We start from the raw sequence: 57,222 nt of genomic DNA on the forward strand, positions 1-57,222 counted from the left end.
CACCAAACGCCCCGACCTGCTCATATATGACCGCCTCTACGGACTTGGGGCCGAGGGCGAAGACCCGTTGAAGCGCGTGATGCTTGTGGAGTTCAAGCATCCGGGCCGGAAGGATTACGACGAGCGATATTCGCCGATGAGCCAGATCAGCGAGTATATCACTAAGCTCCAGAAGGGCGAGATTCTGGATTTTCGCGGTGGCCGCGTGCGCGTCGCGGACGATTGCATCTTCTACTGCTACGTTGTCGCCGACATCGTAGGAAAGCTGGAAATCCACACGAACGGCTGGCGCACGACATCAAACGGTCGAGGCCGTATTCAGGAATTGAGTGGCAAGTTCCGGGGCATCATCGAAATCATCGAGTGGGCCGACTTGCTAGGAGACGCCCGCTTGCGGAATCACGCTTTCGTGTCGGCGGCCGGCCTACGATATGACAGAAATCTATAGCGTGCTGACGGTTGCCCGCCTAATCAGCGCGCGTCGGATGCGGCGATTAGCGCCTTCATTCACCGCATAAGATGCGGTGAATGTCTCTTGCCATGTGCGGTTATTAGCCGATTGCGCGACATCACGGATTTGGTGCAGCGGGGCATCCTTGTGAAAGACCCCGCTGGCGGGCGCAGCACCAGCTATTCGTTCGCGCAGGAGATTTCGGCTTAAGCCCCGGCCAATTGCCATGTCCGCTTTCCGGGAGCGCAAGCAAGCCATCGCCCCACCAGAGGTTGAACAGTTTTGCAGGCTATGTCACTCTCGATCGGCGCTCATAGATTCGGTTCGAATCTTTTCTCAGTCAGAAATTCTGGGGGCCTTCTAGGGGGCTTCTGCAAGAAAAGCGAAAACACAAAATTCATTGAGTTCTGATGGTTAGTGCGGGCATTTCGACTCCCTTCACCCTCCACCGCTGCCGAAGAGCGGCGCCTCGCAAAAGAGACAGCGAAGGCGCTTCCCATGAAGTCGCCTCGCCAACCGCGAACCTAGTCGACGTTCCCGCGGGCGGCCAATGTCATCGCGCTTCGATCCGGCCCATCTGCGCCCCTAGCCTATCCAGCGCTATCCCCTAACCGGGGCATTGCCGGCGCCGACCTCAATCTGAAAATTAGTATCACTTCCCCGCAAGAGCGATCGTAGCGGAAGCAGGCAAGAAGACATAGCCATCATGATCGAGACGGAGTTGCATGAATGCAGCCCGGCTTTGCCCAACAAGGCAAGATAGCACCGCAAGCATATTGCGGCATAAGCTGGGAGAGGTTTTATGATCGGCTTTCCACGCCATTTGCTGTGGGGCTATGTCGCAATCGCCCTGTTCATGACCGGCGACGGCTTCGAGCTCGCTTTCCTATCGAAATATCTGGTTGATCTCGGTTTCACCCGGGTCGAGGCGTCCCTGGTCTTCACGGTTTATGGATTGGTCGCGGCCCTGTCTGCCTGGGGATCGGGCGTCCTTGCCGAAGTGTTCGGCGCAACACGGATCATGCGGATCGGCGCGATCGCCTGGATCGTGCTGCATATCCTGTTCCTCTCGCTCGGGATCGGGCTCGGCAACTATCCGCTGATACTTTTCTTCTACGGGGTGCGGGCAATCGCCTATCCGCTGTTCATCTATGCCTTCGTGGTGCGGATCGCGCAGGCCGTGCCCAAGGAACGGCTGGCCTCGGCGATGGGCTGGTATTGGGCGATGTATTCGATCGGCATCGGTTGCCTCGGCACCTATTTGCCGAGCTTCACGCTTCCGCTGCTCGGCTATTTCGGAACGTTGTGGCTTTCGGTCGTCTGGGTCGCTGCCGCGGCCGTCGCGGTCTGGACGCTGCTGCCGCCCGCCACGGAGCAGGCTGGCGCGCCCATAGCGCTCGACCACCGCCTGCGCGAGCTGGCCCGCGGCGCCACCATCCTGATCGAGAACCGATCGATCCTGATCGCGGCGATCGTGCGGATCATCTGCAACCTGACGCTGTTCGGCTTCCCGGTGATCATGCCTCTCTATCTGACCTCCGACGAGATCGGCTTCACCATGTCGCAATGGCTGCGGATCTGGGGCGCGATGTTCTTCGTGACGATCTTCACCAACATCATGTGGGGCTGGATGGGCGATCGTTTCGGATGGCTGCGGCAGATGCGCTGGTTCGGCTGCATCGGCTGCGCCATCGCCACGCTCGCCTTCTATTATCTGCCGCTCCGCTTCGGCGCCAACATGCCCGCGGCGCTGGCGATGGCGGCGCTGCTGGGCATCGCGGTATCCGCCTTCGTGCCGATGGGCGCGATCTTCCCGGCTATGGCACCAAATCATCGTGGTGCCGCCATTTCGGCGCATAATCTGGCCGCCGGCCTTTCCAATTTCCTGGGGCCGGCGATCGCGACCGTCGCCCTGCCATTCATCGGTTTCGTCGGCGTCGTCTGGATCTATGCCGGGCTCTATCTGCTCGGCGCCGTCCTCACCCTATTCATCCATGTCGACCAGCCCGGCATCGCGCACGCCGCGCGGCCCAAGCGGACCATCCCCTCGATCGCGCATCCCGAAGGAGCAACGCTATGAAAGCCCTGGTTCTCGAACGTCAGCATGAAATCGACATACGCGAAGTGGCTCCTCCGCCGCCCTGCGGCCCGGACGATGTCCGCATCCGCATCCACACCGTCGGCATCTGCGGCAGCGACGTCCATTATTATACCCATGGCCGTATCGGGCCCTATGTCGTCGAACAGCCGATGGTGCTGGGCCATGAAGCATCCGGAATCGTGGTCGAGACGGGCGTCAATGTGACGAACCTCGCGGTAGGCGACCGGGTGTGCATGGAACCGGGAATTCCCAGTCCCCGCTCCAGGGCATCGAAGCTCGGCATCTACAATGTCGATCCCGCCGTTACCTTCTGGGCAACGCCGCCGGTTGATGGTTGCCTGGCCCGTGAGGTCGTCCATCCTGCCGCCTTCACCTATCGCCTGCCCGACAATGTCTCCTTCGCGCAGGGCGCGATGGTCGAACCGTTCGCGATCGGCATGCAGGCCGCGACCAAGGCGCGGATCAAGCCGGGCGACACGGTGGTGGTGATCGGCGCGGGCACGATCGGACTGATGACGATGCTGGCGGCGCTGGCGGGCGGCGCAGCCCGCGCGATCGTGGCCGATCTTTCCGCCGAGAAGCTGGAAATAGCGCGTCGCTATCCGGGCGTGACGACCGTCGACAGCCGGACCGAATCGCTTCGCGACAAGATAGCGGAGATCACCGGAGGCTGGGGCGCCGACGTGGTGTTCGAGGCAAGCGGCAGCGCCAAGGTGTTTGCGGACCTGATGGCCTGCGCCTGCCCGGGCGGGGCGGTGGTGCTGGTCGGCATTCCGATCGATCCGGTGCCGTTCGACGTGGCCGCCGCCCAGGCGAAGGAATTGCGGTTCGAAACCGTCTTCCGCTACGCCAATATCTATGAGCGCGCGATCGACCTGATCGCATCGGGCAAGGTGGATCTGAAGCCGCTCCTGTCCGCCACCTTTCCCTTCGAGCGCTCGGTCGAGGCGTTCGAGCGGGCCACAGCCGGCCGGCCCGGCGACGTCAAGCTGCAGATTTCCTTCGTAGATCCCTGATATATTATGGCTGCGCCGGAACCTTCCGGCGCGGCTTTCCGCTTGGGCGCGGTGGTGATCGGATCGATGACAAGCCTGCCATCCTCCCTGTCCGGCAGAGCCGGGATTGCGGACCAGCTGACCGGCCATGCCTCCGCGCGCGAGATCATCCTGGCCGATCCGATGAGCGGCATACGCTGGCATGAGCATGACTATCCAAGCCCGATCGCCTGCTGGAACCATCATCCCGAATATGAGGTGCATCTGATCCGGCACGGCACGGGCAAGATATTGGTGGGCGATCATGTCGGAACCTTCTGCGCCGGCCATGTCGCGCTGATCGGCCCGAACCTGCCGCATGACTGGATCAGCGATCTTCGCCCCGGCGAAACCATAAGGGCACGCGACGCCGTGCTGCAATTCGATGGCGATATGCTGCGTCGCGGATTCGAGTTCGTTCCGGAAATGAGCGAACTCGAGGGGCTGCTGGAGGAGGCGGCGCGCGGAATCGAATTTATGGGCGCCACCGCTTTGGCCGCCGCGCATGAGATGGAGGCGATCGGCCGTACCGGCGGCCTCGATCGGCTCCACCATCTCTTCGCCCTGTTCGCGACGCTGGCGCATGCGCCCACCTCGGACCGGCGGGTGCTGGCAAGCGCGCTCTTCTCGCCGGCGCTCGACGAGGAAAGCGCCGCGATCGTCGACCATGTGCTCAAATATATTTTCGCGAATATCGACGGCGAGGTGCGCATGGCGGAAGGCGCGCGCCTTGCGGGCATGAGCGAGCCGAGTTTCTCCCGCTTCTTCAAGCGCGTGTCGGGCCATAATTTCGTGGTGATGGTCCGCAAGCTCCGCGTCGCCCAGGCATGCCGGCTGCTGCGCCAGACAAACCTGCCGATCTCCAGCATCTGCTATGACGTCGGCTTCGGCAATCTCTCCAATTTCAACCGCCAGTTCCGCGCGGAAATGGCGATGAGCCCAAGCGAATATCGGCGCGGCGCATAGGCCAGACCTGTCGGGAAATGCGCGAGCTTCATCCCTTCAACAAACGTTTGTTGCAAACGTTTGTTGTTGATGCCATGCTCCTTCCAGTTCGCGACAAGACGAGCCGGGGAGAGAGATGCGCCTATCGCCTGTACCGCAAAGCCCGCTTGCATCGGCGGCCTTCGACATGCGGCTGGCCCGCCATGGCGCCCGGCTCGACCGGCAATTGCAGGCGCTCTATGGCGCCACGCCCGATGCCGCCGAGCTTCCGGCGCGCGTGCGGACGCTGCTGCGCGCCCGCTTCGAAGAGCGTCCGGAAGAGCTGCTCGCGCTCGATGCCGCGCGCGAGGCCCGGCCCGACTGGTTCGTCGATCCAGCGATGCTGGGCTATTCCACCTATGTCGATCGGTTCGGCAGCACGGTCGCGGGTGTGGAAAGCCGCGTCGACTATCTGGAAAATCTGGGCGTCCGCTATCTGCATCTCCTCGCCCTGCTGAAGGCGCGCGAAGGGGATAGCGATGGCGGCTTCGCGGTCGCGGACTATCTGGCGGTGGAGCCAGCGCTCGGCAGCATGGCGGATCTGGAGCGGCTGACCGCGCGCCTGCGCCGCGCGCGGATCAGCCTGTGCGTCGATTTCGCGCTCAACCACACCGCCGACGACCATCATTGGGCGAAGGCCGCCAAGGCGGGCGATCCTCATTATCGCGACTTCTACATCGTCCTCGACGACGAGGCCGAGGTGGCCGCGCGCGAAGCCAGGCTGGGGCAGATCTTCCCCAAGACGGCGCCCGGCAATTTCACCTATATTCCCGAATTGAAGGGCTGGGCCTGGACGACCTTCTACCCCTTCCAATGGGATTTGAACTGGGCCAATCCCGAGCTGTTCCTGGCGATGCTCGACGCGCTGCTGACGCTCGCCAATCGCGGGATCGAGGCGTTCCGGCTCGATTCCATCGCCTTCCTCTGGAAAGAGGCGGGCACCGACTGCCGCAACCTGCCGCTCGCCCATGTCGTGGTCCGCGCGCTGCGCGCGGCGCTCGATATCGTGGCACCGGGCGTGCTGCTGAAGGCCGAGGCGATCGTGCCGACCCGCCATGTCCTGCCCTATTTCGGGGGCGAGGAAGGCGGCGAGCCCGTGCCCGAATGCCATTTGGTCTATAATAATTCGCTGATGGTTTCCGGATGGGCAGCGCTGGCCGAGGGCGATGCGCGACTGCCGCTCGCAATCCAGCAGGAAAGCGCGAAGCTGCCGCCGAACGCCAATTGGCTGAGCTATTCGCGCTGCCATGACGATATCGGCTGGGGCGCGCTGCTGGGCGATCTGGCGGCGATCGATCCGGCCCCGGAAGCGCGGCTGAAGGCGGTGGCGGCGATGCTCGAGGGCCGTTCCGGCGGCTGGGGACGCGGCGAGGCTTTCCAGACCGATGGCGACGGGCTGCACGGCACCAACGGCACCATGGCCTCGCTCGCGGGGCTGGAGGCGGCGGGCGAGGATCCCGCCTTGCGCGAGCGCGCCTTTGCGCGGATCCGCCTGCTGAACGCACTGGCCATCGCGAGCGGCGGACTCGCGACCCTCTATATGGGCGACGAGACGGGCGTGCTCAACGACCGCACCTATCTCGCCGATCCCGAAAAGGCGCATGAGGGGCGCTGGCTCCATCGCCCCGTCATGGACTGGAGTGCAACCACGACCCCGGACGCCGCACGCATCGGCGGCGATATCGCGGCGCTGCTCGCAGCCCGGATCGCATCCGGCGGTGCAGGCAATGTTCGCGCGCTCGACAGCCGGAACCCGGCCGTCCTTGCGCTCGCCTGCGGGATGGATATCGTCCTCCTCAACTTTTCCCCGGACACGACGACGGTGGACATTGGGCTCACATCCTGGCGCGACAGGCTCGGCAAGGGCGCGGGCACAGGCATGATCGACATAGGGGGGCTCGACGTCATCTGGGCAGCCCGCGAATAATGATTGCATTGGCCGGACGGGCGCCGGCCACCTCGCGCCCGCGTGGCGCGCACAAATAAGAATCACGCGCCGAAACGGCGTCGAAGGGAGAAGACAGGATGACCGAAGGCATCGCCAGGCTGGCGCCGCTCGATTTGGGGGTGATCGCCGTCTATGCGCTGGGGATCATTGCGCTCGGCCTATGGGCGACGAAACGCAAATCGACCGCGCAGGATTTCTTCCTGGCATCGCGGGAATCGCGCTGGCCGGTGATCGGCCTGTCGCTGCTCGCATCCAATATTTCCTCGACCACGCTGATCGGCCTTGCCGGTGCTGCCTATTCGGTCGGCATCTCCGTCTATAATTATGAATGGATGGCGGGCGTCGTGCTCGTGATCTTCTGCGCCTTCGTCCTGCCGGCGATCCTGCGCAGCCAAGTCTATACGATGCCGGAATTTCTCGAACGCCGTTATGACGGCTTCGCGCGCAGCTATTTCACCGGCCTTACCCTCTTCCTCAACATCGTCGTGGATACGGCCGGCACGCTCTATGGCGGCTCGATGATGTTCAAGCTGCTGTTTCCGGATGCGCCGCTAACGCTCATCGTCGCGGCGCTGGCGCTGGCGGCCGGGACCTATACCGTCGCAGGCGGCCTGCGCGCCGTGCTCTACACCGAAACGGTGCAGGCAATCATCCTGCTCGGATCGTCCATGGCGATCGCCTTCTTCGCCTTCGCCAAGGCGGGCGGCTGGGATGTGGTGATGAACAATATCGATCCGGCCAAGCTCAGCCTCATCCGGCCGCTCGACGATCCCGGCGTGCCATGGCTCGGCATCGTCACCGGCGTGTCCATTCTCGGCTTCTATTTCTGGTGCACCAACCAATTCATGGTGCAGCGCGTGCTCTCCGCCAAGTCGCTCGACCATGGCCGCTGGGGAAGCCTGTTCGCGGGCCTGCTGAAGCTTCCCGTGCTCTATTTCATGGTCCTTCCCGGCAGCGTCGCCATATTGCTCTATCCGACGCTCGACCGGCCCGACCTGGTCTACCCCACTTTGCTCTTCGATCTGCTCCCCGTCGGCATCGTCGGGCTGGTGGTGGCGGGTTTCCTGGCAGCGATCATGTCCGCCTCCGCATCGACCTTCAACTCGGCCGCCACCCTCTTCACCATGGATGTGGTGCGTCGCTGGAAGCCGGATACCGACAGCCGCGACCTCGTCTTCTGGGGACGCATCTCCACGCTCACCTTCATGGCGCTGGCGATATTGTGGGCGCCGCAGATCGGCCGCTTCGGCTCGCTCTTCCAATATCTCCAGGCGATCCTTTCCTATGCCGTGCCGCCGATCGCGGCGCTGTTCGCGGGCGGGCTGCTATGGCGGCGGGCCAATGCGCGCGGCGCCCGCTGGACGATCATCATCGGCTTCCTCTCGGGTGCGGCGCTGTTCGTGCTGAACGCGGTGCTGGGCCTGATCTCGATCCACTTCCTCTATGTCGCCGCGATCCTGCTCCTGATCTCGATCGCGACCCTGATCGTCGCGAGCCTGACGGCGCCCGCGCCCGATTCCAGCAAGACGGAAGGGATCGTCTGGACCCCGGCAATCTGGCACGCGGAAAGCGCGACGCTCCGCGCCCTGCCCTTCTGGCAGAATTATCGGACACAGTCGGCGGGGCTGCTGCTGCTGACCGCCGCCATCGTCTGGACCTTCCGCTAGTTCCGCTAGGTCGAGCGCCGGACGACCAGCTCCGGGGGCAGCACGACCGAGGAGGGCTCCGCCCCATCGATACGCGCGAACAGTCGATCCACGAGCAGCCTCGCCGCCTCTGCCAGATCCTGCCGGATCGTCGTGAGCGGCGGCGAGGTGTGGGCGGCAAGGTTGACATCGTCGAAGCCGACGACGCTCACATCGTCCGGAACGACGAAACCATGTTCGTTCAGCGCGCGGATCGCGCTCATCGCGATCACGTCGGATGCCGCGAAGATAGCGTCGAGCGGCGCCAAACCGGGCGCCGCGCCGGCCAGAAAGTCGCTTATCGCCTCATGAGAGGCATCCGCGGTGAGATGCGCCTCGATATGCGGCCCCGGCGCGATGCCGGCTTCGGCAAGCGCGGCGAGATAGCCGGCATGGCGCGCGGCGATCTCGGGAATGTCGGTCGTGCCGACGAAGGCGATGCGCCGCCGTCCGCGCTTCAGCAGATGATCGGTGGCGAGCCATCCGCCCCGGCGATTGTCCGTGCCCACCGAGGCATAGACCTGCCCCACATCTTGCCGCTCGCCCCAGACGATCAGCGACCGATAATGGCTGGCGACGCTGTTCAGAATGGCATCCTGGTTCGACTGGCCGATGACGATGACACCATCGACGCGGCCGCCGCGCACGATGCTCGACAGCCAATCCTCGCCGACGGGGATCACCTTGGAGAGGACGAGATCCTGTTTCCGCGCGGTCAGCTCGTCCGCCAGATGACCGATCAAGGCGATGAAGAAGGGATCGGAGATATTCTGCGCGCTTTCATGCCCCAAAGGCAGGACCACGGCGATCGCATTGGTACGCCCCAGCTTCAGGTTGCGCGCGGTCTGGTTGAGGCGAAAGCCATGTTCGTCGGCGAGCCGGCGGATGCGCTCGCGCGTCTTGGCGCTGAGCATGCCGTTGCCGGACAGGGCGCGCGACGCCGTACCCGGCGAAACACCGGCCAGCGCGGCCAGCTCGGTCAGGTTGGTTACGGGTTTGACGGGCACCATCTGCCATTCCTCACATGCGTTGCGCAAAGCTTTGCGCAAGCGCGCGCGCAAGTCCATCGCCGAGCTTAGCGACGGCACCGTTCCGGAGCCATCATATCCATATTTGCTACCGAAAACGCGACTGCGGCGGGCAATACATTGCCCGCCGCAGCATAAGAGGAACCGGTTCGGCGATCAGGCGCGGCCGGCGCGTCCATCGAGGCTGATGGCGCCCGCGCCGAACGCCGCGACCTGGAGCAGGCCACCGGCAATGGCGAAATTCTTGAGGAAATGGATCATCTGATTCTGATCGGCGAAATCGGCGTGGAAGCCCAGGGCAGTGACGACGGAGAAGCCCGCCAGCGCCAGGGCGACAAGCCGCGCACGATAGCCGGCCAGCAGCAGCAGGCCGCCGCCCAGTTCCACCAGCAGCGCCACGGCATAGGCCAGCTTCGGCGCGGGCAGGCCTGCGCTGGCGATATAGCCGATCGTGGCGCTGGCGGCGGTGAGCTTGCCGAAGCCGCTCAGCAGGAAGATGGCCGAAAGCAGGACACGGCCGACAAGCGAGGCGCCGCCCGAAAGGGCAGCGGCCGACGAGGAGGAATTCCGCACGGAATCAGCGGTATAGGCCAGTTGGGACATTGTCTTGATCCTTTGAATGAGAGAAAAGGGGGTAAGCGGGGACGCTGGACGGAAATGCCGGTCAGTAGTCCGAACGGCGAGGATTGCTTGCGACGGTAGAAGTCGCGCTGACGCCCACGAGAAACAACAGATTTGCGCCGAGCAGACCGAGCAGAAGACTGTCGAAATATTCGGCGATCATGATCCCCAAGGTCAGCAGCAGGGCCGCCGACAGCAACGCCATCACGTTCCCGAGGCGGAGAAGCCGGGCCGGAGCAGGCTGCGCAACCGTGCGGGGCCGCCGTGCCACCCGAGGTCGCGCAGGATTGGCGGACGCCGCGGCGACTGAACCGATCTCGGCCGGAAACTCAAAATTCATATAGGCCATTCGAGCCTCCATCGTCGGAGCAGCGTCGTTCCTGGCGGGTTGCCGGGGATCGACGGCCTCACAAATGGGCCTGTCCGACTTTCAGGAAAAGCCGAATAATATCGAATGGAATAATCGAAAAATTGGAAAAGTATGCCCTGCCCTCACCCTATGGCAATCCACCGAGAGCCATCCGGATTGTTCAATTTCATGGAACGTTCCGATCTATTTTATCCGGATTTTCGGGTCATCGGCCCTGAACCATAATCGCCGCATCAACTCGCGACCCGAACGGCCTTTCCCCCCGACGGCGCGAAACAGGGAGGCGACCATGATCCAGACCAGCATAGCGGAACCCATGCTTTCCAAGCTCGAATGGAAGGTGATTTCGCTCGCCTTCAACGAGGCGACCGAATGTGGATGCGGCAGCTTCGAGGAGCCGTCGCGCCTTGGCGGCGCGGTCCGCCGGGCCTTCAACTGGATCACCGGCATCGAGCCGAGCCGGCCGCTCGCCGACCCGAAGCTGGAGTCGCTGCGCCGCTTCGCCTGCGAGACGCGCCGCCATGGCCGCCCCGCGAAAGATCTCGCGCCGGCCCTGATCGAACATGGTTTCTCGGCGGGTCAGGTGCAGGCTGTCGCCCTGCTCTCGACCCACTGAGCCCGCCAACCGGCGCCGCCTTGTCCTCCCCCTCCCCCCTGGGACAAGGCGGCGTCGGCCCCCAAGAGCATGTTGTGATTAGATCTAATCACAACATGCTCCAATTCTCCTTTGCTTCCCGCATTTTCTGAGCCGTCAGGCGATTCCGCCCGACTTGAAAACGCTAGCGGCGCGGCGCGCCGATCAGGCCGTGGCGCGCAGCCGCTCGATCAGCCAGCGCGCCGCCGGACCGGGCGGCGTATCCGTCCTATAGACCATTCTCAGCGGATAGGGCCCGCCGATCACATCGGGCGAGGCAAGGCGCACGAGCCGCCCCGCCTCGATATCCGCACGGACCATCGGCTCGGGCATATTACCCCAGCCCAGCCCTGCCAGCAGCAAAGCATGCTTGGCGCCGAGATCCGCCAGCCGCCATGTGCGCAGCGCCGTCACCTGAAAATCCTGCCCCTCGGTCAAGCGCGAACGATCGGTGAGGACGAGCTGGACATGATCCCGGCTCGCGCCCGGAGTCTCGCCCCCCGGCTGTGCGAGCGGATGATGCGGCGCGGCGACGGGGATGAGCTCGACATGGCCGATGCCGATATAATCAAGCCCCTCCAATTGCGTCTGCAACGGCCCGGTGACGCCGATCACGGCGGCGCGATCGACCACGAGCTGCGATACCGCGCCGAGCGCCTCGACATGCAGGCGCAGCGAGACGGTGGGGAATTCGGCGCTGAACGCGGTGAGCGCATCGGTCAGCCGCGCCGTCGGCAGCAGCACGTCGACGGCGACCGTCACCTGCGCCTCAAGCCCCTCGAGCATGCCCGTCACCCGTGCACGCAGCCCATCCACCCCGCGCGCGATCGTGCGCGCTTCGGACAGGACCATCCGCCCAGCTTCGGTAAGCTGCGGCCGCTTGGTCGACTCCCGATCGAAGAGCGTCAGGCCGAGCTGCGCCTCGAGATTGGTGATCGCATAGCTGATGACGGAGGTCGCCCGTCCGAGCTTGCGGCTCGCGGCCGCGAAACTGCCCGTCTCGACGATGCAGAGAAACACCTGCAACTGATCCAATGTGGGCGTGCCGGGGCCCCGCATATCGCATTCCTCGAAAAGCTGCCGTTCCGTAGACCGAATCTCATCGCCATGCGAGCCACCGTGCCGGTCTCCCGATCGTCGGCACGCACAAGCGGCGCTGATTATCGGACAAGGCGTGAAATGCTTATTCGGCGCCGGGCCGAGACGATGGCGATGCCACCTCCCGTCCGACAGGATAGATGAGATAGCGCCGATCGAAATAGGGCGTGCGCTCGTAGAAGAAGGCGAGCCGGCGCGCGGGGCTGGCGGCGAAATCGGGATCGGCGGCGAGCTTCGCCTGGAATGCCCGGGCAAGCGCGGGATCGTCGGCCATCATCCGCTCCGCCAGCGGCGCCATGATATAGCCTTCGGCATATTCGGTGCGCTGCATGATTTCGGGAAAGAAGCCCCAGGCGAGAAAACTGTCGCGGCTTTGCGGCTCGAGCAGAATCGCAGCGAGTTCGCCCAGCGGCTGGTCGGTCGGGATACGCACCGAGCCCGGGGCATAAGTGACCTCCCGTGTCTCGGGCGTGAAGCTGTCGGCCGCGACCGGGAAGCGTCCTTCCTTCTCCGCCGCCGGATCGGGGCGAAGATTGGCGATCCGCGCCACATCGACCCGCACGGTGCGGGGTTCCGCAATCCTTTCCATCATTATTCCGTGCCGCTGGAGCCGATCGATCAGCTCGGGCTTGGTGGCGGGCACCCAATAAGCGGCGGGCGGGCTGACGACGATGTCGGGCGTGCTGCCGAACACCGGCACGGACAGCGGCTTCGCGGGACGGCCGAGCCAACGCACCTCGTCCCGCCCCGTGATCGCCGAGCGATAGGTCTCGCGCGCCACGGGCCGGAAGAGGAAGCTGTCGACCGGCGCCGCATCCGCATCCTTCCAGCCGAGCGTCACCTGCTTCGGCCGCAGCGCCAGATCGGCGGCGCGCGCGGCTTTCAGTTCGGAGGCATGGTCGGCCGCCGTACGGAGCGTCTGCTCGATCAGCACATAGGTGCCGAGCACGCGCTGCCGATAGGGCTTCAGCGAATGGGTTTCCACCAGCACCGTGGGGATCCGGCGAGCATCGCCATAGCCGGTGGAAAAGCGTGCCTGATCGGCGCCAACGCGAATGCCCTTTTCCGGCGCGCGCCCGTCGAGCGGATCGAGATAGGGGCCCGGCACATGCCCCGCCCCGATCAGCGCGCGCTCCACCTCCGGCCGGTAGATGTCGTCGAGCCAGGCCCCTCCCCGCACGCTTCGCGCATAGCGGCCGTGCCAGCCGGGATAGGAGAAGGTGATGTCATGGACATAATCCATGCCGTCGGTGACATGGATGTCCAGATAGAGATCGGGATCATGCGCCCGGATAAGCCCGATCAGCCCCTGCATTTCGGGCGTGTCGGCCTTGGCATAATCCCGATTGAGATTGACGTTCTGGCCGGTCGTGCGCCAGCCTTGGACGAGCGGGCCGCGCTGATTGGGCCGGCTGTAGGCCGATCCATTCTCATGCCCGTCCGGGCTGACGATCGGCACGAAGACGAGATCCACGCCGTCGAGCAGCCGGTCCTTGCCGTGGAAGGCAATGTCGCGCAGCAGCATCAGGCCGGCATCCTTGCCGTCTATCTCGCCCGGATGGATGCCCGCCTGGATCAGCACGATGGGCTTGCGGCTTCCCGTGCCCGGCGCCCCCTTGGACGCGATGACAGCATAAAGCTCCCGTCCCTCGGGGGAGCGACCATAGCTTTCGATCCGGAACAGCGGCGAGGCGGCAACCAGCCGCTCCAGCCAGGCGCGCGTTTCGGCATAGTTGGGGGTCGAGACGAGCCCCGTCTTCTCGGCGGGCGTGATCCAGCGATCATCCATGCGCGCCACGAGCCGCTCGCTCGCGCCATGCCAGGCGAGAACCGGCGGCAGCACGGCATCGGGCGCAAAGAGAGGCTCGGCCGCAATCGGCTGTGCCGCCATAGTGCCGGCAAGGAGGAAGGCGATCCGCCTGGGATGAGACATGGACGTTCCCGAAATGAGTGGCCCGAAATGAGTGGCCCGAAATGAGTGGTGCCGCTGCATAGAGCAGCCGCAGGCCGTCTCAAAGGGAATGGAGAAGAGCGATTGACGTCGCCGCCAACCCTGTGAAGAGCGCCGGGATGGCCAAGCTCTATTTCTATTATGCCTCGATGAATGCGGGCAAATCGACGATCCTGCTCCAGTCCAGCTTCAACTATCAGGAGCGGGGAATGGAGACGATGCTCTTCACCGCCGGGATCGACGATCGCTACCGCCGGGGCACCATCGCCTCGCGCATCGGCCTGGAGGCGCCCGCCACCTGCTTCGATGCGACGACGGACATGCGCGCCGCCGTCGAGGCCGAACATGGCCAGCGCCATCTGAGTTGCGTGCTGGTGGACGAGGCGCAGTTCCTCAAACGCGCGCAGGTCTTCCAGCTTGCGAGCATCTGCGACGAAATGAACATCCCGGTTCTGGCCTATGGGCTGCGCACCGATTTCCAGGCCAATCTGTTCGAAGGCAGCATGTATCTGCTGGCGCTCGCCGACACGCTGGTCGAGATCAAGGCGATCTGCGCGTGCGGGCGCAAGGCGACGATGAACCTGCGCATCGATGCGGACGGCAATCCGGTGCGCCAGGGCCAGCAGACCGAGATTGGCGGCAACGACCGCTATGTCGCGCTGTGCCGCCGCCATTATATGGAGCAGACCCACGGATGAGCTTGTCGGGGCCGGGTCGCTCCATCGCGCCCGGCCCAGCGACTTCGGTTATTTCCCGCTTTTCATCTCGGGGTGGATGCGGAGCGCGTCGCCCACGCGCGGCTTGCCTTCCAGCGCGGCGATGCGCGGCAGGGCGGCGAGCAGAATATCCAGCGAAACCGGATTGAGCTGCTGGTAGATGGCGGAAAGGCCATCGAACTTCCATTCGCCCAAGCCTTCGGCCGGGTTGGAGATGATCACCAGACAGGCATAGTTGATGCCCACCATGCGGGCATAGGCGATCTCGGTGCCGACGCTCATCGTGACCAGATCGCCGCCGAGCTTGGCGAACATCCTGATTTCCGCCGGCGTCTCGAACCGGCCGCCGGCCGCCTGCAGGACGACGCCCCCACGATGGACGCCGATATCCGCCAGCGCCTTGTCACGCTTCAGCCGCTTTTCGGTCTCGCTCGCGAGGATCTCGTCCAGCAGCGGATCGGTCGCCGGCGTATAGCGCGGCAAGATGACCTCGCCTTCCTTGAATATCGATGCCGGGAGCAAGCGCGGCCGATCGATGTTGAAATCGATCAGATCGTTGGGAACGACATAATCCCGCACCTTCATTGCGGGGTTGATCCCGCCCGCGGTCGCGCCGCCGATGGCATCGCGCACGCCGAGCTTGTACAACGCCGCCCAGGTTTCGACGAACCTGCCGCCGCCATGTCCGTCCACATAGTAGAAGGATATGCCGCCCGATCGGCCGCAGCGTATCTCGGGAGAGGGCCCGACCGCCGTTTCGATCGTGAAGGGCTGGCCGAGAAGGCCCGACTTCATCATCGCATCGTTGATGAACGTGCCGCCGACGATGGCGATCTTCGCCTGGCAGGGCGGCTGCGCGACGGGTGCGGCGGCTTCGGGCGCGGCCGCCGCCGGCGCCGCACCGAACGCCAGGCCGACGAGCATCAGGGTCGCAAGAAATTTCATGATCGCTTCCTGTTGAATGAGAAATCAGTGGCGCAGGGGCGCGGCATAGAGCTTGTGCAGCAGCGCTTCGAGCTTGGCGCGATCCACCTCCTGCACGACATTCTGAGGCCGCTCGCCGAGCCCTGGCCGATAGTCAGCCGTCCAGGACAGCGTGTCGCCATAGCTGCTGGTGAAGCTCGTCTCGAAATCGACATAGAGATCGACCGATTTCGAGATGATCGACGGATCGAGCCATACGGCCGCGGCGATCTCGTCCCACATCGGGAAGCCTGCCTCCGCCGTCTTGACGATCATCTTCGCAAGCGGGGTATCGACCTTGCCCAGGCTGTCCAGGAAGGCACGCGTGAGCTCGGTTCCGGTCGAGGGATCGACGGGAACCATGGTGACCTTGCGCCAGGGCGCGTGCGCCATAATCTTGGCCGCTTCCGGATCCCAGCGGATATTGAACTCGCGCCGGGGCGAATTGACATATTCGCGCGCAAACTGCTCGGCGCTGAGCGAGGGCAGCTTCTGATGCGGATTGAGGCTGCCGCCCATATAGACCAGTTCCTTGACATTCTCCGCGAAGGTCGGGTCCAGGCTCTGCGCCAGCGCGATATTGGTCATGGGGCCGGTGGCGATGATGGTGATCTGGCCGGGAAACTCCCTGACCTTGCGGATCAGGAAATTGGCCGCGATCTCCGGGGATGGCTTGGTCGTGGGATTGCCCTCCTTGAGCGACGGCACGACATTATAGGCATGATATTGCGGCTGGCTCTGGATCGTTCCTTCCGGCCATTCCTCGTTCATCCACGCGCCCTTGTAGACGAGCTTGCCATAGACGCCTTCCCAGCGCCGGGTCAGTTCCTCGCTGTTGACCAGGGGGAATATGGCGCCCGGCACCACCGGAATGTCCGTCCGGCCGGCAATTTCCACGACGCGCAGCGCATGCGCCACGCTCACGTCGCGCCAGGTGGAGCCGCTCGTGATGGTGATACCGAGCAGTTCGACGTCGGGAGCCTGGAGCAAGGGCACGGGCGATCCCATCAGGCCGCCAATATCATCGTCAAGGATCACCTTGCGCTTCGGTTCAGCCGCCTCGGCGGGCCCGCCGATGAGGAACAGGCCGAAGAACAGCCCGCCCAGCAGGGCCCGACCGCTCGTCCGCAACGCATTGCGCCATGCGCGCATGCCCATCATATTTCTCCGTCGCTACCGAATCTCCTCGTTCTTCCTGCGGCGAATCAGTCCTCTGGCGGGAACATGGCGCCGACATATCCCCAGCGCGGCGGGCGGCGCAATTTGTAATTAAGCCCTTACTGATGCAGCGCGTGGCACATCTGAACAGGCTGTGCGTCGGCACCGGCGCACACATAGGCGCGCAGCACCTCCACGCAATGATCCAGCCGCTGGGCGCGCCATTCCGCGCTGCGCATGTCGACGCCCAAGAGCGCGGACAGCGAATAGCTGTTGGAGAGATGAAAGCGGCTCTGCGCCGTGATGGTGACGTAGAGATTGACCGGATCGATCCCCGGGCGGAACACGCCCTGCTCCTCGCCCGCGACGAGAATGTCGCTGAGCATCGCCTTCAGCCCGGCGGCCGCCTCCGGCACGCGCTTGGATTTGCGCACGAAGCGGCCCTGCATCATATTTTCGGCGCGCAGCAGCCCTTCGAAATAGGGATTATTCTCGAAATAGGAATAAGTGAAGCGCAGAAGCTGTTCCAGGCAGCCGAGCGGATCGGACAGGTCGAAGCTCAGCGCGGCCTCTTTCTTGCGCAGATCGTCATAGGCGGCCTCGATCACCGCAAAGTATAGCGACTTCTTATTGCCGAAATGGTGATAGAGGAGACGAATATTGCATTTGGCCTGCGCGGCGATCTTCTCCGTCCGGGCACCGGAAAATCCGTTCAGGCTGAATTCGCGGGTCGCCGCGCGCATAATGGCGTTGCGGGTCCGCTCGGCATCGCGCTTGCGCGGCGCGGCCGGCGTTTCGGCGGAGCCCATCTTCTTGTCCTGCAATATTTCTCTCCGCCAATCCTTACGTTCCAAAAGCGCCGCAGTAACGAATGCCCGCGCATCGCCGACAGGATCAATATGCCATCGTCACGATCGGGCAAGGCCAATCGGCGCGGGCCGTCCGTTCCCCGGACAAGGGGAACGGACAGATGCCCTTCAGCGCGCCTTGGCGAAGGCTTCGCGCAGGCTGTCGGTCGCAAGCCGGATGGCGCTGCGCGTCGCGAGGCGGCCGGCTCCCGCGCCGGGATCAGAGAAGGGTCAGCCGTACGTCGAGCCCGTTGCGGGTCGCGTGCGAATAGGGGCAGACGATATGGGCCTGCTCGACGATGATCTGGGCGGTGTCGCGATCGATGCCCGGCAGGCTGATGGCGAGCGCGACATCAAGGCCGAAGCCGGTGCCGTCCTCGCGCGGGCCGATGCCGACCGTCGCGGTGACCGTGCTGTCCTCCGCCACCTTCACCTTCTTCTGCGCGGCGACGAACTTGATCGCGCCGAGGAAGCAGGCGGAATAGCCGGCGGCGAAGAGCTGCTCGGGATTATTGCCCTGACCACCCGGCCCACCCAGCTCCCGGGGCGTGACGAGCGTGACGGCGAGCGCCCCGTCCTTGGTGGCGGCAGAGCCGGTGCGGCCGCCGGTGGCGGTGGCTTCAGTGGTGTAGAGAATAGCCATTTCGATGCTTCCTTCGATTGCGGGACGCCCTGTTGCGTCGATGGAAGCGAGATAAATCGTACGCGATTTAATATCGAGCGACTTTAATAGATCAGCGTGATCGATTTTTCCATCGTTGCCGATCACATCGCGCACGATATATATTGGCGAGCTTGCGCGCATGGCCGCCCTCTGGGCGCAGCCGCCGCGCCCCGGAGACATGCAACATGGCTGGCAAGACATTCGATCCGCTGCATCTCGACGAGCAATTCTGCTTCGCCGTCTATTCGACGGCGCATGCGCTCGGCCGCACATATAAGCCGCTGCTCGACAAGCTCGGGATCACCTATCCGCAATATCTGGTGATGCTCGTCCTGTGGGAGGGGGACGATCGCAGCGTCGGCGATATCGGCGAGCGGCTGATGCTGGAATATAGCACGCTCAGTCCGCTCCTGAAGCGGCTGGAGGCGCATGGCGCGATCGAGCGCGTGCGCAATCCCTCGGACGAGCGCCAGGTCCGCATCAGGCTGACGGAAAAGGGGCGCGCGATGAAGGCGGTCGCACGCGACTTCCCCCACGCGATCCTCAGGGCGAGCGGCAAGGATGTCGCCACGCTCCGCGCGCTGCGCCGGGATCTGTCGGACGTTCGCGACACGCTGCTGGACGGTTAGGGCATTTCCCACCTGACCGCGCTCGGCCCGAGCGCGGCGAGGGAAGCCGGCCCGGCCCCTATCCTGCCCCGCCCGGCGCATGTCATAGGCGGCGCCATGCAAGACGCCGCCCCACCCTCCCATTCCTCCTCCCCGCTCCTTTTCATCGCGCTGCTGCTCATCGCGATCCTATCGGTCCAGAGCGGTGCCGCGATCGCCAAATCCCTGTTTCCGATCTTCGGCGCGGAAGGCATGGCGGCAATGCGGCTTGCCCTGTCGGCGGTCATCATCAGCCTGATCCTGCGTCCATGGCGCGCGGTGCCGCCTGCGGGGAGCCGGCGCCCCATCATCCTCTACGGCCTCTCGCTCGGCGTGATGAACCTCGCCTTTTACGCCGCGCTCAGCCGCATTCCGCTCGGCATCGCGGTTGCGCTGGAATTTAGCGGCCCGCTCGCGGTTGCCCTGCTCGATTCCCGCCGGCTCGTCGATTTCGCCTGGGTCGGCCTCGCCGTCATCGGCTTGCTGCTCCTGCTTCCGATCGACATCGGCGTCGCCGCGCTCGATCCGCTGGGGGTTGCCTGCGCCCTGGTGGCCGGCCTCTTCTGGGCGCTCTATATCGTCTTCGGCCAGAAAGCCGGCCGGGCGCATGGGCCGACAAGCGCCGCTTGGGGAATGATGATCGGCGCGCTGCTGATCTTTCCTGTGGGGCTTGCCGACAAGGGCGCTGCGTTGTTCACGCCTGCGCTGCTTCCGATGGTGGCGGCGGTCGCCCTGCTGTCGAGCGTCCTGCCCTATACGCTGGAGATGATCGTGCTGCGCCATCTGCCGGCACGCTCCTTCGGCACGATGATGAGCCTCGAGCCGGCGGTCGGCGCGCTGGCCGGGCTGCTGTTGCTGGATGAGCGGCTGACACCGATCCAATGGACCGCGATCATCGCCATCGTGATCGCATCGATCGGGACGACCACCGGCCTGAAGCAGGAAACATTGCCCGCCCCCAATTGACGATGTTGCTTATCCGCCCTGCAGCCATCATTCCGGCGCCGACCTCGCAAATGGATCAATGCATGTCTGAACTTATCCTCTCTTCCGACCCGCGCCCGCTCGGCAGGAGCGGATTGACCGTTTCGCCGATCGCCTGGGGTATGTGGCGCTTCGCCGGATGCGACGTGCCCGCCGCACGGGCGCGGATCGATGCGGCGCGCGAAGCGAGCATCACGCTGTTCGACACCGCCGATATCTATGGGCTGGACAGCGAGGGCTTCGGCACGGCCGAAGCGCTGCTGGGCCGGGTGTTCGGCGAGGACAGGCGACTACGCGACGATATCGTGCTCGCCACCAAGGGCGGCATCGTCCCCGGCACGCCCTATGATTCGAGCACGGCCTATCTGCTGAAGGCGCTCGATGCCTCGCTTGCCCGGCTGGGCGTCGATCATGTCGATCTCTATCAGATCCACCGCCCGGACCTGCTCGCCCATCCGGCGGACGTCGCGGCGGCACTGACGGCAATGGTCGAAAGCGGCAAGGTCCGCGCGGTCGGCGTCTCGAACCACACGCCCGCACAGACGGCCGCGCTGCAGGCGCATCTCCCCTTCCCGCTCGTCAGCCATCAGCCCGAATTGTCGCCGCTCGCGCTCGCGCCGCTGTTCGATGGGCTGCTCGATCAGGCGGTGGAGCGCGACATGGCGGTGCTCGCCTGGTCTCCGCTCGGCGGCGGGCGGCTGACCGACGGCACCGGCAATGCGCGGGAAAAGGCGGTCGCGGCGGCGCTCGGCGCCAAGGCGGAGGCGTGCGGCGTCTCGCTTGCCGCCGCTACTTATGCCTGGCTGATGGCGCATCCCGCCCGGCCGATCCCGATCGTCGGCAGTCAGCGGCCGGATCGCATCCGCGAGGCGGCGGATGCCTTCCGGATCGTTTGGACGCGGGCCGAATGGTATGAAGTGCTGCAGCTCTCGCTCGGCGAACGGCTGCCCTGAACGCTATAGGCCGGAGGCGGGCGGCGCGAGCGTTCCCAGCCAGGCGACCGACGCCAATATCGCAACGGCGCATCCCGTCTCCACCGCCAGGCTACGCCGAAGCGTGAAAAGTGCCGCTTGATGGTCGCCCGTCGCCAGCGCCTGCGCGAAAGCAGGCGTCAGCCGGAAGCGGTTGAGCGCGGCCAACAGGAGCATGGCGACGAACAGCGCCAGCTTGCCGAGCAATAGCTGGCCATAAAGACCGGTCGCCATGTCGAGCAGATGGCCGGGCCCGACCAGCAGCCAGCCATTCACCAGCCCCGTGATCAGGAGCGTGCCGACGACGACCGTGCCGATCGTCGAGAAGCCGTCGAGCGCGCGGCGGGACAGGCGGAGATGCGCGGCATCGGCGCGATCGAGCGGACGAAAGACCAGCAGCAGGAGCCCGATCAGCGCGCCGATCCAGATGCCCGAAGCCAGCAGATGAAGGATGTCCGCACCGAGATGCGCCCAGCCGATCATCCCCTCATCCATCGCACCATGCCCGGTCCAGGCGAGCGTCGACAGGGCGACACCCGACAGCAGCGCGACGGCGGCGAGGCTCGCCGCCGGGCCACGTCCCGCCGCGAAGGCCGCCAGCAGCGCCAATCCCAGCATGGCGACACGCACCAGCCAGGACTTGCCCACCGGCGTGCCCGTGGCGACCATGTCGAACGTTTCCCGATCCACCTCGAACGGCGAGGCGCCGAGCATGCCGGCGACGAGCAACAGCATGCCCGCCGCCGACAGAAGGAGGCCCGCCACGGCGCCGCCCGCGAGCCAGGGCCGAAAGGCGATCGCGCCGCCCGGCCCGCGCTCCGCGCCACGCAGCGCGTAAAGACCAAAGGCGGCGAGGCCGAACAACAGCATCAGATCCGCATAAAGCGCGAACCTTGTGAAAATGATCGGCCAGTCGCCCATCGGCTTACTTGACCGAGAAAGCGTGCGTGCCGGTGATGCGATGCGTGTCGGCGGAAACGACGTACCAGTCGATCCGGTAGCTGCCTGCCACCAGCGGCTTGGCCGGCGTCACGATCAGCGTCTTGCCATCGGGGCCGGCCGCCGCCGTGCCCGCTATCTTCATAGGCGGATGACCCGCCATGCCGGGCATGCCGGTCATCACGATTTCGGCGCCCGAAAGCTTCGGCATCAGCGTCTCGCTGAAATGCAGCTCGATCTTGGCCGGCTTGGCGACGACGGCGTTCGCGGCGGGGCTGGCCGAAACGATCTTGGGATGGGCCTGCGCCCCGCTGGCGAGGAGGAAGGCGGCGGCGGCAAAGGCAACGAGATGCTTCATGAGTGGGATCTCCGTTCAGATGTCTCGCCTGCTTTACGCATCCTGCGCACGCCCCCCTCACGCTCCATTCGCACATTGCGACCAACCGAATATGCGCATGCATCAGCCATAAAGGCGCGCGCCTTCTTCGGGGCAAAGCTCCGTCATATTCTGCGAGATTTGGTTGAAACATCGGGTCCGTAAAGACTCCGACGCGGCAGACCCTGCCGCTAGCCGATCTGCAAACGGCACGATATTCGTACCATCGACAGCAATTCCGCCATCACTCCTCCCCGGCCAGCATAGATTTGACTTCTCTCAACCCGCCAGTCGCATGAGGCACAGAAATGGCGCCGCTCAAGCCCAAATATATCACTTTCGACTGCTACGGCACGCTCATCTATTTCGAGATGGCTCCTGTCGCTCGCCGCATTTATGCCGACCGCGTAAAGGCGGAAGACATGGACGCCTTCTGCCGGGATTTCTCCGCCTATCGCCTCGATGAAGTGCTCGGCGCGTGGAAGCCCTATTTCCAGGTGGTGGAAGGCTCGCTCCAGCGCACCTGCCGCAAATGGGGCATCGCCTATCGCGACGAGGATGCGCAGGCCGTCTATGCCGCCGTGCCGACCTGGGGCCCGCACCCGGACGTGCCGGAAGCGCTCGCCAAGGTGGCGGAACATTTTCCGCTGGTGATCCTGTCCAACTCGATGAAGGATCTCATCCCGCACAGCGTCACCAATATCGGCGTGCCCTTCCACGCGGTCTACACCGCGGAGGAAGCCGGCGCCTACAAGCCCCGGATGCAGGCCTTCGAATATATGCTCGACATGCTGGGATGCGGGCCGGAAGATATTCTCCACTGCTCGTCCAGCTTCCGCTATGATCTCATGACCGCCTATGACATGGGTTTCGGCGGCAGGGCGTTCGTCAATCGCGGGCATGAGCCGGCCAACCCCTATTACTACACCCATGAAATCAAGGATATTCGCGGCTTGCCGGGGCTGCTCGGCCTGTGAGCGACAGCGCCGTCCATGAGGCAGGCGCGCCCGTGCGGGCGACGCCTTCCTTCATCGATCTGCGGGACTTCGCCGCGGACGAGACGCAGGGCATCGCCGGCGCGGCCTCGTCCGGCGATGCCTTCCTTGACGACCGTCGTCTCCTCGATCTGCCCAAGGGCCCGGTCACGGTCGGCGCGGTTCGGCTCGATCCGTCGGCCGGGCGCGTGTCGGAGCTCGGCGGCGATGAATATATCATCGTCGTGAGCGGCTCGTTCGGCCTGGAAACGGAAAGCGGATCGCTTCATCTCGCGGCCGGCCAGAGCGCCGTCCTGCCGCAGGGCTCGTCCTTCTCCTGGACGACGCAGGAAGCGACATCGCTGCTCTTCATGCGTCATGAGGGCAGCGGACCGGGTGCCTCTGCGCCGCTCCTGATCGACGAGAGCGCGGAGCTTTCGCCATCGGGCGCGCCGCTTGCCGAGCTGCTGGTCGGGCCGACGCCCCAGTGCCGCAACCACACCGATTACAAGTCGGAAAGCGGCGAGTTCATGTGCGGCGTCTGGGATTCCACGCCCTATCATCGCCGGGCGATGGGCTATCGTCATTATGAGCTGATGCATCTGCTCGAGGGCAGCGTGACCTTCGAGGACGGCATCGGCCGCCGCGCGACCTTCAACAAGGGCGACATCTTCCTGATCGAACAGGGCGCCCATTGCAGCTGGCTGAGCGAAGTGCAGGTGGCGAAAGTCTACGCCATCTACCGCCCGGCCTGAGGCATTTTCGAGCGGGCGGGATCGCAAGGTCCCGCCCGCTCCCCAATCGTCATCCCGGCACAGGCCGGGATGACGGAATTATTCAGCCCTGCGCCGCGAAACGGCGGATATGATAGGGCTCGATCGGCGTGGAGGTCGCGCCCGTCGCGATGAGTTCGGCCATGACATCGCCCACGCCCGGCCCGATCTGAAAGCCCGCGCCGCAAAAGCCGAACGCATAATAAAGGCCCGGCACCTTCCCGCTCGGCCCCATGACGGGCAGATCGTCCGCCATATAGCTTTCGACGCCGCTCCAGACGCGGATGATGTTCACCGCCGCGAGGCCGGGCATCACCCGCCGCATCTGCTCCATCTGCCCAAGCGTATTTTCGGGCAGGACGGAGGCGCGGTTCGTCTCGTTCGACGCCGGCCCGCGCGTGCTGCCGCCATAGACGATGTTGCCGCGCGTCACCTGCCGGAAATAGACCGTCTCATGCACATGCGGCGTGCTGACGCCGATGGTGGGCGCGATGCGATAGGGCAGCGGCTCCGTCACCGCCATTTGCGGGCCATGCACGCTTATCGGCACCGGCTCGCCGAACGCGGCGGACAGCTTGCCGCCCCAGGCGCCGGCGGTGATCAGCACGACGGGCGCGCGGAAGATACCGCGATCGCGCACTTCCACCCGGAAATCCTCACCCACCTTCTCGATGTGGAGGACCTCGGCATTCTCCTCGACCAGCGCCCCTGCCCGCGCCGCAGCCCGGCCGAAGGCCGGCGCGGTCAGGCGGGGATTGGCATGGCCGTCCTGCGGCCCATAGGAGCCGGCGATCGCCTCCCGGCCGATATAGGGGAAGCGATCGCGCAGCGCATTGGCGCTGATCATCTCCAGATCGAGACCATAGTCGCGCGCGTCACGGGCATAGGCTTCCAGCCTGTCCGCCTGCTCGCGCGTGTAGCAGACGCGCAGATGGCCGCTCGCAATGAACTCGCAATCTTCGCCGATCAGCTCGGGCAGCGCCCCCCATATCGCCCGCGCCCGATTGGCGAGCGGAAGCTGATGCAGATAACGGCCCTGACGGCGGACATTGCCGAAATTGGTGCCGCTCGCCTTCTGACCGACGAGATCGCGCTCGAGCAGAATCACCGATTTGCCGCGCTGGCGCAGGAAGAAGGCGGCCGACGCCCCCATGATGCCGCCGCCCACGATGATGACGTCCGCGGTCCTCATTCCGCCTTCTCCACGATGGTGGACACCGACAGCGGCTTGACGGGCGCCTGCCCGCGCAGCCGGCCGACCTCTGAGAGATCCCTGCCGCGTACCTCCGCCAATATTTCCGCCGCTGCCGATCCGCAGAAGCGGCCCTGGCAACGGCCCATGCCGACGCGCGACAGCGCCTTGGTGCGGTTCATCTCCGGCGCGCCCTTGGCGCAGGCGGTCTCGCGGATCTGCCCAGCCGTGATGACCTCGCAGCGGCAGACGATCACATCATCCTCGACCTGACGGACGAGCCCCGCAGGCCAGGGAAAGGCGGTCGCCAGCCCGCGCCGGAACCGATCGAACCGCCGCATCTTGCCGCGAAGCCGATCCATCTCGGCCTCCTCGACCGATCGGCCGAGATCCTTCATCGCCGCAAGCGCCGCAAGCCGGCCGGCCGTCTCCGCCGCATCGGCGCCGAGCACCTTCGCGCCATCGCCCGCGACATAGATGCCGGGCCGGCCGGTGCGCCCATCGCCATCCTTTTCGGGCCGCCACTGGCCGGTCGCCTCATCGAAGACGAAGGGGCAGCCGGCCAGATCGGCAAGCTGCGTCTCGCTGCGCAGATGGAACCCCATCGCCACCGCGTCACACTCGATGCGATGCTCGCGTCCGTCGGCGGTGCGATAGCGCACGCCTTCGACGGAGGATTGCCCGATGACCTCGATCGGCGTGATGCCATTCCTGACCGTTACGCGCCGGGCCATGAGCTGCGCCCGGAAATAAAGGCCGCGCGCCAGGAAATCCGGGCGCACCACAAGATCCGCCATCGCCTTGGCCTGGGCGGACAGCGGCGAGGTATCGAGGACGGCGGCGACCTCCACCCCGGCCTTCGCATATTGATAGGCGACGAGGTACAGAAGCGGCCCGGTGCCCATGAACACCACCCGCGCGCCGATGCCGCAGGCCTGCGCCTTGAGCGCGATCTGGGACCCACCGAGGCTGTAGCTGCCAGGCAAGGTCCAGCCCTTGATCGGCGCCAGGCGGTCCGTGGCGCCCGTCGCCAATATCGCCGCGTCGAACTCGATCGCACGCGCCACCCCGTCGGAGACCGTATGGAGGACATTGCCGGCGATGTTCCAGGCGAGCGTATCGGGCCGGTAATCGACCGCGTCCTTCAGCCCGTCGAAGGCGCCATGGAGCGCACGCGCCTTGGCGGCGTCGAAGCCGTAGAGCGACTCATAGGATCGGGTGAAATTCCGCGGCTGGCGCCGGTAGATCTGCCCGCCGGAAAAACTCGCCTCGTCGATGACGATCGGGCGCAACCCGGCCTCCACCAGACATTCGGCTGCGCGCACGCCGGCCGGGCCGGCACCGACGACGATTATGCGGGGATCGGCCATAATGCCTCGGATGGGGGTTGGGTAAGAACGCTCATGCCTTCGCGCGCGGGGGTGGTGCAGGCGCGGATGCGCTGGCCGTCGGCCGTCCACATCCAGCAATCCTGGCAAGCCCCCATCAGGCAGAAGCCGGCGCGGCTTCCGTCGCCGAATTCGGACTGGCGCAGCACCGGCCCGGAGGTGAGGACGGCGACGAGCAGGCTGTCGCCATCCAGCGCCTTCACCACTTGCCCGTCGATCAGGAGCCGGATCGGGTTCCGATCCTGCTCGCTTACTCGCTTGAATCGTGCCGTCTGCACTTCTACGCGCCCTTCCGCCGGCGACCGGCCCTGCTCAGAGATATTTCAGCCACCAGATGTCCTTGCGACGCTGCTTCAGCGCGGCAAACCAGCGCGTGGGAAGATAGAGCGGAATGATGAGGCCCAAGACCCACAGCCACACCGGCCCGAGGCTATCGACGCCGAAGAAGGCGCCGTGATTGGCTCCCCAGATCTGAAAAGCGATCAGATAGAGCGCCTTCAGCACATAGAGGTGGAGCAGGTAGAAGAACATCGGCGCACCGCCGAGCACGGCGAGCATCGGCACCAGCCGGCTCTCCTGCTTGCGCTCGAACAGCCGCAGGAACAGGGCGCCCAGCCCGAGCGAGGGCATGAGGAACAGCAGCGACGGCGGATATTTGGTGAGCGCGAGGAAGCTCATCACCGTGCGCAGCGTGTCGCCGGTATGGACCCAGGGCTTCTCGCCATAGACGTTGATCCAGCGGATCACGAAGAAGCCGACGAGCAGCGCCACGCCCAGCATGAGCAGCCGCCGCAGCCGCTGCGCCGGATCGACCCCGCGCGCGAACCACGGGCCGACCGCATAGCCGAGCAGGATCACGCCGATCCACGGCAGGACCGGATAGGTCGTCTTGGCGATCATGCCGCCACCAAGCTCGATCACCGAACGCTGATGGAGGATCGCCCAGGGAATGTAGAAGGGAGACTCCGGCGTCAGCACGACGCCGTCGAGCAGATTATGGCCGCAGACGATCACCGCGCCGATGACCAATTGCCAGGCGCGCGGCAGATGCAGCAGGCCGGCGAGCACGATCATGCAGATGCCGATCGCCCAGATGACCTGAAGCCAGAAGGTCTGCGGCGGGAACTGCGCGGACCAGGCGAAGCCGACGAAGGTGAGCTCGAGGAAGATCAGGAAGGCCCCGCGCTTCAGCAGGAAGAGCGAGGTTTCGGCGCGGCTGTGCGACTGGCCATAAAGATAGGCGGAAAGGCCGGTCAGCGCGACGAACACGGGCGCGCAGAGCTGGCTCAGCAGGCGCGTGAAGAAGAGGTCCGGCGCCACGGTGAGCGCGTTCATCGGATCGGTCACCTGCATGTGCAGATACCAGGTCTCGCGCACATGATCGACGAGCATGAACAGCATGACCAGCCCACGCAGCGCGTCGATCGAAAGCAGGCGTGTGCGCGCCTTGGCCGCCGCATCTGCTTTTGGTGGGGCCACACCCCCCGCGGCGCCGATCACGCCCTTATTTCCCGCCCAGCTCGCCATGCCATTCCCTTCCGTAGAACGCGCCTTGATGCCCCATATGCCGCGACAAGCGGCAAGACTTCCGCCTCAGCGACCTTCTCTCTTCGGAGAGACAGGAAAGCCGCTTGCCTCCACTCCAGCGAAACTCCGTCTTGTGGACCGATTACAGCAACGACTGACCGCCAAATCTTCCGTTTTCGCATTTTGCAGCGGACATTCATCGCGATTTGAAAGCGGCGGACGAACGAACATGTCGGCCATTGGCGATCCCCATTTGCCCATTCGCCCGCGCTGTCACGCGGGATGCCGGCGGGAGATCCCTCGCCACGCCTTACCCGGTGCCCAAGCGCGCAGCTTCATCGGCGGCAGCGCATAGATCGTCCGCCGAGCGGTGGCAGGCGATCTCCCGCCCGGCGACTTGCCAGCGCGGCGGCGCCAGCACATCGCATCGGCCCGGAATGGCGAGATCGCAGCGCGGGAAGAAATTGCATCCGCCCGGCTGGGCGGCGGCCCGGCCCAACGCCCGGCCATAGGAGCGCCCCGCCTCCTCCAGCCAGCCCTGACGCAACTCCGGCACGGAAGACATGAGCAGGCGCGAATAGGGATGATGCGGCGGCGTCTGCAGGCTCGCCCGGTCGCCGGCCTCCACCTTCACGCCGCCATAGAGCACCATGACCTCGTCCGAGATCGAGCGGACCGTCTCCAGATCGTGGCTGATGAACATATAAGCGACGCCCAGCTCGGCGCGCAACTCGACCAGCAGGTCGAGCACCGCCGCCGCCACCACCGGATCGAGCGCCGAGGTCACCTCGTCGCACAGCACGAGATCGGGCTCGGCCGCCAATGCCCGGGCGAGGTTCACGCGCTGCTTCTGCCCGCCCGAAAGCTCGGCCGGATAGCGATCGGCCAGGCGGCGCGGCAGATGGACCAGATCGAGCAGCCGATTGACCTCCGCGCGGAGCGCCGCGCCCGAAAGCCGGCGATAGAAGATCAGCGGCCGCGCCAATATGTGCCGGACGGTCGAGGCCGGATTGAGCGCGGTATCGGCGATCTGGAAAACGAGCTGAACGCGCTGCAGCTCTTCCTTCGTGCGCGCGGAAAGCGCGGGGGCCATCGGCGTGCCGTCCAGCAGCACCTCGCCCTTCGCCGCCGGGTGCAGGCCGGCGATCACGCGCGCCAGCGTGCTCTTGCCGCAGCCCGATTCCCCGATCACACCCAGGATCGAGCCGCGGCGGATGCTGACGCTGACATCGTCCAATATGCGCGTGCGCGGATTGCCCGCGCCATCAGTGCCGCCATAGCCCGCGACCAGCCCCTTGAGCTCGAGCAGCGGAATGCCGCTTCGCTCCCGGAAGGATCCCTCGCCACGCTCGCGCGGCGCGGCGGCGGCGAGGAGCGCGCGGGAATAATCATGGGTGGGCGCCGACAGGATCTGGCCGGTATCTCCCGTCTCCTGCACCGCGCCGTTGCGCAGCACGACGATCCGGTCCGCGATCTGCGCCACGACGGCGAGATCGTGCGTGACATAGACGGCGGTGGTGTTGCGCTCGCGGACCACCGCCTTGAACGCCTTCAACACCTCGATCTGGGTCGTGACGTCGAGCGCGGTCGTCGGCTCGTCGAATATCACCAGCTCCGGATCGGTGATCAGCGCCATGGCGGCCAGAAGGCGCTGGAGCTGCCCGCCCGAAACCTGATGCGGATAGCGCGCGCCCACCCCATCCGGATCCGGCAGCGCCAGCGCGCGGAACAGGCCACGCGCCTTCTCCTCCGCCTCGGCCTCGGTCAGCGTGCCGTGGATCAGCGCGCTTTCGATCACCTGCGACATGATCGTTCGCGCCGGATTGAACGCCGCGGCAGCACTCTGCGCGACATAGGCGACGGTCCGCCCGCGCAGATCGCGAAGCTCCCGCGCATCGAGCGCATGGACGGGAAGCCCCGCCACCTCGATCTGCCCCCCCGCGATCCGGCAGCCGGGCCGGGCATAGCCCAGCATGGACAGCGCGATCGTCGTCTTGCCCGATCCGGACTCGCCGATCAGCGCGAGCACCTCGCCCCGCCCCACGGTCAGGTCGACATTCTCGACGATCGGCATTTCCCCGCCGTCATCCTGCCGCGCGACGATGCGCAGCCCTTCGATGCGAACCAGCGGCGCCGTCATCGCCGGCCCGCGCCCGGGCGGCCGCCCGGCAGATTATCGATCACGAGATTGACCCCGATGGTGAGCGTCGCGATCGCGATCGCAGGAAACAGCACCGCCGGCGCGCCATAGCCCAGGCCGGCGATATTCTCCCGGACGAGCGAGCCAAGATCGGCATAAGGCGGCTGGACGCCCAGGCCCAGGAAGCTGAGACCGCTGAGCAGCAGCACGACGAAGACGAAGCGCAGACCGAAATCGGCGAGCAGCGGCCCGATCACGTTCGGCAGGATTTCGCACCGGACGATATAGCCGATGCCCTCGCCGCGCGTGCGGGCGACCTGCACGAAATCCATCGCCGCGACGTTGAGCGCGAGCGCCCGCGCGATGCGAAACGCGCCCGGCGTATAGATCAGCGCGATCGTCCCGATGAGCACCGGGATCGAGGAGCCGAGCGAAGCGATCACGACCAGGCTGAACATCAGGCTGGGGATCGCGATCAGCGTGTCGAACAGGCGCACGAGCAGCATGTCGATCCAGCCGCCGACGGTCGCCGCCGCCAGCCCGAACAGCACGCCCACCGATGCCGCGAGCAGCGTCGCGACCAGCGCAATGAACACCGTATAGCGCGCGGCGGTCAGCATGCGGCTGAGAATGTCGCGGCCGAGATAGTCGGTCCCGAGCGGAAAGGCGGCGCTCGCCGGACTGAACACGTCGAGATCGACGACCGCGCCCACATCATGCGGCGCCAGCGCGGGCCCGATCGCTGCGACCACCAGCCAGAAACTGACGGTGACGAGGCCGATGGCACCGCTGAGATTGATGCGGCGTGGACGGCGCTGGCGCTTGGCGGCAGGCGCTTCGGCGGGCGCAATGGACTGGGCGTCGGTCATCGGTGGCGGAGCCTCGGATTGGCGAGGATGGCGATGATGTCGGCGGTCGTGACGAGCACGAGATAGGAGGAGCAGAAAATCATGGCGACGGTCTGGACCAGCGGCATGTCGCGGGTGGCGACCGCATCGACCATCAGCTTGGCGACGCCGGGATAGTTGAAGATGATCTCGACGACGATAACGCCACCCATCAGCACCGACAGGCTGAGCGCGACCGCACTGGCGATCGGGCCAATAGCATTGGGCAGCGCATGGCGCAGCACGATGCGGACCGGGCCCGCGCCCTTCAGTCGCGCGGTTTCGACATAGGAACTGGCCAGCGCATCGACCACCGCCGCGCGCGTCATCCGGATCATCTGCGCGATGATGACGCAGGACAGGCTGAGCACGGGCATGGCGAAGACCCTGAGCAGCGCCGACAGCGAATCGATGTCGCGCGTCGAGGACAGCGCGGGCAGCCAGTGCAGCATCACCGCGAAGACCAGTACGGCCAGCGTCGCGACCAGGAATTCGGGCACGGAAACGATGCCGATGCTGACCAGGCTGATAGTCCGGTCGAAAGCGGAGCCGCGCCAGGTCGCGGCCGCGATGCCCAGGACGAGCGCCACGGGCACGGAGACCAGAGCTGTCAGCCCGGCGAGCAACAGCGAATTGGAGAGGCGCGGCCCGATCAGGTCCAGCACCGGCATATTATTGATCAGCGAATTGCCGGGATCGCCGGCCAGAAGGCCGAACAGCCAGCTCAGGTAACGCTGATAGGCCGGCTGATCGAGATTCATCGCCCGGCGCAGGCCGGCGACCGCCTCGGGCGTGGCGCTCTGGCCCAGAATGGCCTCGGCGACATCGCCGCCCATCAGGAAATTGGCGGCAAAGACCACGATCGAGACCAGCAGCATGGTTGCCAGCGCGCTGGCAACCCGCACCGCGATCATACGGGCGATCTGAAGGTTCAGCATCATGCGTCCTCCAGCCAGACATGTTCGGCGAAGGCGCCACCCATCAACCCGCCCTGCGGCATCGGCCGCATGCCCTTCAGCCGCGGGCTATGGGCATCCAGCGTGCTGATGAACAGCGGGATGCCGACGCCCGACTGCGCATGGATCATGCGCTGCATCTCCTGATAGATTGCGCGGCGACGCCCCTCGTCCCTGTCGGCGCGCGCCTCCAGCAACAGCCGGTCGAACCGCTCATTCTTCCAGCCGGATTCGTTCCACGGCGCGTCGGACTTGAAGAATTGGGTGAAGATGATGTCGGCGGTCGGGCGCGCATTCACATTGCCGAAGCCCACCGGCACCTTCATCCAGTGATTGGCCCAATAACCGTCGGCAGGAACGCGGCGAATATCGAGGTTGAGCCCCGCCTTGCGCGCCGACGCCTGCATCAGAACCGCGATATCGTCCGATTTCTCGGCCGGCGGCGCGGTCACGATCGGCACGGTCGCGCCGAGCAGGCCGGCGCGCCTGAAATGGAAGCGGGCCCGATCGAGATCATAGGGCCGCTGGGGCAGATCGGGATTGAAATAGGGATTTGTGGGCGGGATGGGATGATCGTTGGCGAGCATCGCATAATCGCGGAAGATCGCGTTGCGCATCGTCGCCCGGTCCAGGAGATATTTCATGCCCAGCACGAAATCGGGATTGTGGCCGGGCGCCTGATCGAGACGGATGACGAGGTCGGTGAAGCCGCCCGATTTGGATTCGAAAATCTCGAGCCCCGCGCGGCGAAGCTGCTTGGTGATGCGCGGGTTGATGGCGTTGATCAGGTCCACATCGCCCGACAGCAGCGCGTTCACGCGGGCATTTTCATCGGCGATGGCGAACAGCTCCACCTCGCCCAGATGCGGCGGCCGGCGCCAATAATCCTCATTGCGGACCGAGACCGATCGGACGCCGGGCGTATATTCCTTGCAGCGGAACGGCCCGGTGCCGTTGGCGGTGGTGAAATCGGTCGTGCCGTCCCGGATGATCTGAAAATTATTGATGCCCAATATCACCGGCAGATCGGCATTGGGGGCGATCAGCGTGATCCGCACCTCGTCCGGCGCCATGGCGCGGATTTCCGCGAATTGGCTGGCGAAGACGCGCGCCTTCGACCCCACCGCCGGATCGGCATGGCGGCGCAGCGAATAGACGACGTCATCGGCGGTCAGCTTCTTGCCGTCATGGAAACGCACGTCGCGGCGCAGCTTCACCGTCCAGACGGTGGCATCGCGGCTTTCGATCGACTCGGCGAGCGCCAGTTGCGCCCGCGAATGCTCGTCGAGGCTGGTGAGACCGTTATAGAACATGTGGCAACGGCAATAATCCGTCGCCACCGCTTGCTTGGCGGGATCGAGCGTGTCGGCGGTGGAGCTGTTGTTCGTCGCCACGCGCAGACGGCCACCCTTCACCGGCGGCCGGGGATCGCTCACGCCGCAGCCTGCAAGCGCGCCCGGCAGGACGGTCGCCACACCCCCGGCGGCGAGAAGGCGGACGACATCGCGCCGCGAGACCGAAGGAACGCCGCCGATCACCGGATCGCATCCTGGAAACGATAATAAGCGCCGACGAACGGCAGAAACCAAGGCGGCCCGAAATGGCCTGGAATGGCCGGCCAGTCGAAATCGCGCCACAGATTGGCGCCGACATCGCCGGCCATCACCCGCGCCATCTGCTGCCCCATATGGACCGACATCTGCGTGCCATGGCCGCTATAGCCGAGCGAATAGAAGAGGCCGTCACGCTCGCCGGCACGCGGCATACGATCGGCGGTCATGTCCACCACGCCGCCCCAGCAATGGGAGATCGGCGCCGCCGCCAGATCGGGAAAGATGGTGCCGAGCGCCTGTTCCAGTATCGCGCCGCTGCGCTGGTCGCTGGTCGGGCTCGAAAGGGCGAAGCGCGCGCGGCCACCGAAGATCAGCCGATCATCGCCGGTCAGGCGGAAATAATTGCCGATATTCTTGGTGGTCGTGCAGTTGCGCCGCCCCGGCATCAGCCGTGCGATCAGATCGGGCGACAGCGGCTCGGTGGCGATGATGAAGCTGCCGATCGGCACGATCCGCCGGCGAAACCAGCCGAACGGCCCACGCATCGACGCACCCGTGGCGAGCAGCAGCTGATCCGCCTCGATCGTCCCGCGCGTCGTCCTGATCCGGTAACGGCTTCCGTTCAGCCGGCGCAATCCGGTGACGGCCGCACCTTCCTGGATGACGACACCCGCCCGCACCGCCGCCTCGGCCAGACCGACGGCGAAGCGGCCCATATGGAAGGATGCGCTGTGCGGAAAAACGAGACCGCCATGAAAGGCATCCGACCCGACCTCGCCCGCCAGCGCCGCCCGATCGAGCAGCCGGATATCGGGCTCCACCTCGCGCGCCAGCACCTCGGCGCTGCGGGCCAGCTTCTCATAATGACCCGGCTTGGCGGCCAGCTTCAGCTTGCCGTTGCGAACGAAGTCGCAGTCGATCCGCTCTTCCACGATCAGCCGCTCGACCGTGTCGACGGCATCGTCGAACGCCCGATAGAGGCCACGCGCCGCTTCCATGCCGATCCGGCCGGCAAGGCCGCCAAGATCGCTCGCCAGCCCGTTATTGCAATGCCCGCCATTGCGGCCGGACGCCTCGCCGGCGACGCGCCCCGCCTCCAGCAGGACGACATCCGCGCCGCGCCGCGCCAGCGCCAGTGCCGCCGAAAGGCCGGTGAAACCGCCGCCGATGACGACGACGCCAGCCTTGCCTTCCACGGGAGCGGACGATCCGCCGGTGAAGCGAGGAGCGCTATCGAGCCAGTAGGAATCGAGCTTCATCGATGCCGCTCTCAACGAGCCCGAGCCATGCGGCAGCAGGTCAACTTTCCGTCACAAACCACTGCTATAGCGTTCGACATCGAGCCTGACCCCTCCGGCTTCATTGGCGGCATGCGCCGTTCAACCCCTTCACTGTCTCTCAACCCCTCCGCATTGTCGGCATAATATTGCGGCGCCCAAGACAGCATCTGCCATTTCGCGAGCCTGAACCGCACAGATTGTTGCGGCCGGCCGGCATGCGCGAAAGCCTCAGACGGAATCGCCGAAATCGATCAGCGCCGTCTTGCTATGCAGGTTTGCCTCATAGGCCTGGCGCCCCAGATCCCGCCCGATGCCGGAGCGCTTGAAGCCGCCGGTGGGCAGGATGAAGTCGCCCGAGCGGCCATAGCGATTGACCCATACCGTGCCCGCCTCGAGCCGGCGAACGGCGCGCAGGGCGCGCGCGAGATCGCCCGTATGAACGCCCGCGGCAAGGCCATAATCGGGATGGTCAGCCAGCGACAGCGCTTCCTCCTCGTCGGTGAAGGTCTGGACCGTCAGCACGGGGCCGAATATCTCCGCGCGCACCGCCTCTCCTTCGGCAGCCACGTCGGTCAGGATGGTCGGGCGATAGAAAGCCCCGTCCTGCGGCGCGGTCGCACGGCCACCGCCGGTAACGACGGTCGCTCCCTCCGCCACCGCGCGCCGGACGATGCCGTCGATACGATCGCACTGTCCGTCGGAAATAATCGGCGACAGGGTCGTGCCATCCTGCCAGGTGGCGCCGGGCTTCAGCGCCTCGAATGCCTTGCCGATCCGATCGATCATCTCGTCCGCGACCCGCCTCTCGACGATCAGCCGCGATCCGGCGACGCAGACCTGCCCGGCATTGCCGCTGATCGCGCGCGCCACCGTGGCGGCGGTGCGCGCAATATCGGGCGCGTCGGCGAAGACGATCTGCGGGCTCTTGCCGCCCAGTTCCAGCGTCACCGGCTTGATGCCGCTTTCGGCGCTGGCGGCCATGATCGCCGCCCCTGTCCGGGTCGATCCGGTGAAGGTGATCTTGGCGATACGCGGATGACGAACGATGGCGTCGCCGACCGTGCGCCCGTCCCCCTGCACGATATTGAGCATGCCCGCGGGAAGCCCTGCCTCGATCGCGAGCTCGGCTAGGCGGACGACGCTGAACGGCGTCATTTCGGAAGGCTTCAGGACGACGGCATTGCCTGCCGCGAGCGCCGGCGCAATCTTCCAGCAGGCCATGACGAGCGGGAAATTCCAGGGCGCGATGGCACCGATCACGCCATAAGGCTGGTTCAGGATCAGCCCCAGATTATCGTGCCGCGTAGCCCCGATCTCCCCGCCGGACTTGTCCGCGAATTCGGAAAAGAAGCGAATGCACTCGGCCGTGGTCGGCACATCCCATGCCACAGCCTCCGCGATCGGCCGGGTGGAGCCGACCGCCTCCAGCCGAGCGAGATTGACGACATCGGCCTCCACCAGATCGGCCCAGCGGCGCATCACACGAATGCGATCGCGCGGCGCCGCCGTCGCCCAGCCGCTACGGTGGAATGCCTGCCAGGCGCGCTCCGCCGCCTCGGCCACCTGATCGACGCTGGCCGTCGCCATATCGCAATAGACGCGCCGATCGGACGGCCGCAGCACGGACATCGCAGCCCCCTGCCCCGCGACATGGACGCCGCCGATGAAATTTCCTGCGGGCGGAACGACGCCATCGGGATCGAACGTCGCCGCGGCAATGGCAATCGTCATATGGCGGCCACCCAGCGTGCGAGGTCGGTCATGCTCTGCTTTCCCTCCAAAGCGCCGATAATCCCTGCCAAAGAGCGGTCGCCGCCGGCAGCAGCGCAAGACTAGGGTCACGGCCACGGCATTTTATTTCGGATTATATGTGAATTCGATCGCACCAGACCGCAGCCAAGCTTTCGCGCGGCAGCGAATGCTTGGGAATGCGGTGTATCGCAATGCAATGTCGGACGCCCCCGCGCAGAATTCGATAATCAACAGGGCGGCGCCGCGATCGCAGAAGGAGAATATTGACCAATGGCGACAGTACCGGAACCGGACTCCCGCCTGCGCCTGCGCGCTATGACGTCGGCGGACCTGGCCGCCGCCCAAGCCCTATCGAAAGCCGAGCAATGGCCGCATCGCCTGGAAGATTGGGAAATGCTGCTGGCGCTCGGCGACGGCGTCGTCGCCGTGGAGGGCGATACCGTCGTGGGCACGACCATGTGGTGGCCCTGCGGCCCGAAGGCGGCGACAATCGGCATGGTCATCGTTTCGCGTGATCATCGCGGCGCGGGCATCGGGCGGATGCTGATGGAAACGGCGCTTGCCGCGACCAAGGCCGAATCGCAGATGCTCAACTCCACCGAGGAAGGCGAGCCGCTATACCGCAAGCTGGGTTTCGAGCCGGTCGGCGAGATCCTCCAGCATCAAGGCGCCGCCTTTTCCGTGCCGATCATCCCGCTCGAGACGGGCGAGCGCATCCGCCCGCTCGGCACGAGCGACTGGGAGGCTGTCGCAGCGATGACCGAAGCGGCCACGGGCCTCACCCGTCCCGCGCTGCTGGCCGAGCTTCAAAACTCGGCGCATGGCGTCATATTGGACGAGGATGGCCGCCAGGCCGGCTTCGCCCTGTTCCGCCGCTTCGGCCGGGGCTATTCGGTCGGCCCGGTCGTGGCGCCGGACATTGTGCGCGCCAAGGCGCTGATCTCGCACTGGCTGGGATCGCAGGCGGGCAAGTTCACCCGGCTCGATATTCCGGGCGATAGTGGCCTTTCGGCCTGGCTGGAGGATCTGGGCATCGTCCGCGTCGGGCGCGTCGTCACCATGCTGCGCGGCAAGCCGCTTCCCGCGACGGGCGACATGCGCTCCTTCGCGATCGTCACCCAGGCGCTCGGCTGATGGCGGCGCTTCCCGACCTCGCCGATCCCGCGCTGTTCATCGAGCGCGCCTTCATCGGCGGCCGCTGGACCGAGGCGTCGAGCGGCGCGACCATCGACGTCACCGATCCCGCCACCGGTGCGCGGATCGGCGCCGTGCCCGCGGGTGACGCCGCCGATGCCCGCGCGGCGATCGACGCCGCGGCCGAGGCGCTAGGGCCCTGGCGGGCAAGGCCCGCAGGCGAGCGGGCGGCGATCCTCGAACGATGGCACGACCTCATCCTCGCCAATGTCGCCGATCTCGGCCGGATCATGACCGCCGAGCAGGGCAAGCCGCTGGCCGAGGCGGAAGGCGAGATCCGCTACGCCGCCACCTTCGTCAAATGGTTCGCGGAGGAGGGCCGCAGGATCGGCGGCCATGGCGTTCCTGCGCCCACCGCGGACCGTCGCGTCTTGGTGCTCAAGGAGCCGGTGGGCGTCACCGCCGCGATCACGCCGTGGAACTTCCCGGCGGCGATGATCACGCGCAAATGCGCGCCCGCGCTGGCGGCAGGATGCACGATGGTGGTAAAGCCTTCGGAGCTCACGCCTTTCACGGCGCTCGCCCTGGCGCTGCTCGCCGAACGCGCCGGCGTGCCGGCGGGCGTTCTGAGCGTCGTCACCGGTCTGCCCGAGGGGATAGGCGGCGAGCTGACCGCCAATCCGGTCGTCCGCAAGCTCTCCTTCACCGGATCGACCCGCGTCGGCGCGTTGCTGATGCGGCAGAGCGCCGACGGCATCAAGCGGCTCAGCCTCGAGCTGGGCGGCAATGCGCCCTTCCTCGTCTTCGACGATGCCGATGTCGATCTCGCCGTCGCGGGCGCAATGGCCAGCAAGTTCCGCAATGCCGGCCAGACCTGCGTCTGCGCCAATCGCATATTCGTCCAGGACGGGATTCACGACGCCTTCGTCGAGCGGCTGGGTGCCGCCGTCCGCGCGCTCCGCGTCGGCGACGGGCGCGCTGCCGGCACGACGATCGGCCCGCTGATCAATTCCGCCGCGACGGCCAAGGTCGCCGCCCATGTCGAGGATGCGCTGGCGAAGGGCGCGACCCTGTATGCGGCCGCCGACAGCGATCTCGATCCCACGCGTTTTGCCCGGCCGGTCGTGCTGACCGGAGCGGCGGCCGCTATGCGGCTGGCGGAGGAGGAGACGTTCGGCCCCATCGCCCCCGTCTTCCGCTTCCGGCATGAGGCGGAGGCGATCGAGCTGGCCAATGCCACGCCCTATGGGCTCGCCGCCTATTTCTACACCAACGACATCCATCGCTCCTGGCGCGTCGCCGAGGCGCTGGAATTCGGCATGGTCGGGCTCAACACCGGCTCGATCGCGATGGAGATGGCGCCCTTCGGCGGCATCAAGCAATCCGGACTGGGACGCGAGGGCGGCCAGCTCGGCATCGAGGAATATCTGGAGCCCAAGGCCTTCCACATCGGCGGCCTCAAGCTTCGCGCAGACTGAATAGAGGACAGAGACCGGCATGGCCGACCAACGCAGCTACACCATCGCGATCATCCCCGGCGACGGCATCGGCAAGGAAGTGGTGCCGGAAGGCGTGCGCGTGCTCGAGGCCGCCGCCAGCCGCTACGGCTTCCGCATCGAGCAGCAATGGCATGATTTTGCGAGCTGCGATTATTATGCTCGCCACGGCCAGATGATGCCCGACGACTGGAAGGCGCGCATCGGCAATCCGGCGGCGATCTTCTTCGGCGCGGTCGGCTGGCCCGATACCGTGCCCGACCATGTCTCGCTCTGGGGCTCGCTGATCCAGTTCCGGCGGGAATATGACCAATATGTCAACCTCCGCCCGGTGCGGCTGATGCCGGGCGTGCCCTGCCCGCTGGCGGGCCGCAAGCCGGGCGACATCGATTTCTGGGTGGTGCGCGAGAATACAGAGGGCGAATATTCGGCGATCGGCGGCACGGCCTTTCCGGGCACCGAGCGGGAGGTGGTGATCCAGGAGACGGTGATGACCCGCACCGGGGTCGACCGCATCCTGAAATATGCCTTCGACCTCGCCCAGCAGCGGCCGAAGAAGCATCTGACTTCAGCCACCAAGTCCAACGGCATTGCCATCACAATGCCTTATTGGGACGGCCGCGTCGAAGCGATGGCCGAGCGCTATCCCGACATCCGGCACGACAAATATCATATCGACATATTGGCGGCGCAGTTCGTGCTGAACCCCGACCGGTTCGACGTCGTCGTCGCATCCAATCTGTTCGGCGACATTTTGTCCGATCTGGGCCCGGCCTGCACCGGCACGATCGGCATCGCGCCCTGCGGCAACATCAATCCGGACCGCAGCGTCCCCTCGCTGTTCGAGCCGGTCCATGGCTCCGCCCCCGACATTGCGGGCAAGGGCATCGCCAATCCGGTGGGCCAGATCTGGTCGGCCGCGATGATGCTCGACCATATTGGCGAGACGGAAGCCGCCGCCGCGATCGTCCGCGCGATCGAGACGGTGCTCGCCGACCCCGCGCTGCGCACCGCCGACCTTGGCGGCACGGCGAACACGGAGACGTGCGGACGCGCGATCGCCGACGCGCTCGACTGACGGGGGCTGACCGCGAATCCCGCGCAGCATTATCTGCTGTGCGGGCCCCGAGAAAAATATGTCGCGCCGGATGGAAGGGCCGGATCAGCGTTCTCTGATCCGGCCCTCGCATAATGTTGCGCATCAGTTTCGTAGGGCAGGCCGATGTATTCGAACCACCTCATTGAAAGCGATCGCAACCATCTGATCCATCCGGTTACGGCATTCCGGCCGCACGAGCGGCGCGGCGCGACCGTACTGGCATCCGGCAAGGGCATGTATCTGCGCGACATCGAGGGCAATGAGCTGCTCGATGCCTTTGCCGGCCTGTGGTGCGTCAATGTCGGCTACGGCCATGAATCCATCGTCGAGGCGGCCGCCGCGCAGATGCGCCGCCTGCCCTATGCCACCGGCTATTTCCATTTCGCGAACGAGCCCGCCATCCGCCTTGCAGAACGGCTGGTCGAGCTGAGCCCGCCGGGGCTGGATCGCGTCTTCTTCACGCTCGGCGGTTCCGACGCGGTCGATTCCGCCGTCCGCTTCATCGTCAACTATTACAACGCCACCGGCCGGCCCGCGAAGAAGCATTTCATCGCGCTGGACAAGGGCTATCATGGCTCGTCCACCACCGGGTCGGGCCTGACCGGCCTGCCCGCCTTCCATCGCGATTTCGACGTGCCGCTGCCCTGGCAGCATCATATTCCGGCGGCCTATCCCTATCGCAGCCCGGTGGGCAGCGATCCGCAGGCCGTGATCGACCGTTCGGTCGCGGATCTTCGCGCGAAGGTGGCCGAGCTGGGCGCGGAAAATGTCGCGGCCTTCTTCGCCGAGCCGGTGCAGGGATCGGCCGGGGTGATCGTGCCCCCGCCCGGCTGGCTCAAGGCGATGCGCGACACCTGCACCGAGCTCGACATATTGTTCGTGGCGGACGAGGTCATCACCGGCTTCGGCCGTACCGGCCCGATGTTCGCCTGCGAGACCGAAGGCGTGTCGCCGGACCTGATGACAATGGCCAAGGGCCTCACCTCCGGCTACGCGCCGATGGGCGCGGTGCTGATGTCCGACAAGGTCTATTCGGGCATCGCCGACGGACCCCGGCCGGAGCTGCCGATCGGCCATGGCTTCACTTATTCGGGCCATCCCGTCAGCGCGGCGGTCGGCCTGGAAGTGCTGCGTCTCTATACGGAGGGCGGCATCCTCGCCAATGCGCAGGAGCGCGCGCCGCGCTTCCGCGAAGGGCTGCTCGATCTGCAGGATCATCCGCTGGTCGGCAATGTACGCGGCGTGGGCCTGCTCGGCGGCATCGAGCTCGTCTCCGACAAGGCGGAAAAGACCCGGTTCGACCCGGCGCTGCGGCTGCCCGAACGGCTGACCAACGCCGCCTATCGCAACGGCATCATCTTCCGCGCCTTCGGCGATGGAACTATCGGCCTCGCCCCCGCGATAAGCTGCGGCGCGGACGATATGGACCGCCTGTTCGCACGGCTTCGCAAGACGCTCAACGACGTTCTTGACGAGCCTGAAGTGCGGCGCGAAGTCGGCTGAACGGCATATGCCGGGATCGGGTGATCCGACCCGATCGGAGAGGAACGGATAGATGAGCATCGGTCCAAAACTTGATCGCCTCGACTTCAAGATACTGGCCCAGCTTCAGAAGAACGGCCGGATCACCAATGTCGATCTTGCCGATGCGGTCGGCCTCTCGCCCAGCCCTTGCCTGATACGCGTCAAGCGTCTGGAAAAGGCGGGATATATCACCGGCTATGGCGCACATCTCAATCTGTCGAAGCTCGGCGACGTCCTCACCGTCTTCACCGAAGTGACACTCGCGGACCATCGCAGCGGAGATTTTTCGCGCTTCGAGCAGCGTATCCGTACCGTCGACGAGGTGGTCGAATGCCATCTCGTCAGCGGCGGATATGATTATCTCCTGAAGTTCATCACGAAATCCGTGACGCATTACCAGTCCGTCATGGAAGACATTCTTGAGCGCGATTTCGGAATAGAGAAATATTTCAGCTATATCGTCATCAAGTCACCGATATTGAAGCGCTACGACCCGATCGAAATCCTGTTCGAAGGCAATCTTTCATGACGATGCAGCTCCCGATCCAGTCCGAACATGAGCGGGCCGGCGCGATGCCGGACGGCAAGGCCGGGATCGAGGAGCTGATCGCGCCGCTGGTCGCCTTCCGGCGCGACATCCATGCCCATCCCGAGCTGGGCTTTGCCGAGCATCGCACCGCCGCCGCCATCGCCGAGCAGCTCCGCGCCATCGGCCTGGAGGTAGAAAGCGGGATCGGCGGCACGGGCGTCGTGGGCGTGCTGCGCAATGGCGACGGCAAGGGCTCGCTCGGCTTTCGCGCGGACATGGACGCGCTGCCCATCCATGAGGATACGGGCCTCGATTATGCCAGCCGGACGCCCGGCATATTCCATGGCTGCGGCCATGACGGCCATGTCGCGACGCTGCTGGGCGCCGCGCGCCACCTCGCCCGCACCCGCCACTTCAACGGCACGATCAACTTCATCTTCCAGCCCGCCGAGGAAGGGCTGGGTGGCGCGCACAAGATGATCGAGGATGGCCTGTTCGATCGTTTCCCCTGCGATCAGGTCTATGCGCTGCACAATTGGCCCGATCTGCCGGCGGGCAGCGCCCGGACGCGGCCGGGCCCGATCATGGCCGCGGCCGACAAGTTCGAGATCCTGGTTTCCGGCCGTGGCGGCCATGCCGCCCTGCCGCACCAGACGCCGGATGCCATCGTCGCTGCGAGCGAGCTCGCGCTGCAGCTCAACATGATCGTCTCGCGCCGCATCCCGCCGACCAGCTCGGCAGTGCTGTCGGTGACGCAGATCGCGGGCGGCCATGCCCATAATGTGCTGCCTGCGGAAGTGCGCCTCGCCGGCACCGTGCGCACGTTCGATCCCGCCGTGCAGGATGTGATCGAGGCGGCGCTGCGCGATATTGCTGCGGGCGTGGCGCTGGCCAGCGGCACGCGCATCGACGTGAGCTACAACCGCTATTATCCGGCGACGATCAACGATGCGGAATGCGCCGCCCATGCGCTCGCGGCGGCCGCCGCCGTGTGCGGGGATGCCGCCTTCGCGCCCGATCCCGCCTATACGTCCGAAGATTTCGCCTTCATGCTCCAGGCGCGGCCGGGGGCATATCTGTGGCTGGGCCAGGGCCGGCCGGGCAAGGAGGCACCGCTGCACCATCCGCATTACGACTTCAACGACGAGGTCATCGGCACGGGCATCGCCTGGTTCACCGAGCTGGCGGAGCGGCTGCTGCCGGCATGATCTTTCGGCGCCTTCCCTTCCTGTCCTCGCGATCGCGGCGCTGCGCCGTCGCGGCCGCGCCCGGAATGGCGGGGCGCTTCCTGCTCGTGCTGATGATCTCCATCCTGATGCTGTCGCACGGGACGATGACGCCGGCCGCGGTTCATCATGACCTGTCCTTCCATGCCGACGAGATGGGCCATCATGCCGAGCATGACGACGACGATCGCGCCGGCGAAAGCAGCGATCCGGGCGCGCCGCGCGATCCGAGTGAGCCGCACAAGGGCACGGTGGCGGCAGCGCATGTCCATATCGTCGCCGATCATGTGCCCGACAGCGCATTGCCCCTCGCGCCGATAATCCGGGCCGCGATCGACACGCCCGCGATCGAGCCGATAGCATTCGCTTCACTCCAGATGCCGCCCCTGCTGGAGCCTCCAGCCGCCTGATCCACGGCCCATGGCGCGGCGCCCAGGCGATCCGCGCCGCATGTCCCCCGGATCAGGAGACTTTTCATGTTCAGATTGTCGCGCGCCGCCCTCATTGTGGCCGCTTGCTTACCGTCGGCGGCGTTCGCAGCACCGCTGACGCTCCAGGATGCCATTTCGCGCACGCTCGGCGCCGCGCCCCAGGCCGCATCAGCCGCCGCGCGCAACGATGCGCTCGTCGCCGCCCGCGCGGCGGCCGATACCCGCCCCTCCGCCTCGATCGACGCCCTCGCCGAAAATCTCGGGGTCGGCGGCAAGGATCTGAACGATCAGATCCAGGTCGGCGCCGTCTACAGCCAGCGGATCGAACGTGGCGGAAAGCGTGCCGCGCGGGTCGCGCTGGCGGATGGCGAGATCCGCGTCGCGCGCGCCGAAGCGGTCGTCCAGCGGCTCGAAATCGCAGCGACCGTCCAGCGCCTGTTCGTCGAGGTGGAGGCCGCCCAGGTCGCGCTCGGCAATGCGCGCGAGCGTGTCGCGATCGCCGAGGCGCTCGCGCGCGAGGTCGGCCGGCGGGTGAGCGCGGCGCGCGATCCGCTGTTCGCCGGCACGCGCGCGCAGACCCAACTCGCCGAAGCCAAGGTCGATCTGGAGCTTGCCATCCATGCCCATGATGCCGCGCTGACGCGGCTGATCGCGCTGTGGGGCGGCACACCCAACGGGCTGCAGGTCGCGACCGACAATTTCCTGCGCTTCGACCGGCCCGTGACCGAGCCTCGCCCCTCCGCGCCGGACCTCGCCGTCTATGAGGCGCGCGCCGCCCGGGCGGATGCCGCGATCACGCTGGAACGCGCGCGCGCCGTGCAGGACCCGACCGTCTCGGCGGGCCCGCGCTATCTTCCCGGCACGGGCGACGTGGCGCTGGTCGCGGGCTTCTCGCTGCCGCTCGGCAATCGCGCGCTCAACCGCGCCAATGTGGCGCGCGTCGAGGCCGAGCGGCGCCAGGCCGATGCGGACATGGCGGTCGAACGGTTCGAACGCACGCGTGCGATCGCGCTCGCGGCCGAGAAGGTCGAGGAATCGCGCCATGAGGCCGAGGCGATCCGCGATCGCGTGATCCCCGGCGCCGAAAGGACGCTGGCCGAGGTGCGCGCCGGCTATGCTCGCGGCGGTTTCTCCTTCCTCGACGTGTCCGCCGCGCAGTCCGCGCTCGCCGCCGCCCGCAGCCGGCTCGTCCAGGCCGCCACCCGCTATCATGAGGCCGGGGTCGAGCTCGACCGCCTGACCGGCCGTTTCGCCGATACCGTCCAGGAGACGCGCTGATGTCCAAGATCCATGCCGCCATCGCCGCGGCCTTCCTGCTGCCGCTCGCCGCCTGCGGCTCCGAAACCGCTGCCCCCGCCAGCGAGGAGCATGGCGCCCCCGCCGAAGATTATGAGCGCGGCCCGCATAATGGGCGGATGCTGCGCGATGGCGATTTCGCGCTGGAAATCACCATCTTCGAGGATGGCGTGCCGCCCGAATTCCACGTCTATGCCTATCGCGGCGACAAGCCGGTGGCACCCGCCGGCATCGATCTGGCGATCATTCTCAAGCGTCTCGACGGCGAGGTGAACCGCTTCGCCTTCCGGCCCGAGGAGGATTATCTGCGCGGTCAGGCCCGCGTGATCGAGCCGCACAGCTTCGATGTCGAGGTGATCGCGAACGAGGGCGGCAAGCGCCATCAGTGGCGCTATGCTTCCTATGAAGGCCGTACCACCATCTCCGCGCCGGCCGCGCGCGCGGCGGGCATCAGCATCGAACGGGCCGGCCCCGCCACGATCGGCGAGACGATCGAACTGGTCGGCCGGGTCGAGCTCGATCCGGCGGCGACCGCCGAGGTGGGCGCCAAATATCCCGGCCGGGTCGTCTCGGTCGCGCGCAATGTCGGCGACCGGGTGGCGCGCGGAACGCTGCTCGCGCGCATCGAGAGCAGCGAAAGCCTGCAGACCTATTCGGTGTTCGCGCCGATCGCCGGCATCATTACCGAGCGCCGCACCAATGTCGGCGGCGTCACCGGCTCCGAGCCCCTTTTCGTGATCGCCGATCCGTCGCGCACGGTCGCGTCCTTCCCGGTTTTCCCGCGCGACATGGAGCGGGTGCGCGCCGGCCAGCCGGTGCAGATACGCGGGCTGGAAGGCAATCGGGCGCAGAGCACGCGGATCCGCGACTTCCTGCCGCTGGCGGACAGCGCCACCCAGTCGCTCACCGCGCGGGCGACGCTGCCCAATGCGGACGGCTTCTGGCGGCCGGGCATGAGCGTGCGGGGCGAAGTGACGGTCGAGCAGCGCAGCGTGCCGCTGGCGGTGAAGACCAGCGGGCTGCAGGCGTTCCGCGACTTCACCGTCGTCTTCGCGCAGGTCGGCGACACCTATGAGGTGCGGATGCTCGAGCTCGGCACGCAGGGCCCCGAATGGACCGAGGTGAAGTCCGGCATCAAGCCGGGCCAGGCCTATGCCGCCACCGGCAGCTATGTCGTGAAGGCGGACATAGAGAAGTCCGGCGCCAGCCACGACCATTAAGGGATCCGCAGCCATGCTCGAACGCATCATCCGGCTGTCGATCCGACAGCGCTGGGCGGTCCTCGCGATCGCCCTCCTTCTCGGCGCCGTGGGCGTCTACAGCTTCGGCCGGCTCAAGATCGACGCCGTGCCCGACATCACCAATGTGCAGGTGCAGATCAATACCGCCGCGCCCGGCTTCTCGCCGCTCGAGGCGGAGCAGCGCATCACCTATCCGGTCGAGACCGCGATCGCGGGGCTGCCGGGCCTCGAATATACGCGCTCCGTCTCGCGCTACGGACTGAGCCAGGTGACGGTGGTGTTCCGCGACGGCACCGACATCTATTTCGCGCGCCAGCTCGTCAATGAGCGGCTGCAGGGCGTGCGCGGCAATCTGCCGCCCGGTCTCGCCCCCGAAATGGGGCCGATCGCGACGGGTCTCGGCGAGATCTTCATGTACACGATCGAACCGAAGCCGGGCGCGCGCAAGCCCGACGGCTCCGCCTGGACCGCGCAGGATCTGCGCACGCTCCACGACTGGGTGGTGCGCCCGCAACTGCGCACCGTGCCCGGCGTCACCGAGGTCAATTCGGTCGGCGGCTATCGCAAGGAATATCATGTCACGCCCTATCCCGAGCGGCTTGCCGGCTATGGCCTGACCGTCGGCGACGTGATCGGCGCGCTCGAACGCAATAATGCCAATGTCGGCGCAGGCTATGTCGAGCGCTATGGCTCGCAATATCTGATCCGCGTGCCGGGCCAGGCGGCCGGCGAGCGCGATCTGGCAGGGATCATCGTCGCCTATCGCGGCAATGTGCCGATCCGCATCGCCGATGTGGCGGATGTCGTGATCGGTTCGGAAATGCGCAACGGCGCCGCCACCAAGGATGGGCGCGAGGTGGTGCTCGGCACCATCTACATGCTGGTCGGCGAAAATGCGCGCGACGTGAGCCAGGCCGTCGCCAAGCGGCTGGAAGAGGTCAATCGCTCGCTCCCCGCCGGCGTCGTCGCCGAGACCGTCTATGACCGCTCGAAGTTGGTCGATGCGACGGTCGAGACGGTCCAGAAGAACCTTCTCGAAGGCGCGCTGCTCGTCATCGTCATCCTCTTCCTGCTGCTCGGCAACATCCGCGCGGCGCTCATCACCGCAGCCGTCATCCCCCTATCCTTCCTGCTGACGATCAGCGGCATGGTCGCGAACGACGTGTCGGGCAATCTCATGAGCCTGGGCGCGCTCGATTTCGGCCTGATCGTCGACGGGGCGGTGATCATCATCGAAAACTGCCTCCGCCGCTTCGGCGAGGCGCAGCATCGGCTAGGCCGGCTGCTGAGCCGGGAGGAGCGCTTCGGCCTGGCGGGTGCGGCGACGGCCGAGGTGATCCGGCCGAGCCTGTTCGGCATCGCGATCATCACCATCGTCTATCTGCCGATCTTCGCGCTGACCGGCGTGGAAGGAAAGACCTTCCACCCCATGGCGGCCACCGTCGTCATGGCGCTGATGGCGGCACTCTTCCTGTCGCTCACCTTCGTGCCGGCGGCGGTCGCGCTGTTCGTCACCGGCCGGGTCGAGGAGAAGGAGAGCCGCGCGATGCGTGCCGCAAGGTCCCGCTACGCGCCGCTGCTCGATCTGGCGCTCCGCCGCCGGGGAGCAGTGATCGCGGGCGCCGTCGGGCTCGTCCTGTTGAGCGGCGTCGCAGCGACGCGGCTCGGATCGGAGTTCATCCCGAATCTCGACGAAGGCGATCTCGCGCTTCATGCGCTGCGCATCCCCGGCACGAGCCTCACCCAGGCGGTCGAGATGCAGTCCGCGCTCGAGCGACGCCTCAAGCGCTTCCCGGAAGTGGCGGACGTGTTCGCCAAGATCGGCACGGCGGACGTCGCCACCGATCCCGTGCCGCCGAGCGTCGCCGACACTTTCGTCATGATGAAGCCGCGTTCGGAATGGCCCAATCCGCGCAAGCCCAAGGCCGAGCTGGTCGCCGAGATGGACGCCGCGGTGCAGCAGGTGCCGGGATCGCGCTATGAGTTCATCCAGCCGATCCAGATGCGGTTCAATGAGCTCATCGCCGGCGTCCGCTCCGACGTCGCGATCAAAGTCTATGGCGACGATCTCGATCGGCTCGCCCAGACGGCCGATGCGGTGCTGAAGGTGGTCTCCTCGATCCCTGGCGCACAGGATGCGCAGGCCGAACAGACGACCGGCCTGCCCTTCATCCAGATCCTGCCCGACCGCGCGGCGCTGACCCGCCTCGGCCTCAATGTCGAGGATGTCCAGACGGTGATCGGGACGGCGATGGGCGGCCGTTCGGCGGGGCAGATGTTCGAGGGCGATCGCCGCTTCGACATCGTCGTCCGCCTGCCCGAGCGGCTGCGCGAGGATCCCGCCGTGCTCGAACGCCTGCCCGTACCGCTGCCGGCGGCAGCGGACGGCACGCCCCGTTCGGTGCCCCTGTCGGAGATCGCGACGATCGAGCGCACCACCGGGCCGAACCAGATCAGCCGCGAGGACGGCAAGCGCCGCGCGGTCGTGACGGTCAACGTCCGCGGCCGCGACCTCGGCTCCTTCATCGCCGAGGTGCAGCAACGGATCGACGCGGAGGTGAAGCTGCCCGCCGGCTATTGGGTCGATTATGGCGGCACGTTCGAGCAGCTCCAGTCCGCATCGACGCGCCTCAAGATCGTCGTGCCGCTCGCGCTGCTGCTGATCTTCGGCCTGCTGCTGGCGCTGTTCGGATCGGCGAAGGATGCCGGCATCGTCTTCTCGGGCGTGCCGCTCGCGCTTACCGGCGGCATCGCGGCGCTGCTGCTGCGCGGCATTCCCTTCTCCATCTCGGCGGGCATCGGCTTCATCGCGCTGTCGGGCGTCGCCGTCCTGAACGGCGTCGTGATGCTGACCTTCATCCGCCAGCTTCGCGAGGAAGGCCGGCCGCTCGACGAGGCGATCCGCGAGGGCGCGCTCACCCGCCTCCGGCCGGTGCTGATGACCGCACTCGTCGCCTCGCTCGGCTTCGTGCCGATGGCGCTCAATGTCGGTCCCGGATCGGAGGTGCAGCGTCCGCTCGCCACCGTCGTGATCGGCGGCATCATCTCCTCGACGCTCCTGACCCTGCTCGTCCTGCCCGCGCTCTATCGCGCGGTGCATGGGCGACGGGTGGCGGCGGAGGACCGCGCCGTGCCAGCCATGAGCTGAAGCGAAAGACGCCCCGGCCCTGTCGGCCGGGGCGTCAGCATCATTTAATGCTTGGTCGCCTCGTCGCCGCGCGAGATTGGAATCCTGCGGCCACGCTCAATGGCCTCCGCCGATCTGGGCAGGGTGATCGTCAGCACGCCATCCTCGAACGTGGCCCTGGCCTGATCCTCCTGCACCCCGGCGGGCAGGCCGATGCGGCGCTCGAAACGGCCATAATAGCGTTCCGAATAGCCGCGATCCTTGTCCTCGGTCTCGCTCTTGCGTTCGCCACGCAGCGTGAGCACGCCATCTTCGACCAGAATCTCGACATCCTTCTCACGCATGCCGGGCAGTTCGGCGGTGATGCGCACCTCATTGTCGGTCTGGCTGGTCTCGACCATCGGCCACCCGCCTCCCATGCGCTGGCCCAATGCGGGCATCAGCGCGGGCATGTCGAAGCCGCGAAACGGGTCGAAACCCCTGAAAGCATCGTTGAAGAGACGGTTCATCTCGCGATGCAGCGACAGCAGGGGATTCGCTTCCTCGCCGCCATAGAGGCTCGGGGTCCGGCTACTTTCCCGGCCCCAGGGTATAAGATCACGCATTGCCATCCTCATCCTCCTTATATTTCAAGCCTGAACATGGTTGCGCCGCCGGCACGCGCCCGGTCGCTCGATGAAGGGACAGGTCTGGGCGGGGTCAGTTCGCCGCTCATATCCGGCTCCTCCAACAGGCAATATGACTGCGCAGGGAAGCCCGAAATGCCCAGACGCCCCTCCGACAGGACCGGACCCGAACGGCGGCGCCCGGTGGATATGGAGCTAGGTGATTTACGGCTTGTTTCAAGATGATGGCGGCTAAGCGTGCCCCGTTTTCGCTCCGATTCCGGGCCATCCGGATGCCTCGCCCGCATCCGCCCGGGCGGTGTGCGCGACCGACCCGAAACGGGCGCGATAGACGGCGGGCGTCGTGGAAAGCTGCACGCGGAAATGATGCCGCAAGGTGGCGGCCGTCCCGAAGCCCGAGGCTTCAGCGACAGCCTCGATCGGCGCCATGCTTTTCTCCAGCAGCTCGCGCGCCCTGGCCAGCCGTTCGGCGAGAAGCCATTTGGCAGGTGTCGTGCCCGTAGCGGCCTCGAACCGGCGGAGGAAGGTGCGCGGGCTCATTCCGGCCGCCCGGGCGAGCCCCTCTAGCCTATGGTCCCCCTTTATATCCTGCCGCATCCGATCGAGCAGCGGCGCGATCCGCGCGCTTTCATGGGGCATGGCGACGGCGCGTTCGACGAACTGCGCCTGCCCCCCATCGCGATGCGGCGGGAGGACGAGACGGCGCGCGACCTTGTTCGCCGCCTCCGTCCCGAAATCTCGGCGCACCAGATGGAGGCAGAGATCGATCCCGGCCGCGCTGCCGGCGGAGGTGAGGACATCGCCCTCATCCACATAGAGCACATCCGGCTCGACGCGGATGGCAGGATAGTGCGCCTGCAGTCTTTCGGCATAGCGCCAATGCGTCGTGGCACGTTTGCCCGACAGCAGCCCCGCCGCCGCCAGCACGAACACGCCGGAACAGATTGAGAGGATACGCGCGCGCCGCGCATGCGCCTTCCGGAGCGCGGCGATCAGGCGATCAGGAACGGGCTCGTCGACGCCGCGCCATCCGGGCACGATCACCGTTCCTGCCCGATCGACCAGATCCAGCCCGCCATCCGCCACCATGCGGACACCGCCCGTCGCCCGGAGCTCGCCCGGCTCGATCGCGGCAACGGCGAAACGATACCAATGCTCGCCCATTTCCGGCCGGGGGAGACCGAATATCTCCACCGCCACCCCGAATTCGAAGGTGCACAGCCCGTCATAGGCGATGGCGACAACCAGTGGATCGGGCGCGGGGCTGATGCGGAACGTTTTTGTCATGATCTTGATGCTATATGGCGTTCTTGCCAGCTACCAGCCCCTCAAGGCCTGGGCGATATGCGAGGCCATCATCCGCGCCATGATCTAGGAGGGCTGAAATGAGCTATGTGATCGAGATTCCCGCGGCGTCCCCCGAAGTGGTGATCGCGCATTTTTCGCACCGGCTGTCGGTGGAGACCGACTGCGCGGACGTCGCCGCGGCGCTGGAAGCCGGCGAGCAGGATTTCGTCCTGCTCCATGTCGTCGGATCGGAGGCGGCCTATGAGCGGCGGCATGTTCCGGGCGCGATCCATCTGCGCCATGCGGAGATTTCGGCCGAGCGCATGGCGGAATGGCCGGAGGACACGCTGTTCGTCGTCTATTGCGCCGGCCCGCATTGCAATGGCGCGGATCGGGCGGCGCTGAAGCTCGCGCGGCTGGGGCGGCCGGTGAAGATCATGATCGGCGGTATCACCGGCTGGGCCGACGAGGAACTGCCCTTCGCCTCGGGCGCGGAGCCGGGCCTGATCGCAAAGGCAGCCTGATGGATGGCGGCGCGCAGGCCCTCATCCGCCCCTTCGCGCGGCGGGACGTTGCCCAAGTGCTGGACCTGATGCGGGCGCTTGCCGTCTTCGAAGGCTATATCGATCGCTTCCAGGTCAGCGAGGCCGATCTGATCGAGCATGGCCTCGGCCCCTCGCCGCGCTTCGGCCTGTTCGTGGCGGAACTTGCGGGCCATGTCGTGGGGATCGCCGTCCATTATATCATCCCCTGGACGTTCGACCTGAAGCCCACGCTGGTCCTCAAGGAACTGTTCGTCGCCGCGGAGGCCCGCGGGCTGGGGGTCGGCCGCGCGCTGATGACCGCAATCGTCGAACATGCGGCGCGCATCGGCGCGCCGCGGGTCAACTGGCTCGTGCTGGCGGGCAATGAACGCGCCAAACGATTCTATGAGAGCCTGGGCGGGCAGCATGACATTATGTGGGAGCCGTGGACGATGGCTCCCAATGCGTTGAACGACTCTCGTCTGGACTGAGCACTCCCGTCATCCCTGCCTCCGCAGGGTGACGGTTCAGACGCATCAAGCGCCCGCCATCTCCGCCCGTCCACGCGCCTTGCCTGGCTCGACCATGAGCGCCGGCATGTGCGTTGAAAGTTCGTCGATCGTCGCGCGCACGCGCGAAGGCAGATGCCGGGCCTGCGGCCAGACCGCATGGACCTCGCTGCCCGTCGCCCGATACTTCCCGAACAATATCGCCAGATCGCCGGCGCGGACGCGATCGGCGACAAGCCAGCAGGGCAGGCAGGCGAGGCCGGCCCCCGCCATGGCGGCCTCAGCGATCGCATCCAGATCGTTCAGCCTTATGCGGCTGCGAGGCTGTATCTCCTCAAGCCTGCCATCGGGGCCGGTCAGCCGCCAGGGCTCGACCCGTCCGCCGCGATAAGCATAAGGAAGACAGTCATGATCGGCCAGATCAGCGGGCGTCAAGGGCGCCCCGCGCTCGGCAAGATAGGCCGGGGCCGCGCAGACGACCATCCTGAACGTCCCCAGCATGCGCGCCATCAGCCCCGCGCGATCGGGCAGCGGGCCGACACGGACCGCGAGATCGACCCGCTCCTCGACCAGATCCACGAGCTGATCGGAAAAGCCCAGATCGAGTTCGAGCTGCGGATGCCGCCGTACAAGATCGAGCAGGATCGGCGCGACGCAGCGGCGGCCGAGCAGGACGGGCGCGCTGACGCGCAGCATTCCCGATGGCGAGCGGCCGCCATCGTCCAGCACCGCCTCCGCTGCCTCGAGCTCCGCCAGCACGCGCAGGCAGCGTTCATGGAAGGCCTGCCCGTCGTCGGTCAGGCTCTGGCCGCGCGTCGTGCGGTGGAAGAGCCTGGTTCCGAGCCTTTCCTCCAGCCGCGCGATCGCCTTGCCCACCGCCGACCGGCTGAGCCCGATCCGATCCGCCGCGCGCGCGAAGCTGCCGGCCTCGGCGGCCTGGACGAAAATGGAAATACCGCTCAGCCGATCGACCAAAATGCCTCCACCATGTAGCGCATATGTCTACACTGAACGGACAAATCTCCGTCACTGCGGATCATATCGCTCCATTATGTCTCGCGTCCAGCCAAGGTGGAGCGAGACATGACGAACATGATGAAGCGGTGGCAGATCAGCGCGGCCGGACGCCAGACGCTGGAGCTTGCCGACGTTCCGGTGCCGGTCGCGGGCCCGGGCGAAGTGCTGGTCCGCGTGAAGGCCGTGTCGCTCAACTATCGCGACCGGCTGTTCCTCGAAAATCAAGGCTATGCCCAATTTGCCCTGCCGTTCACGCCCGCATCGGACCTGGCCGGCGAAGTCCAAGGCGTCGGGCCCGGCGTCACGCGCTTCAAGGCCGGCGACCGGGTGATCAACAATTTTACCGCCGGCTGGATCGACGGGCCGCCGCCCCGCGTCAACGGGGTCAATCAGAGCTTCGGCGGCCCCCTGCCCGGCGTTCTGGCCGAATATGTCGCCCTGCCCGCCGAATGGCTCGTCGCGGCGCCGGCCACGCTCGACGATGCGGAAGCGAGCACCCTGCCCTGCGCCGCGCTCACCGCATGGACAAGCCTCGTCGAGCTCGGCGGGCTGCGCCCGGGCGAGACGGTGCTGGTCCAGGGCACAGGCGGCGTCTCGCTCTTCGCGCTGCAATTCGCCGCCGCGATGGGCGCCGAGGTGATCGTCACGTCGAGCGGCGAGGAGAAGCTGGAACGCGCCAAGGCGCTCGGCGCGACACATGGCATCAACCGCGAAACCACGCCCGACTGGGCCGAAGCCGTCCTTGGAATCACAAGCGGGCGCGGCGCGGATCATATTCTGGAAATGGTCGGCGGTACCAATCTCGGCAGGTCGATGGCAGCGATCGCTCCATCCGGCCGCATCTCGCTGATCGGCGTGATCGGCGGCTTCGAATCGAGCCTGCCTTCCTTTCCGGCCTTCCAGGCGCAGGCGACGGTCCAGGCCATTTTCGTCGGCAACCGCCGCGGGCTGGAGAATATGGTCCGGGCAGTCGACCGGATCGGCCTCAAGCCGGTGATCGACACGCAATTCGCCTTCGCCGATCTCCCCGACGGACTCGATCGTCTCGAGCGGGGACCGTTCGGCAAGATCGTCATCCGCGTTTCGAAATGAGGACGGACATTCCCGTCATGCTCGTCTAGCAGCGGGACGGCTCCCGGGAGCCATCTCCGCAACTCCATCCCCGACCGCGCCATCGTCGCAAAGGCCATCGCGGATGAGAGGGCGGCCGCGCATGATTTCGCGAGCCGCCCTGCAATGTGGAAGCGCGAATTAGAATTTCCGCGTGATTTCCAGTCCAAATTCTATGGGTCGACCGGGAATATAGCTGTCGATGCCCATGGAGCCGCCCCTATTCCTGCTCAGTTCGACTTTCTTATCGAGCAGGTTGGTGCCGAAGATACCGATCGACCAGGGGCTATCTTCGCCAGGCTGGAAGTCCAGCCGCCCGCCGAGCAGGCCATAACCAGGCGTATAGCAGCTCCCGATCGGGTTGCAGGCGGGCTTCCGGCCGACCGCGCGCCAGTTCAGGCTGGCGGTCAGGGTCGAATCGGACGGCAGGTAGAAAGTATAATTGCCCGAAACGCTGTAAGTATATTTGGGCGCGGTGTTGACCGGCGTGTTGAGCGTAAAGGAGACGCCCGGTCGGATGCTGTCATAAGCCTGGTCGAGATAGGAGCCGTTGGCCCGAAGGACAAGCTCCGGCACGGGCTGCACCACCAGCTCGCCCTCGAATCCCTGCTCATGTGCCGTAGCGCCCGTCTGCACCTGTCGCGTATCGACGCCGTTGATGTTGATCAGCACCGTGGTCTGGATATCGGCATAGTCCTGATAAAAGGCCGCGACATTGACGCGAAGACGGCGATCGAACCATTCGCTCTTCAAGCCGGCCTCGTAGGATGTGACCTTTTCGGGATCATAGGAGACGAGGATCCCGCCCAGATTGGAGCCGAGCTGCTGGTTGAAACCGCCCGCATTATAGCCGCGCGTCACGCTGACATAGGTGAACAGATCGGGAGTCCAGGCATAGGATAATTGGGCGCGCGGATCGAAGCTTTCCCAACTGTCCTTGCCACTTCCTACAAAGTGACCACCACAAGCCGCCGCCCCGGCCTGGAAAGCGGCGACGAAGCTTCTGCATTGCGGCGTGGTGTAGATGGTTTGCAGGAAGACGTCGCTGGACGCCTTCTTGCGATCATAGCTGTACCGGCCGCCCAGCGTCAGTTCGAGCGCGTCGGTGAACTTGAACGAGGCCTGGGCGTAGGCAGCCCAACTCTCGAACTTGTTATCGGCATCATAGGTGTAGCCGATGGGGTCGATCCAGTCGGGGCCGGTATCCTGCACGAACCCCGTCTTCTGATGATAATAGAAAAGGCCGAGAACATAGTTCATCCGCCCATCGATCGCCTTGCCGTTGAGGTTGACCTCTTGCGTGAACTGGTCCGTCGAGGTGTCGTCCAACTCCGCATAGATGTCATTGGGTGCGTTTATCGTCGGATTGTACCAGGATGAATCGGAATGACGATAGGCCGTTATCGATTTCAATGAAATATTGTCGTTAAAATCATAGTTCATCCGCAGATTGACCGTCGCGACCTCGGTATCGTTGAACGACTCCCTATGCCCTCCCCTTGTCCGTCCGGTACCATTTGAATCGCCGCCTTTCGCGATATCGGTAATGGCTGAACTGGTGGGGATGCTCAGCGTCGCTCCGCCATAGACGGCATAATCCTTGTTCAGGATAGGATAGGCGGTACACAAGGGGATCGAATGCAGCGCATTATAGTTGCGCATATAGGCCGCCGTCGGGCGGCAGCCTGTCACGATCGATGTCGATCCATCCGTATTCGACTGGTTATATTCGCCGAGAAGATCGATCGTCAGCTTGCTGTCCGGCAGCGCGCGTATCTGAAAGCGCGCCGACTTGTCGTTGACATTGTTGCTCTCCCCCTCGTCCAGCACATGCTTGATATAGCCATCGGCATTCTGGGTCCGGAAGCTGAAGCGCGTGAGCAACGCATCGCTCACGGGAATGTTGATCGCGCCTTCGGCGTCCAGACGCTTGTAGCTGCCGACACGGCCCAGCAGATAGCCGCCGGTATCCGCAGTGGGGCGGCGGGTGGACAGCAGCACGGCGCCAGCTGTCGTATTCTTGCCGAACAAGGTTCCCTGCGGCCCCTTCAGCACCTGAAGGGAATCCACGTCATAGAAATAGAGCTGATTGCCTTCCTGGCGCGCGACATACATTTCATCGACATAAAAGCCGGCCTTGGTGTCGACATTCACTTGGGAGTTGGTCTGGCCGATGCCGCGGATCGTGAAGCTCGCCCCGCCCGTCGCCAGAGGAAGAACCTCGAGGTTGGACACCGCCCCGCGAAGATCCTGGAAGTTTCGGATATTCTGCTCCGCCGCTTCTTCGCCCGAAATCGCCGTTACCGAGACCGGCGTGTCCTGCAGATTTTCCGCACGCCTGCGCGCGGTGACGACCACCTCGCCAAGGGCTCCTGCGGCTTCGGGCGTGGTGGCTTCCTGGGCATGGGCCACGCCCGCGCCACCGAGCGGCGTCATCACCGTAGAAAGGAGCA

General features: G+C 65.8%; 51 protein-coding genes (2 of these 51 running past the window's edge). 26 read left to right on the forward strand and 25 right to left on the reverse strand.

The genetic code is table 11. The features are described from left to right. The 6 genes from CLG96_RS00455 to CLG96_RS00480 all read left to right on the forward strand — a co-directional run. Positions 1 to 448, forward strand: partial view of an ATP-binding protein gene (locus tag CLG96_RS00455; RefSeq protein ID WP_107965913.1) — the final stretch only. The gene continues 1,562 nt to the left of window position 1, outside the view; only the last 448 of its 2,010 coding nucleotides appear in the window; its start codon lies off the left edge, out of view; the stop codon is at positions 446 to 448. A gap of 805 nt (positions 449 to 1,253) precedes the next feature. Next, positions 1,254 to 2,531 (forward strand): MFS transporter, encoded by a 1,278-nt coding sequence (locus CLG96_RS00460; RefSeq protein ID WP_107965914.1) that lies wholly within the window; start codon positions 1,254 to 1,256, stop codon positions 2,529 to 2,531. Then, positions 2,528 to 3,568: an NAD(P)-dependent alcohol dehydrogenase gene (locus CLG96_RS00465; RefSeq protein ID WP_107965915.1), complete on the forward strand. Its 1,041-nt coding sequence runs from the start codon at positions 2,528 to 2,530 to the stop codon at positions 3,566 to 3,568. The genes CLG96_RS00460 and CLG96_RS00465 overlap by 4 nt, the downstream gene beginning before the upstream one ends. Positions 3,569 to 3,574: 6 nt before the next feature. Beyond that, on the forward strand, positions 3,575 to 4,552 hold the full coding sequence (locus CLG96_RS00470; RefSeq protein ID WP_207796519.1) for an AraC family transcriptional regulator: 978 nt from the start codon (positions 3,575 to 3,577) through the stop codon (positions 4,550 to 4,552). A 115-nt stretch (positions 4,553 to 4,667) separates the two neighbouring features. After that, positions 4,668 to 6,497: an alpha-amylase family glycosyl hydrolase gene (locus CLG96_RS00475; RefSeq protein WP_107965916.1), complete on the forward strand. Its 1,830-nt coding sequence runs from the start codon at positions 4,668 to 4,670 to the stop codon at positions 6,495 to 6,497. Between the two features lie 98 nt (positions 6,498 to 6,595). Continuing rightward, positions 6,596 to 8,185 carry a sodium:solute symporter gene (locus CLG96_RS00480; RefSeq protein ID WP_107965917.1) on the forward strand — a complete coding sequence of 530 codons (1,590 nt, stop codon included), beginning with the start codon at positions 6,596 to 6,598 and terminating at the stop codon, positions 8,183 to 8,185. Between the two features lie 5 nt (positions 8,186 to 8,190). Here CLG96_RS00480 and CLG96_RS00485 read toward each other — a convergent pair whose 3' ends face one another. The 3 genes from CLG96_RS00485 to CLG96_RS00495 all read right to left on the reverse strand — a co-directional run bounded on the left by CLG96_RS00485 (position 8,191) and on the right by CLG96_RS00495 (position 10,201). Then, positions 8,191 to 9,213: a LacI family DNA-binding transcriptional regulator gene (locus tag CLG96_RS00485; RefSeq protein ID WP_107966742.1), complete on the reverse strand. Its 1,023-nt coding sequence runs from the start codon at positions 9,211 to 9,213 to the stop codon at positions 8,191 to 8,193. 174 nt (positions 9,214 to 9,387) lie between these two features. Continuing rightward, entirely contained in the window at positions 9,388 to 9,834 is a 447-nt protein-coding gene (locus CLG96_RS00490; protein ID WP_107965918.1) for a DoxX family protein, read from the reverse strand. Between the two features lie 61 nt (positions 9,835 to 9,895). Next, the gene (locus CLG96_RS00495; RefSeq protein ID WP_107965919.1) at positions 9,896 to 10,201 is read right to left on the reverse strand and encodes a hypothetical protein; all 306 of its coding nucleotides are present in this window, start codon (positions 10,199 to 10,201) and stop codon (positions 9,896 to 9,898) included. Positions 10,202 to 10,511: 310 nt separating this feature from the next. Between CLG96_RS00495 and CLG96_RS00500 the strand changes: the two genes are divergently transcribed. Continuing rightward, the gene (locus CLG96_RS00500) at positions 10,512 to 10,838 is read left to right on the forward strand and encodes a hypothetical protein (protein WP_107965920.1); all 327 of its coding nucleotides are present in this window, start codon (positions 10,512 to 10,514) and stop codon (positions 10,836 to 10,838) included. Between the two features lie 183 nt (positions 10,839 to 11,021). On the opposite strand, the gene CLG96_RS00505 is transcribed toward CLG96_RS00500, so the two are convergent. Together CLG96_RS00505 and CLG96_RS00510 are read right to left on the reverse strand one after the other, a co-directional pair. Continuing rightward, entirely contained in the window at positions 11,022 to 11,915 is an 894-nt protein-coding gene (locus CLG96_RS00505; protein WP_107965921.1) for a LysR family transcriptional regulator, read from the reverse strand. A 124-nt stretch (positions 11,916 to 12,039) separates the two neighbouring features. Further along, positions 12,040 to 13,887 carry a M14 family metallopeptidase gene (locus tag CLG96_RS00510; protein ID WP_107965922.1) on the reverse strand — a complete coding sequence of 616 codons (1,848 nt, stop codon included), beginning with the start codon at positions 13,885 to 13,887 and terminating at the stop codon, positions 12,040 to 12,042. 137 nt (positions 13,888 to 14,024) lie between these two features. Between CLG96_RS00510 and CLG96_RS00515 the strand changes: the two genes are divergently transcribed. Further along, a complete protein-coding gene (locus tag CLG96_RS00515; RefSeq protein WP_107965923.1) occupies positions 14,025 to 14,603 on the forward strand; it encodes a thymidine kinase in 579 nt (192 codons plus the stop codon). A gap of 48 nt (positions 14,604 to 14,651) precedes the next feature. On the opposite strand, the gene CLG96_RS00520 is transcribed toward CLG96_RS00515, so the two are convergent. From CLG96_RS00520 to CLG96_RS00535, 4 genes are all read right to left on the reverse strand, one after another. Beyond that, complete coding sequence (locus CLG96_RS00520; RefSeq protein ID WP_207796520.1) at positions 14,652 to 15,566, reverse strand: phosphorylase family protein; 915 nt, start codon at positions 15,564 to 15,566, stop codon at positions 14,652 to 14,654. A 24-nt stretch (positions 15,567 to 15,590) separates the two neighbouring features. Continuing rightward, entirely contained in the window at positions 15,591 to 16,745 is a 1,155-nt protein-coding gene (locus tag CLG96_RS00525) for a nucleoside hydrolase (RefSeq protein ID WP_243395545.1), read from the reverse strand. Positions 16,746 to 16,861: 116 nt separating this feature from the next. After that, the gene (locus tag CLG96_RS00530) at positions 16,862 to 17,566 is read right to left on the reverse strand and encodes a TetR/AcrR family transcriptional regulator (RefSeq protein WP_207796521.1); all 705 of its coding nucleotides are present in this window, start codon (positions 17,564 to 17,566) and stop codon (positions 16,862 to 16,864) included. 244 nt (positions 17,567 to 17,810) lie between these two features. Then, entirely contained in the window at positions 17,811 to 18,239 is a 429-nt protein-coding gene (locus CLG96_RS00535) for an organic hydroperoxide resistance protein (RefSeq protein WP_279330536.1), read from the reverse strand. A 200-nt stretch (positions 18,240 to 18,439) separates the two neighbouring features. Here CLG96_RS00535 and CLG96_RS00540 point away from each other — a divergent pair, with 200 nt between their 5' ends. From CLG96_RS00540 to CLG96_RS00550, 3 genes are all read left to right on the forward strand, one after another. Next, a complete protein-coding gene (locus CLG96_RS00540) occupies positions 18,440 to 18,883 on the forward strand; it encodes a MarR family winged helix-turn-helix transcriptional regulator (protein ID WP_107965924.1) in 444 nt (147 codons plus the stop codon). A 96-nt stretch (positions 18,884 to 18,979) separates the two neighbouring features. Next, positions 18,980 to 19,867 (forward strand): EamA family transporter, encoded by an 888-nt coding sequence (locus CLG96_RS00545; protein WP_107965925.1) that lies wholly within the window; start codon positions 18,980 to 18,982, stop codon positions 19,865 to 19,867. 62 nt (positions 19,868 to 19,929) lie between these two features. Then, a complete protein-coding gene (locus CLG96_RS00550; protein WP_107966747.1) occupies positions 19,930 to 20,838 on the forward strand; it encodes an aldo/keto reductase in 909 nt (302 codons plus the stop codon). Between the two features lie 3 nt (positions 20,839 to 20,841). On the opposite strand, the gene copD is transcribed toward CLG96_RS00550, so the two are convergent. Then, positions 20,842 to 21,777, reverse strand: coding sequence for a copper homeostasis membrane protein CopD (gene copD / locus CLG96_RS00555; RefSeq protein ID WP_107965926.1), 936 nt, complete (start codon positions 21,775 to 21,777; stop codon positions 20,842 to 20,844). A gap of 4 nt (positions 21,778 to 21,781) precedes the next feature. Continuing rightward, positions 21,782 to 22,153, reverse strand: coding sequence for a copper homeostasis periplasmic binding protein CopC (gene copC, locus CLG96_RS00560; protein WP_107965927.1), 372 nt, complete (start codon positions 22,151 to 22,153; stop codon positions 21,782 to 21,784). Positions 22,154 to 22,479: 326 nt separating this feature from the next. On the opposite strand from copC, the gene CLG96_RS00565 reads away from it, so the two are divergent. Further along, complete coding sequence (locus CLG96_RS00565) at positions 22,480 to 23,148, forward strand: haloacid dehalogenase type II (RefSeq protein WP_107965928.1); 669 nt, start codon at positions 22,480 to 22,482, stop codon at positions 23,146 to 23,148. After that, positions 23,145 to 23,900, forward strand: coding sequence for a cupin domain-containing protein (locus CLG96_RS00570; RefSeq protein WP_243395546.1), 756 nt, complete (start codon positions 23,145 to 23,147; stop codon positions 23,898 to 23,900). The genes CLG96_RS00565 and CLG96_RS00570 overlap by 4 nt, the downstream gene beginning before the upstream one ends. Before the next feature lie 82 nt (positions 23,901 to 23,982). Here the strand turns inward: CLG96_RS00570 and CLG96_RS00575 are convergent, their stop codons facing one another. The 10 genes from CLG96_RS00575 to CLG96_RS00620 all read right to left on the reverse strand — a co-directional run bounded on the left by CLG96_RS00575 (position 23,983) and on the right by CLG96_RS00620 (position 36,572). Next, positions 23,983 to 25,110 (reverse strand): NAD(P)/FAD-dependent oxidoreductase, encoded by a 1,128-nt coding sequence (locus CLG96_RS00575; protein ID WP_107965929.1) that lies wholly within the window; start codon positions 25,108 to 25,110, stop codon positions 23,983 to 23,985. Further along, positions 25,107 to 26,480, reverse strand: coding sequence for an FAD/NAD(P)-dependent oxidoreductase (locus tag CLG96_RS00580; RefSeq protein WP_107965930.1), 1,374 nt, complete (start codon positions 26,478 to 26,480; stop codon positions 25,107 to 25,109). Before CLG96_RS00580 ends, CLG96_RS00575 begins: the two co-directional genes overlap by 4 nt. Continuing rightward, entirely contained in the window at positions 26,462 to 26,776 is a 315-nt protein-coding gene (locus CLG96_RS00585) for a (2Fe-2S)-binding protein (protein WP_107965931.1), read from the reverse strand. Before CLG96_RS00585 ends, CLG96_RS00580 begins: the two co-directional genes overlap by 19 nt. 34 nt (positions 26,777 to 26,810) lie before the next feature. After that, positions 26,811 to 28,025, reverse strand: coding sequence for an acetyltransferase domain-containing protein (locus CLG96_RS00590; protein ID WP_107965932.1), 1,215 nt, complete (start codon positions 28,023 to 28,025; stop codon positions 26,811 to 26,813). 310 nt (positions 28,026 to 28,335) lie between these two features. Next, on the reverse strand, positions 28,336 to 30,165 hold the full coding sequence (locus CLG96_RS00595) for an ABC transporter ATP-binding protein (RefSeq protein WP_107965933.1): 1,830 nt from the start codon (positions 30,163 to 30,165) through the stop codon (positions 28,336 to 28,338). Beyond that, entirely contained in the window at positions 30,162 to 31,034 is an 873-nt protein-coding gene (locus tag CLG96_RS00600; RefSeq protein ID WP_107965934.1) for an ABC transporter permease, read from the reverse strand. Before CLG96_RS00600 ends, CLG96_RS00595 begins: the two co-directional genes overlap by 4 nt. Then, positions 31,031 to 31,993, reverse strand: coding sequence for an ABC transporter permease (locus CLG96_RS00605; protein ID WP_207796522.1), 963 nt, complete (start codon positions 31,991 to 31,993; stop codon positions 31,031 to 31,033). The genes CLG96_RS00600 and CLG96_RS00605 overlap by 4 nt, the downstream gene beginning before the upstream one ends. Continuing rightward, complete coding sequence (locus CLG96_RS00610) at positions 31,990 to 33,546, reverse strand: ABC transporter substrate-binding protein (RefSeq protein WP_107965935.1); 1,557 nt, start codon at positions 33,544 to 33,546, stop codon at positions 31,990 to 31,992. Before CLG96_RS00610 ends, CLG96_RS00605 begins: the two co-directional genes overlap by 4 nt. Then, positions 33,543 to 34,820: an NAD(P)/FAD-dependent oxidoreductase gene (locus tag CLG96_RS00615; RefSeq protein WP_107965936.1), complete on the reverse strand. Its 1,278-nt coding sequence runs from the start codon at positions 34,818 to 34,820 to the stop codon at positions 33,543 to 33,545. Before CLG96_RS00615 ends, CLG96_RS00610 begins: the two co-directional genes overlap by 4 nt. 249 nt (positions 34,821 to 35,069) lie before the next feature. Continuing rightward, positions 35,070 to 36,572, reverse strand: coding sequence for an aldehyde dehydrogenase family protein (locus CLG96_RS00620; RefSeq protein WP_107965937.1), 1,503 nt, complete (start codon positions 36,570 to 36,572; stop codon positions 35,070 to 35,072). A gap of 291 nt (positions 36,573 to 36,863) precedes the next feature. On the opposite strand from CLG96_RS00620, the gene CLG96_RS00625 reads away from it, so the two are divergent. The 10 genes from CLG96_RS00625 to CLG96_RS00670 all read left to right on the forward strand — a co-directional run bounded on the left by CLG96_RS00625 (position 36,864) and on the right by CLG96_RS00670 (position 49,717). Beyond that, entirely contained in the window at positions 36,864 to 37,727 is an 864-nt protein-coding gene (locus CLG96_RS00625) for a GNAT family N-acetyltransferase (protein WP_107965938.1), read from the forward strand. Next, positions 37,727 to 39,205 carry an NAD-dependent succinate-semialdehyde dehydrogenase gene (locus CLG96_RS00630; protein WP_107965939.1) on the forward strand — a complete coding sequence of 493 codons (1,479 nt, stop codon included), beginning with the start codon at positions 37,727 to 37,729 and terminating at the stop codon, positions 39,203 to 39,205. Before CLG96_RS00625 ends, CLG96_RS00630 begins: the two co-directional genes overlap by 1 nt. Before the next feature lie 19 nt (positions 39,206 to 39,224). Further along, complete coding sequence (locus CLG96_RS00635) at positions 39,225 to 40,301, forward strand: tartrate dehydrogenase (RefSeq protein ID WP_107965940.1); 1,077 nt, start codon at positions 39,225 to 39,227, stop codon at positions 40,299 to 40,301. A 144-nt stretch (positions 40,302 to 40,445) separates the two neighbouring features. After that, positions 40,446 to 41,825, forward strand: coding sequence for an aspartate aminotransferase family protein (locus CLG96_RS00640; RefSeq protein WP_107965941.1), 1,380 nt, complete (start codon positions 40,446 to 40,448; stop codon positions 41,823 to 41,825). Between the two features lie 52 nt (positions 41,826 to 41,877). Beyond that, positions 41,878 to 42,375 carry an Lrp/AsnC family transcriptional regulator gene (locus tag CLG96_RS00645; protein ID WP_107965942.1) on the forward strand — a complete coding sequence of 166 codons (498 nt, stop codon included), beginning with the start codon at positions 41,878 to 41,880 and terminating at the stop codon, positions 42,373 to 42,375. Further along, entirely contained in the window at positions 42,372 to 43,583 is a 1,212-nt protein-coding gene (locus CLG96_RS00650; RefSeq protein WP_165799467.1) for a M20 aminoacylase family protein, read from the forward strand. Before CLG96_RS00645 ends, CLG96_RS00650 begins: the two co-directional genes overlap by 4 nt. Next, positions 43,580 to 44,011, forward strand: coding sequence for a hypothetical protein (locus CLG96_RS00655; RefSeq protein ID WP_107965943.1), 432 nt, complete (start codon positions 43,580 to 43,582; stop codon positions 44,009 to 44,011). The genes CLG96_RS00650 and CLG96_RS00655 overlap by 4 nt, the downstream gene beginning before the upstream one ends. A gap of 66 nt (positions 44,012 to 44,077) precedes the next feature. After that, positions 44,078 to 45,310 carry a TolC family protein gene (locus tag CLG96_RS00660; protein WP_107965944.1) on the forward strand — a complete coding sequence of 411 codons (1,233 nt, stop codon included), beginning with the start codon at positions 44,078 to 44,080 and terminating at the stop codon, positions 45,308 to 45,310. Next, positions 45,310 to 46,548 carry an efflux RND transporter periplasmic adaptor subunit gene (locus CLG96_RS00665; RefSeq protein WP_107965945.1) on the forward strand — a complete coding sequence of 413 codons (1,239 nt, stop codon included), beginning with the start codon at positions 45,310 to 45,312 and terminating at the stop codon, positions 46,546 to 46,548. Before CLG96_RS00660 ends, CLG96_RS00665 begins: the two co-directional genes overlap by 1 nt. Positions 46,549 to 46,561: 13 nt before the next feature. Then, complete coding sequence (locus tag CLG96_RS00670) at positions 46,562 to 49,717, forward strand: efflux RND transporter permease subunit (RefSeq protein WP_107965946.1); 3,156 nt, start codon at positions 46,562 to 46,564, stop codon at positions 49,715 to 49,717. Between the two features lie 44 nt (positions 49,718 to 49,761). Here CLG96_RS00670 and CLG96_RS00675 read toward each other — a convergent pair whose 3' ends face one another. Together CLG96_RS00675 and ftrA are read right to left on the reverse strand one after the other, a co-directional pair. Then, positions 49,762 to 50,307 carry an Hsp20/alpha crystallin family protein gene (locus CLG96_RS00675; RefSeq protein ID WP_107965947.1) on the reverse strand — a complete coding sequence of 182 codons (546 nt, stop codon included), beginning with the start codon at positions 50,305 to 50,307 and terminating at the stop codon, positions 49,762 to 49,764. Positions 50,308 to 50,553: 246 nt separating this feature from the next. Continuing rightward, complete coding sequence (gene ftrA / locus CLG96_RS00680; protein ID WP_107965948.1) at positions 50,554 to 51,609, reverse strand: transcriptional regulator FtrA; 1,056 nt, start codon at positions 51,607 to 51,609, stop codon at positions 50,554 to 50,556. A 98-nt stretch (positions 51,610 to 51,707) separates the two neighbouring features. On the opposite strand from ftrA, the gene CLG96_RS00685 reads away from it, so the two are divergent. Together CLG96_RS00685 and CLG96_RS00690 are read left to right on the forward strand one after the other, a co-directional pair. Next, positions 51,708 to 52,133, forward strand: a complete 426-nt coding sequence (locus tag CLG96_RS00685) for a rhodanese-like domain-containing protein (RefSeq protein WP_107965949.1) — start codon at positions 51,708 to 51,710, stop codon at positions 52,131 to 52,133. Next, on the forward strand, positions 52,133 to 52,624 hold the full coding sequence (locus tag CLG96_RS00690; protein ID WP_107965950.1) for a GNAT family N-acetyltransferase: 492 nt from the start codon (positions 52,133 to 52,135) through the stop codon (positions 52,622 to 52,624). Before CLG96_RS00685 ends, CLG96_RS00690 begins: the two co-directional genes overlap by 1 nt. A gap of 45 nt (positions 52,625 to 52,669) precedes the next feature. Here CLG96_RS00690 and CLG96_RS00695 read toward each other — a convergent pair whose 3' ends face one another. Further along, positions 52,670 to 53,617, reverse strand: coding sequence for a LysR family transcriptional regulator (locus tag CLG96_RS00695; protein ID WP_107965951.1), 948 nt, complete (start codon positions 53,615 to 53,617; stop codon positions 52,670 to 52,672). Between the two features lie 108 nt (positions 53,618 to 53,725). Here CLG96_RS00695 and CLG96_RS00700 point away from each other — a divergent pair, with 108 nt between their 5' ends. After that, entirely contained in the window at positions 53,726 to 54,751 is a 1,026-nt protein-coding gene (locus tag CLG96_RS00700) for a zinc-dependent alcohol dehydrogenase family protein (RefSeq protein ID WP_107965952.1), read from the forward strand. 159 nt (positions 54,752 to 54,910) lie between these two features. Here CLG96_RS00700 and CLG96_RS00705 read toward each other — a convergent pair whose 3' ends face one another. After that, positions 54,911 to 57,222, reverse strand: the 3' portion of a protein-coding gene (locus CLG96_RS00705) for a TonB-dependent receptor (RefSeq protein ID WP_107965953.1). The gene runs 58 nt beyond the window's last position; the window shows 2,312 of its 2,370 coding nt (coding positions 59-2,370); its start codon lies beyond the right edge, outside the window; the stop codon is at positions 54,911 to 54,913.

Source organism: Sphingomonas oleivorans (genome assembly GCF_003050615.1).
GTDB lineage: Bacteria > Pseudomonadota > Alphaproteobacteria > Sphingomonadales > Sphingomonadaceae > Sphingomonas_H > Sphingomonas_H oleivorans.

Coding starts and splice junctions, on each gene's coding strand:
- CLG96_RS00460 (WP_107965914.1), top strand. CDS start 1,254: ATGATCGGCTTTCCACGCCATTTGCTGTGGGGCTATGTCGCAATCGCC.
- CLG96_RS00465 (WP_107965915.1), top strand. CDS start 2,528: ATGAAAGCCCTGGTTCTCGAACGTCAGCATGAAATCGACATACGCGAA.
- CLG96_RS00470 (WP_207796519.1), top strand. CDS start 3,575: ATGGCTGCGCCGGAACCTTCCGGCGCGGCTTTCCGCTTGGGCGCGGTG.
- CLG96_RS00475 (WP_107965916.1), top strand. CDS start 4,668: ATGCGCCTATCGCCTGTACCGCAAAGCCCGCTTGCATCGGCGGCCTTC.
- CLG96_RS00480 (WP_107965917.1), top strand. CDS start 6,596: ATGACCGAAGGCATCGCCAGGCTGGCGCCGCTCGATTTGGGGGTGATC.
- CLG96_RS00485 (WP_107966742.1), bottom strand. CDS start 9,213: ATGGTGCCCGTCAAACCCGTAACCAACCTGACCGAGCTGGCCGCGCTG.
- CLG96_RS00490 (WP_107965918.1), bottom strand. CDS start 9,834: ATGTCCCAACTGGCCTATACCGCTGATTCCGTGCGGAATTCCTCCTCG.
- CLG96_RS00495 (WP_107965919.1), bottom strand. CDS start 10,201: ATGGCCTATATGAATTTTGAGTTTCCGGCCGAGATCGGTTCAGTCGCC.
- CLG96_RS00500 (WP_107965920.1), top strand. CDS start 10,512: ATGATCCAGACCAGCATAGCGGAACCCATGCTTTCCAAGCTCGAATGG.
- CLG96_RS00505 (WP_107965921.1), bottom strand. CDS start 11,915: ATGCGGGGCCCCGGCACGCCCACATTGGATCAGTTGCAGGTGTTTCTC.
- CLG96_RS00510 (WP_107965922.1), bottom strand. CDS start 13,887: ATGTCTCATCCCAGGCGGATCGCCTTCCTCCTTGCCGGCACTATGGCG.
- CLG96_RS00515 (WP_107965923.1), top strand. CDS start 14,025: ATGGCCAAGCTCTATTTCTATTATGCCTCGATGAATGCGGGCAAATCG.
- CLG96_RS00520 (WP_207796520.1), bottom strand. CDS start 15,566: ATGAAATTTCTTGCGACCCTGATGCTCGTCGGCCTGGCGTTCGGTGCG.
- CLG96_RS00525 (WP_243395545.1), bottom strand. CDS start 16,745: ATGATGGGCATGCGCGCATGGCGCAATGCGTTGCGGACGAGCGGTCGG.
- CLG96_RS00540 (WP_107965924.1), top strand. CDS start 18,440: ATGGCTGGCAAGACATTCGATCCGCTGCATCTCGACGAGCAATTCTGC.
- CLG96_RS00545 (WP_107965925.1), top strand. CDS start 18,980: ATGCAAGACGCCGCCCCACCCTCCCATTCCTCCTCCCCGCTCCTTTTC.
- CLG96_RS00550 (WP_107966747.1), top strand. CDS start 19,930: ATGTCTGAACTTATCCTCTCTTCCGACCCGCGCCCGCTCGGCAGGAGC.
- copD (WP_107965926.1), bottom strand. CDS start 21,777: ATGGGCGACTGGCCGATCATTTTCACAAGGTTCGCGCTTTATGCGGAT.
- copC (WP_107965927.1), bottom strand. CDS start 22,153: ATGAAGCATCTCGTTGCCTTTGCCGCCGCCGCCTTCCTCCTCGCCAGC.
- CLG96_RS00565 (WP_107965928.1), top strand. CDS start 22,480: ATGGCGCCGCTCAAGCCCAAATATATCACTTTCGACTGCTACGGCACG.
- CLG96_RS00575 (WP_107965929.1), bottom strand. CDS start 25,110: ATGAGGACCGCGGACGTCATCATCGTGGGCGGCGGCATCATGGGGGCG.
- CLG96_RS00580 (WP_107965930.1), bottom strand. CDS start 26,480: ATGGCCGATCCCCGCATAATCGTCGTCGGTGCCGGCCCGGCCGGCGTG.
- CLG96_RS00590 (WP_107965932.1), bottom strand. CDS start 28,025: ATGGCGAGCTGGGCGGGAAATAAGGGCGTGATCGGCGCCGCGGGGGGT.
- CLG96_RS00595 (WP_107965933.1), bottom strand. CDS start 30,165: ATGACGGCGCCGCTGGTTCGCATCGAAGGGCTGCGCATCGTCGCGCGG.
- CLG96_RS00600 (WP_107965934.1), bottom strand. CDS start 31,034: ATGACCGACGCCCAGTCCATTGCGCCCGCCGAAGCGCCTGCCGCCAAG.
- CLG96_RS00605 (WP_207796522.1), bottom strand. CDS start 31,993: ATGATGCTGAACCTTCAGATCGCCCGTATGATCGCGGTGCGGGTTGCC.
- CLG96_RS00615 (WP_107965936.1), bottom strand. CDS start 34,820: ATGAAGCTCGATTCCTACTGGCTCGATAGCGCTCCTCGCTTCACCGGC.
- CLG96_RS00620 (WP_107965937.1), bottom strand. CDS start 36,572: ATGACGATTGCCATTGCCGCGGCGACGTTCGATCCCGATGGCGTCGTT.
- CLG96_RS00625 (WP_107965938.1), top strand. CDS start 36,864: ATGGCGACAGTACCGGAACCGGACTCCCGCCTGCGCCTGCGCGCTATG.
- CLG96_RS00630 (WP_107965939.1), top strand. CDS start 37,727: ATGGCGGCGCTTCCCGACCTCGCCGATCCCGCGCTGTTCATCGAGCGC.
- CLG96_RS00635 (WP_107965940.1), top strand. CDS start 39,225: ATGGCCGACCAACGCAGCTACACCATCGCGATCATCCCCGGCGACGGC.
- CLG96_RS00640 (WP_107965941.1), top strand. CDS start 40,446: ATGTATTCGAACCACCTCATTGAAAGCGATCGCAACCATCTGATCCAT.
- CLG96_RS00645 (WP_107965942.1), top strand. CDS start 41,878: ATGAGCATCGGTCCAAAACTTGATCGCCTCGACTTCAAGATACTGGCC.
- CLG96_RS00650 (WP_165799467.1), top strand. CDS start 42,372: ATGACGATGCAGCTCCCGATCCAGTCCGAACATGAGCGGGCCGGCGCG.
- CLG96_RS00655 (WP_107965943.1), top strand. CDS start 43,580: ATGATCTTTCGGCGCCTTCCCTTCCTGTCCTCGCGATCGCGGCGCTGC.
- CLG96_RS00660 (WP_107965944.1), top strand. CDS start 44,078: ATGTTCAGATTGTCGCGCGCCGCCCTCATTGTGGCCGCTTGCTTACCG.
- CLG96_RS00665 (WP_107965945.1), top strand. CDS start 45,310: ATGTCCAAGATCCATGCCGCCATCGCCGCGGCCTTCCTGCTGCCGCTC.
- CLG96_RS00670 (WP_107965946.1), top strand. CDS start 46,562: ATGCTCGAACGCATCATCCGGCTGTCGATCCGACAGCGCTGGGCGGTC.
- CLG96_RS00675 (WP_107965947.1), bottom strand. CDS start 50,307: ATGGCAATGCGTGATCTTATACCCTGGGGCCGGGAAAGTAGCCGGACC.
- ftrA (WP_107965948.1), bottom strand. CDS start 51,609: ATGACAAAAACGTTCCGCATCAGCCCCGCGCCCGATCCACTGGTTGTC.
- CLG96_RS00685 (WP_107965949.1), top strand. CDS start 51,708: ATGAGCTATGTGATCGAGATTCCCGCGGCGTCCCCCGAAGTGGTGATC.
- CLG96_RS00690 (WP_107965950.1), top strand. CDS start 52,133: ATGGATGGCGGCGCGCAGGCCCTCATCCGCCCCTTCGCGCGGCGGGAC.
- CLG96_RS00700 (WP_107965952.1), top strand. CDS start 53,726: ATGACGAACATGATGAAGCGGTGGCAGATCAGCGCGGCCGGACGCCAG.